Origin of the sequence: Streptomyces sp. NPDC005438, assembly GCF_040606315.1 — a bacterium.
In the GTDB taxonomy this organism is placed as follows: domain Bacteria; phylum Actinomycetota; class Actinomycetes; order Streptomycetales; family Streptomycetaceae; genus Streptomyces.
On sequence record NZ_JBEXEP010000002.1, the window covers coordinates 441283 to 497652 of the forward strand.

Genomic DNA, 56370 nt, shown 5'->3' on the forward strand with positions numbered 1-56370 from the left:
GGCCCGGATCCGACAAGGATCCGGGCCCTCTCGTCATGTGTGGGTGCGGGTGCTTCGAGCGGTCTCCGCTCGTACGGCCGGGGGCGCGTTCCCCGGACCGGACAGGAGCCCGCATCAGGGGTGCCTGAGCCCGCCGGGCCGGGTGCGTGGGCGTCTGGCCCCGGTTCGGCCGGCGTGGTCACCGACGGGCCTCGGCTCCCAACTCCCGTTCTCCGCCGGGGCGTTGGGGTGCCGGCTGCCGGGGTGCCGACGGGTTCCGCTTGCCGTTTCGGCGCCGGTTCGGGGGGAAATGATGATCCGGTCAGCGTGCCCCACGGCTCAGGAGGCGTTCGCGGTCCCTTGCTCGGACAGACAGTTCGGACACACGCCCCGGTAGGTCACCGTGGCCTCGGCCAGGGCGAAGCCGTAACGCTCGCTGTTGGGCAGCGACGCCAGGGGGTCCCCGGTGGGGTGGACGTCGCGGATGGTGCCGCACCGGGAGCAGATCAGGTGTTGGTGGCTGTGGTGGGCGTTGGGGTCGTACCGCTTGGCGCGGCCGTCCGTGCTGACCTCCAACACCTCGCCGAGGGCGACCAGTTCGCTGAGCGTGTTGTACACGGTGGCCCGGGCGATCTCGGGAAGACGGTCGACGGCGCGGGCGTGTACCTCGTCGGCGGTGTAGTGGACATGGTCGCCGTCGAGCACCTCGGCGACGACCCGCCGCTGTGCGGTGAGCCGCCAGCCACGTTCTCTCAGTCGTTGCAGCAGGTCACTCATGAAGCCAGCGTAGCAGCGTGCTGTTCTGTGACCAGATCAGGTACGGAGCTTGTCGACTTCTTGACTTAGACAAAGTCCAATGTAGGATCGGGCCCCGACGGTCGGACGTTGATCGTCGAGCGCGGACGATATCCAGGAGGCGCACGTGACGCTGCAGGACGAGACAAGCGGCCCGCTGACCACGGAAGCCGGTGCTCCGGTCGCCGACAACCAGAACAGCGAGAGCGCCGGAGCGGGCGGTCCGCTGCTCATCCAGGACCAGTTGTTGCTGGAGAAGTTGGCCCACTTCAACCGTGAGCGGATCCCCGAGCGCATCGTGCATGCGCGTGGAGCGGGCGCCTACGGCACCTTCACGGTCACCGCGGATGTGACCAGGTACACCCGCGCCAAGTTCCTTTCCGAGGTGGGGAAGCAGACCGAGACCTTCCTCCGCTTCTCCACGGTCGCCGGCAACCTGGGCGCACCGGACGCGGTCCGGGACCCGCGCGGCTTCGCGCTGAAGTTCTACACCGAAGAGGGCAACTACGACCTGGTCGGGAACAACACCCCGGTGTTCTTCATCAAGGACGCCATCAAGTTCCCCGACTTCATCCACACCCAGAAGCGCGACCCGTACACCGGCTCCCAGGAGGCGGACAACGTGTGGGACTTCTGGGGGCTGTCGCCGGAGTCCACCCACCAGGTGACCTGGCTGTTCGGTGACCGTGGCATCCCCGCCTCGTACCGCCACATGAACGGCTACGGCTCGCACACCTACCAGTGGAACAACGCCCAGGGCGAGGTGTTCTGGGTCAAGTACCACTTCAAGACCGACCAGGGCATCCGCAACCTCACCACCGAGGAGGCGGCCAAGCTCGCCGGCGAGGACCCCGACAGCCACCAGCGTGACCTGCGGGAGGCCATCGAGCGCGGTGAGTTCCCGACCTGGACCGTGCAGGTGCAGATCATGCCGGCCGAGGACGCGGCGACCTACCGCTTCAACCCCTTCGACCTGACCAAGGTCTGGCCGCACGAGGACTACCCGCCCATCGAGATCGGCAAGTTGGAGCTGAACCGCAACCCCGAGAACATCTTCGCCGAGGTGGAGCAGTCGATCTTCTCCCCGGCGCACCTGGTGCCGGGCATCGGCCCCTCGCCGGACAAGATGCTCCAGGGTCGGCTGTTCGCCTACGGCGACGCGCACCGCTACCGGGTGGGCATCAACGCCGACCACCTGCCGGTCAACCGCCCGCACGCCACCGAGGCCCGCACCAACGGGCGGGACGGCTACGCGTACGACGGCCGGCACGGCAGGGCCAAGAACTACGAGCCCAACAGCTTCGGCGGCCCCTTCGAGACCGGTCAGCCCCTGTGGCAGCCGGTGGCCCTCTCCGGCCACACCGGTGAGGGGGCGGCGCCCTCGCACGCCGAGGACGACGACTTCGTGCAGGCCGGCAACCTGTACCGGCTGATGTCCGAGGAGGAGAAGGAGAGGCTGGTCGCCAACCTGGCGGACAACATCTCCGGGGTCTCCCGCGACGACATCGCGCGACGGGCGATCGACAACTTCCGCAAGGCCGACGAGGACTTCGGCAAGCGGCTGGAGGCCGCGGTCCAGAACCTGCGCGGCTGAGGTCGGCGCGCCGGGGAGGTCACCACCGCGGGCGAGCGGGGTGGTGACCTCCCCTTTCCGTGCGTGCCCTTTCCGTGCGTGCCCTTTCCGTGCGTGCCCGTACGCTCCGGCCGGACCTTCGGTGTCCTTCGGGCTCCGGAGGAGGGGGACCGGCGAGGGTCTCAGGCGGTGGGAGCCGGTTCCTCCTGACGGGACCAGCAGCGGACGATGTCCCGTACCGAGACCACGCCCACCGGCTCCCTGCCGTCCAGCACGATCAGGTGCCGGAATCCTCCGTGGGTCATCGCCTCGGCCGCCTCCTGGAGGGTCCAGTCGGGGTGGGCGAAGACCACCTCGGTGGTGGTGTGTGCCTCGGCGGTCTCCAGGTCGGGATCCTCCTCCCGCGCGAGGGAGTTGAGCACGTCCCGCTCGGTCAGGATGCCGATGCCGGAGGTGTCCGGGTCCAGTACCACCGCCGCTCCCACGCTGCGCGCGGACATCAGCCGGGCGGCCTGGCGGAGGGTGTGGGTGGGGCCGATGGTGAGGATCAGGGAACTCATGGCGTCGCGGACAAGGGTGGGCATGTGGTGCCACCTCCTGGAGGGAACCCCTACGAGAAGGGTTTCACAAGGTCACAAGCCGTTGGATTCTCATGTTCACACGGCCGGACCCCGGCAACAAGAGGGGACGCGTCCCGGAACGCCACGGCGGCCGGCCGTCTCCTCGGAGACAGGGCCAACCGCCGTACCGCTCAGGGGAGTCGGGAGGGGATCAGGGCTCCGGGGTGACCTCGGAGGGCAGCCGCAGATAGCTGAGCAGGTGGTCCTGGAGCAGCCCGTTGGAGGCCGCCGCGTTACCGCTGTGCGGGCCCCGCTGGCCGTCCAGGCCGGTGAAGGTGCCGCCCGCCTCCTCCACGATGATCGCGTTGGCGGCCATGTCCCACAGCGCCAACTCCGGCTCCGCGCACATGTCCAGCGCCCCCTCGGCGACCATCATGTACGGCCAGAAGTCGCCGTAGCCCCGGGTGCGCCAGCACTCCCGGGTCAGGTCCAGGAAGCTGCCCAGCAGCCCGCGCTCCTCCCAGCCGCTGAGCGAGGAGTACCCGAACGAGGCGTCCTGGAGCCGCCCCACCTGGGACACCGTCAGCCGGTGCGCCTGGGACAGGCTGCGCCCGGTGTAGGCACCGCCGCCGCGCAGGGCCCACCAGCGCCGGTGCAACGCGGGGGCGGACACCAGCCCGACCACCGGGAACTCCCCGCCCTCGCCCAGTTCGGTCAGCGCGATCAGGGTGGCCCAGACCGGCACCCCGCGTACGTAGTTCTTGGTGCCGTCGATGGGGTCGATGATCCATCTCCGGGGGCCGTGCCCCTCCGTACCGAACTCCTCGCCCAGCACCGCGTCGCGGGGGCGGGTGCGCTGGAGGGAGGTGCGGATGACCTCCTCGGCGGCCTTGTCGGCCTCCGTCACCGGGGTCATGTCCGGCTTGGTGTCGACCTTGAGGTCCAGTGCCCGGAACCGCTCCATGGTGGCGGCGTCCGCGGCGTCGGCCAGTACATGAGCGAGGCGAAGGTCATCGTGGTAGTCCGGCATGACCGAACAGTATCGAGCGGCTCCGGCCCGGGGCCACAACGCTCCGGGGGAGGGGGTGAGGACACGTCGTGTGGGCCAGTGCCACCGCCCGCTCCCGGACCGCCGGGGTGGAGGCGTCCCCCGGGCGTCCGGTGTCTTGACACCCCGGCGCGGCAGGTCAAGGGTGGGCCGGACTCCCTGCTCCGGCTGAGCACCACCCTGGCGAGGGCGAGGTCGTCATGTCCCCTGCACGTGAGGCGCTGTTGAGGGCGGCCCGGGAAGCGGTACGTGACCGTCCGTGGGCCAGCGTGCGCATGGTGGAGGTGGCGGTACGGGCCGGGGTGTCCCGGCAGACCCTCTACAACGAGTTCGGGGACAAACGGGGACTGGGCACCGCCGTGGTCGAGGGCGACCTGGACGCCTTCCTCCGGGGCACCGAACAGGTCCTGGCCTCGGGCACCGACCTGGCCCGCACCTGGGAGGAGGCGGCCCGCTGGATGGTGGCCGCCGCCGAGGACAACCCCCTGATACGCGGCGCCCTGACCGGCGCCTGGTCCGAGCCGGTACCCCTGTCCCGTACGCCCGCCGCCCTGCTGGAGGAGCTGCGACGGAGGGCGGTCGGGGTGCTGGGCGACCGCACCGGGGTCGGCCGGCCGGAACTGGACGCGCTGTGCGACGCGGCCCTGCGGCTCACCCTCTCCTACGTCCTGATACCGGCGCCCCGTACCGGTGCGCCGCTGCTCGGGGCCCTCGACGGGCCACTGCGGGAGGCCGGCCGGCACTGAACGGGGCCGGTCAGTCGCCCTCGCGGCGTTCCCGGGAGGCCAGCAGCCGCCGCAGCGACTCCAGCCGGGCCGGTTCGGCGTGCCCCTCGGCCACCCAGGCGTCCAGGGCGCAGTCCGGTTCGTCGTGGCCGCAGGCCCGGGGGCACTCGGCGCTGCCCGGCTCCAGGTCGGGGAAAGCGTGGATCACCCGGGAGGGGTCGACGTGGTGCAGCCCGAACGAGCGCACCCCGGGGGTGTCGATCACCCAGCCCCCCTCGTCGGCCGGGCCGAGATCGGAGTCGGGCTCGGAGCTGTCGGGGTCGGAGGTGCCGGCGCTCCCCAGCGGCAGTGCCAGGGCGGAGGTGGTGGTGTGCCGGCCCCTGCCGGTGACCGCGTTGACATGGCCGGTGGCCCGCTGGCGGGCCGGTACCAGGGCGTTGACCAGGGTGGTCTTGCCCACCCCGCTGTGGCCGACGAACACCGTGATCCGCCCCCGCAGCACCTCGCGTACCCGCTCCACCGCGTCCCGGTCGACGCCCTCCCCGAGGTCGTCCTCGGGAGTGGCCGGGCGTCCGCTGACCACGTAGGGGAGGCCCAGCGGGGCGTAGGTGTCCAACAGCCGCTCGGGGGAGGCCAGGTCGGACTTGGTGAGCACCAACAGGGGCTCCAGCCCGGCGTCGTAGGCCGCGACCAGGCAGCGGTCGATCATCCGGGGGCGGGGCTCGGGGTCGGCCAGGGCCGTGACGATGGCCAGCTGCTCGGCGTTGGCCACCACCACCCGCTCGAAGGGGTCGTCGTCGTCCGCGGTGCGCCGCAGCACCGAGTCCCGTTCGCGTACCCGCACCACCCGGGCGAGGGTGTCCCGGGCCCCGGACAGGTCGCCCACCAGGGCCACCCGGTCACCCACCACCACGCTCTTGCGGCCCAGTTCCCGGGCCTTCATCGCGGTCACGGTACGACCCTGGACCAGGCAGGTCACCCGCCCCCGGTCGACGGTCAGGACCATGCCCTCCTCGGCGTCCTCGTGCTTGGGGCGCTGGTGGGTACGGGGGCGGGAGCCCCGACGGCCGGGGCGTACCCGGATGTCGTCCTCGTCGGTGTGCTTGCCGTAGCGACGCATCGCCGGGCCTCAGTCCCTCGCGTCCGGTCCGTCGAGCATCCGCTGCCACAGGTCGGGGAAGTCCGGCAGGGTCTTGCCGGTGGTGGCGATGTCCTCCACCCGTACGCCCTCCACCACCAGGCCCAGCACGGCGCCGGCGGTGGCCAGCCGGTGGTCCTGGTAGCTGTGGAAGTCGCCACCGTGCAGCGGGCGGGGGCGGATGCGCAGACCGTCCTCGGTCTCGGTGACGTCACCGCCCAGGCCGTTGATCTCCTTCACCAGCGCCGCCAGCCGGTCGGTCTCGTGCAGCCGCAGGTGGGCCACCCCGCGCAGCGTCGACTCGGAGTCGGCCAGCGCCGCCACCGCCGCGATACCGGGGGTCAGCTCGCCCACCTCGCCCAGGTCGATGTCGATGCCGCGCACCCGCCCCGAACCGGTGAACGTCAGCCCCCGCTCGTCCCACTGGCAGGAGCCGCCCATGGCCGTGAAGATCTCCCGCAGGGCGTCGCCGGCCTGTGTGGTGGACGTCGGCCAGTCGGGAACGGTGACCCGGCCGCCGGTGACCAGGGCGGCGGCCAGGAACGGCTGGGCGTTGGACAGGTCCGGCTCCACGGTCAGGTCCCGCCCCAGCAGGGCCCCGGGGCTGACCCGCCACACCCGTGGCTCACCGCCGTCCTCCGGGGCGTCCACCCGGGCGCCGGCCGCCCGGAGCATCTCCACGGTCATGCGGATGTGGGGCAGCGAGGGCAGGGTGTGGCCGACGTGCCGCACCTCCACCCCCTCGTTGAACCGTGCCCCGGCCAGCAGCAGGGCGCTGACGAACTGCGAGGAGGAGGAGGCGTCCACCTCCACCGGGCCGCCGGTCAGCGAACCGGTGCCGTGCACCGTCAGGGGGAGGGCTCCCCGCCCGTCGTCCTCGATGCGGGCGCCCAGGGCGCGTAGCGCGTCGATCACCCCGTGCAGGGGCCGCTCGTGGGAGCGGGGGTCCCCGTCGAAGTGCACCGCCCCCTCGGCCAGGGTCGCGACCGGGGGCAGGAAGCGCATCACCGTACCGGCGTTGCCCACGTCCACCCGGGCCTCCCCGCGCAGGGGGGCGGGGACCACGCGCCAGGCCTCGCCGGCGGCCCCGCCGGAGGCGGAGGAGACGGTCTCCTCGATCTCGACGCCCAGGGTGCGCAGGGCGGCGGCCATCAGCAGGGTGTCCCGGGACCGCAGGGGGCGTCGCAGCCAGCCGGGTTCGGAGGCGAGGGCGGCCAGCACCAGGGCGCGGTTGGTGACCGACTTCGACCCGGGCACGGTGACGGTGGAGTCGACGGGACGCCGCGCGAGGGGCGCGGACCAGTACGGGGCCTGCTGGGTGAACTCGGTCATGGCGGCCACTCTAGTTCGGTCGCCGCCCTGGCCTGCTGGTGGCGGTACGGGCCGGGGCGCACCCCGGGGCCGGGTGCGGTCGGGGGCCGGTCACCAGTCCATCAGCCAGCGGGCGCCGCCGGTCAGTGAGCAGAGGGCGACCGCGTGGAACAGCAACAGCCAGGCCAGGGGCGGCACATGGGTCAGGCGGGCCAGCTGGTCGGCGTCGGAGTCGGGGGCGCGCCCGCCCCGGCGCTTGACCTGGAGTTCGAAGACCGGGCGTACACCGCCCAGCAGCAGGAACCACACCACCGCGTAGGCGAAGCCGGCCTGTACCTCGGCGTCGAAGCGCCAGGACACCAGCAGGAAGGCGCCGCCGGCCAGCACCACGGTCAGCAGACCGTAGGCGTTGCGGATCATCACCAGCATCGCCAGCAGCAGCGCGGTGGCCCCCCACAGCAGCGCGGTGATGTGTCCGGCCGACAGCAGCCAGGCGCCGGCCAGGCCCAGCAGGGAGGGGGCGGTGTAGCCGGCGGCGGCGGTCAGGACCATGCCGATGCCGTGCGGCTTGCCCCGGGAGACGGTGAGCCCGGAGGTGTCCGAGTGCAGCCGGATGCCGTCGAGTTGGCGTCCGGTGAGCAGGGCCACCAGTCCGTGCCCGCCCTCGTGGGCGATGGTGATGGCGTTGCGGGACAGCCGCCAGGCGGTGTGGGGCAGGACGACGGCGAGGGCTACCAGGCCGGTGGCGATCACCAGCCAGGACTCGGGGTCGGGCTGGGTGCCCACCACCCGGTCCCAGATGTCTGCGGTGTTGGCGCTCATCTTCTGGTGTGCCCTCCCCGGTGGGCGCCGCTCTGGGCGGGCGCCCGGTTCCCCGTGACGTGCGGTCTGGACGCGTGTGTGACGTGGCAGTCTGGCATGTATGTGTGGACGGTATGCGGCGAGTCGGGGGCCCGAGGATCTGGCCGGGATCTTCGAGGTGGAGAAGTGGGACGTGGCCGAGACGTTGGAGGCGGACTGGAACGTCGCGCCGACCAAGGACGTGTACGCGGTGTTGGACCGCCCGCTCAGGGGTTCGGACGATACTCGGCCGGTACGTCAACTCCGCGTAATGAGATGGGGCTTGGTGCCCGGCTGGGCCAAGTCCCCTGAGATGGGCGTGAAGATGATCAACGCCCGGGCGGAGACCGTCCACGAGAAGTCGTCCTACCGCCGCCCCTTCGCGTCCCGCCGTTGCCTGCTCCCGGCCGACGGCTACTACGAGTGGGTCACCCCGCCCCAGCAGGTCCCCGGGGCCGAGGACCCCAAGCCCAAGCGGGGCCGTCGTCAGCCGTACTTCGTCACGCCGGCGGACGGCGGGGTCATGGCGATGGCGGGCCTGTACGAGTTCTGGCGGGACCGCACCCTGCCCGGGGAGCACCCCCGTGCCTGGTGGGTGACCTGCACCGTGATCACCACCGAGGCGGAGACCACCCCGCTGGCCGGCGACACGGGGGAGGGCGGGCCGGCCTCCCTGGCCGAGATCCACCCCCGGATGCCGCTGGTGCTCACCCCCGACCGCTGGGACGCCTGGCTGGACCCCGGCCGCGACGACCCGGAGGAGATACGGGAGTTGCTGGTGCCGCCACCACCGGGGAGCGTGCGCGCCTACCCGGTGCCCTCGACGGTCAGCGACGTCCGCAACAACGGCCCGGAACTGGTCACCGAGCTGTCCGGGCCCGAGGAGGCCACACTGTTCTGACCGACGTTCCGACCCACCCGACACCGAACCCGACGTCGCACGCCGCTCTCCCCCCACCGCCCCGAGAAGTCCACGGCCCTGGAAGGCGGATCCCATGTCCCACACCACCGACGGCACCCAGGTTCAGGTCGTCCCCACCTCGTTGGGTGACGCGCGCGTCCACTGGCACCGGGCCCCCTCGGCACGGGCCGTACTGGCTCTCGGACACGGCGCCGGTGGCGGGGTGGAGGCCCGCGATCTGGTCGCCCTGGCGGGGGAGTTGCCGCCGCGGGGGGTGACCGTGGCCCGGGTGGAGCAGCCCTGGAGGGTGGCCGGCCGCAAGGTCGCCCCGGCCCCGCGCAGCCTGGACGTCGGCTGGCGTGAACTGTGGCCGGCACTGGCCGGGGAGGGGGCGCCGGTGGTGTCCGGCGGGCGCAGCGCCGGAGCCCGGGTGGCCTGTCGTACGGCCGGGGAGCTGGGCGCCGTCGCGGTGCTGGCCCTGGCCTTCCCGCTCCACCCGCCGGGCCGGCCCGAGCGGTCCCGGATCGCGGAGCTGACCGGGGTGACGGTCCCCACCCTCGTGGTACAGGGGGACCGCGACCCGTTCGGCCGGCCCGAGGAGTTCCCCGGGGGCACCGCGCTGGTGCGGGTGCCGGACGGTGACCACGGGTTCGCGGTGCCCAAGCGGGCGCCGATCGACCAGGAGAAGACCGTGGAGCGGCTCACCGCCGAGGTGGCCGACTGGCTGGACGGGCTGCCGGACCTGCCGGGGGAGCCGGCCGCCTCGTAGAGAGGTGCGTGGGCGTCACGCCCCACCGCACGGGGGTGCGCCGGCTCACACCGGGCCCGGCCGGGGAATGTCCGGCCGCCCCTCCGTGTTGTGCGGGACGTCGGCGGTGAGGCCCTCGCCGGGCCGTCGGCATGACGCGTACGAGGAGAGGAAGCTTCCGATATGGGTTCGATCGCTTGCCCCCGGCGTCCCAGGGCCGCGGAGGTCGACTGGGCGACGCTGGCCCTGGCCGGCAGGGCGTCCGAGCCGGGTCCGGGGGCCGGTCACCGAGGGGCGGAGGGCGGTGCCCATCGTCTATTCTCCGAGGCAGGCGGGGCGACGGGCCCCGGGATGTCGTTCGAGGAGGTGGGTCCGGTCGCTGAGACCGCTGACGAGTCGCGGGGGCAGGAGTCCGAGGCGGAGCGCAGCGCCCGCTTCGAGCGGGACGCCCTGACCTTCCTCGACCAGATGTACTCCGCCGCGCTGCGGATGACCCGCAACCCGGCGGACGCCGAGGACCTGGTGCAGGAGACCTACGCCAAGGCGTACGCCTCCTTCCACCAGTTCCGTGCCGGCACCAACCTCAAGGCCTGGCTGTACCGCATCCTCACCAACACCTTCATCAACTCCTACCGCAAGAAGCAGCGCGAGCCCCAGCGCAGTGCGGCCGAGGAGGTGGAGGACTGGCAGCTGGCCCGGGCGGCCTCGCACATGTCGACCGGACTGCGGTCGGCGGAGACCCAGGCGCTGGACCACCTTCCCGACTCCGACGTGAAGGAGGCCCTCCAGGCGATCCCCGAGGAGTTCCGTATCGCCGTCTACCTCGCGGACGTCGAGGGCTTTGCGTACAAGGAGATCGCGGACATCATGGGGACCCCCATCGGCACGGTGATGTCGCGGCTGCACCGTGGCCGTCGCCAGCTGCGGGACATGCTGGAGGACTACGCGCGGGACCGTGGGCTGGTGCCCGCCGGTGCCGGCGCGGGAGGGGACGGGACCCCGACGGGTACCGCCTCCTCGCACGACCGAAAGGGCTCGGGTTCATGAGCTGCGACGACGACCCGAACGGGATGGACTGCTCGGAGGTGCTGGACCACCTCTACGAGTACCTCGACCGGGAGTTGGCCGAGGGGGACTGCGTCAAGTACGAGGAGCACTTCGACGAGTGCTCTCCCTGCTTCGAGAAGTACGGCCTGGAGCAGGAGGTCAAGAAGCTGGTCAAACGCTGTTGCGGCCAGGACGAGGTGCCCGGCGACCTGCGCGCCAAGGTCATGGGCCGTATCGAGTCGATCCGCGCGGACGAACGCGGCGAGGAGCGCGGCACCCCCGCCGACGGGGAGTGAGCCCCTCGCGGGTACGTCCGCTGGCCCAAGCCCGGACGTCGGCCCGGCGCACCGTCCCGGGCCTCTGAACGGTCGGGCCAACGCCCGCCACGGTCGGCCCAGTTGAGGCCGTCCGTCCCACCCGCACCACCCGGTTCCCTCCCATGGGTGATTGTCCCCCTCGGGGTATCGAAAAGCCCTGTCAACGGCCCGCGCTCCCGCGTTACCGTGACCCCGACCCGGCCAGTGACCGGGGACGGGGGTTCCATCCCGGGCGTCCACGGGTAGTGAGCGGGGCAGGGGGCGGGCATGGTTGGATGCGAGAGGGACGGCCCCCCACGCTGGAACCCGGGGGTCACACCCCCACGGCAGGCACATCAGCACAGCGTCAGTACGGACAACACCGGCAGAGCATCCGCGCCCTCGGGGCGGTCAGTCATCGCGGACAGGCGGGAATCAGGCGGGCACACGTGAGGATCTTCGGCAAGGTACGGCATCGTCCTTCCGCCTCCTGGCGGCAGGCCACCGATCGCGCCTTCACGCTGATCGGCGACGGGCGTTACGAGGACGCCGGTGCCCTGCTGACCCGTGCGGCCGACATGGAACCCTGGCTCTCCGAGTCCTGGTTCAACCTGGCGCTGCTGCACAAGTTCCGGCACGACTGGGAACAGGCGCGGGCCGCCGGCCTGCGCGCGGTGGCCCTGCTGGAACGGGAGGCGGGAGCCCCCGACTGGTGGAACGTCGGCATCGCGGCGACCGCCCTCCAGGACTGGCCGCTGGCCCGACGGGCCTGGCAGGCCTACGGGTTGAAGGTCCCCCGCGAACCCAGGGACCAGCGTGACCCGGACGCCCCCGAGGGACTCGGCGAGCCGTCCGGCATGAACCTGGGCAGCGCCGCCGTGCGGCTCTCGCCCGAGGGCGAGGCCGAGGTGGTCTGGGGCCGACGTATCGACCCGGCGCGGATGGAGATCCAGTCCATTCCGCTGCCCTCCTCGGGCCGTCGCTGGGGCGAGGTCGTCCTCCACGACGGAGTGCCGCACGGAGAGCGGGTGACCGCCGCCGGGCCGACGTACCCGGTGTTCGACGAGATCGAGTTGTGGGCGCCCTCCCCGGTCCCGACCTGGGTGGTGCTGCTGGAGGCGGCCAGCGAGGAGGACCGGGACGCCCTGGAGCGCCTGGCCGCCGACGCCGGCTTCGCGGCCGAGGACTGGTCGTCCTCGGTGCGGCTGCTGTGCCGCTCCTGCTCCGAGTCGCGGATGCCCAGCGACGAGGGGGACGGCCCGGCCCACCCCGACCCGCACGACCACAGCGTCCCCGGCCACCCCGGCCCCCTGGGGCACATGACCAACGGCGGTGCCGGCACCGGGTGGGTGCCCGAGCGCGAGTGCGGACTGGCGGCTCCGGCGACCCTGGTGCGCGGGCTGCTGGACGGCTGGGTGGCCGACAGCCCGGACACCCGGGAGTGGCGGGACCTGGAAGAGGTCTGCTGAGCCGGGGCCCCGCCCCGGGGCCCGTACGTCCGTGCGGCCCCTGATCCGCGTTCCCCTCGTGTTCCCCGCCTCTCCTCGGTGGGCGGTGAGCCGTCTCCCCCTCCCCCGGCAGGGGGAGTTCGTTCGGCGCCGTACCCTGTACGAGCACGGGATGGAGCACCGAGGAAGGCGTAGCGCGGACCATGACGCAGCAGGGGACGGACCAGCGAGAGGGCGACGAGTTCGTCGTCGACACCGAGGACTGCGAGGCGCGTGAGACGGCCTACCGCGAGCGGGGCACCGTCCGGCCGATCACCGTGGTCGGCAACCCGGTCCTGCACCGCGAGTGCAAGGACGTCACCGAGTTCGACGACGACCTGGCCCGGCTGGTCGACGACATGTTCGCCTCACAGCGCGCCGCCCAGGGCGTGGGCCTGGCCGCCAACCAGATCGGCGTGGACCTGAAGGTGTTCGTCTACGACTGCCCGGACGACGACGGAGTACGCCACGTCGGTGTGGTCTGCAACCCGGTGCTGGACGAACTTCCGGCCGCCAGCCGGGTGTTGGACGACTCCAACGAGGGCTGCCTGTCGGTGCCCACCGCCTACGCCGAACTGCCCCGCCCGGACTACGCGGTGGTGCGCGGGCAGGACGCCCAGGGCAACCCGATCGCGGTGCGCGGCACCGGCTACTTCGCCCGCTGCCTCCAGCACGAGACCGACCACCTGTACGGCTACCTCTACATCGACCGCCTCTCCAAGCGGGACCGCAAGGACGCCCTGCGGCAGATGGCCGAGGGCACACCTCGCTACGAGACCGTGCCCAACGACTGAGGCTTCAATCCCCGCGGTGGGCGGCGGTTTCGCCCACGCGGGGCGAAGGGCGGGCTTTCACCGGCCCGCCCTTTGGCATCTCTGACAGACGGTTGACGTGCACCTGCCTGGCCGGCACTCTCGGGTTCGCTTCCGATACCTGGGAGGGACCCCCCATGCTCAGACGCTCGATCAAGGTCAGCGTCGGACTCGCGGCGGCAGCCGCGACCGTCATCGCCGGAACCGCCATGGCTCAGGCGAGTACCGGTGAGACCGCCGCCAACCTCAAGCCGGTGAGCACCAAGCTCGCCGACGGTTGCTACACCTGGAACTCGGAGCTGGGCAACGGCTCCTCCGGTGAGGACGTCAAGCAACTGCAGATCCGGCTCGGCGGTTACCCCGCCTCCGGTGAAGTGCTCGCCGTGGACGGCGAGTTCGGCCCGGCCACCGAGGCGGCCGTGAAGCGCTTCCAGGCGGCCTACGGACTGTCCGAGTCCGGCAAGGCCGACCAGGCGACCTTCGACAAGATCTACGAGCTGCAGGACGACGACTGCACTCCGGCCAACTTCACCTACGACGAGTTCAACAACTGCAACAGCGACTGGAGCGGCGGCGCCGTCAGCGCCGACGAGGCCAAGGCCAACGCGCTGCGCAGTATGTGGAAGCTCCAGGCGATGCGTCACGCGATGGGCGACAACCCCATCCAGGTCAACGGTGCCTTCCGCTCCAAGGCCTGCAACGACGCGGTCGGCGGTGCTCCGGCCAGCCGTCACCTCTACGGCGACGGAGTTGACCTGGGCGCCGGCTCCAGCACCTTCTGTGACCTGGCCCTCCAGGCCCGGAACCACGGATTCAACGAGATCCTCGGCCCCGGCTACCCGGGTCACGACGACCACACGCACGTCGCGCACCGGTCCGACAAGTTCTGGTCCGCGCCCACCTGCGGCATCTGAGGTACCACCTCGGTGACCGCGTGGTCACCGGTTGACCGGGGCGGCCGTCGCCCCGGTCAGTCCCCCCACCCCAGAAAGGGTTGACCATGACCACCACCCGTAGATCCTGGTCCGGCCGTCGTCGTGCGGTGGTGGCCGCCACCGCCGGTGCGGCCTTGGCCCTCGCGGTGCCGGCAGTCGGCTACGCCACCCAGAGCGACGCCGGTGACGTCGGCGCGAAGGCCAAGCTGTCCCACTCGCAGGCCACCAGCAAGTTCGAGGCGGCGGGCATCACCTGGTCCTCCAGCGGTGGCTGTTCGGACCGCAACAAGCCCAACTGCACCTCGTTCGACCAGATCAACTCCGAGACCGTGGACGGGGTGATCACCCTCAAGTCGGCCAGCGGCTGCGGCATCCGCCTCACCGGTGGCACCGAGACCGGTCACGCGGACGGCACCTACAGCCACTGGAACGGCTACAAGGTGGACTTCGGGCTCTCGGACTGCCTGAACAACTACATCCAGGGCACGTTCACCTCCATCGGCGGCTCGAAGTGGCAGTCCGGCAGCGGCAACGTGTACTACAAGGAGGGCAACCACTGGGACGTGACCTACCACAACTGTGGTGGGTGCGTGGCCGGCCAGAAGGCGACCGGCTGACAGTGCCAGTCCGGTCAGCCGCCGGCTGACCTCCGCGTTCTCCTCTCGCGGCAACGGCCGCCGTACCCCCGCCTGACGAGGGGGTACGGCGGCCGTCGCGTGCCGGGCCGGGGCCCGGGCGGTCGGAACCCGCCGGTCAGAACTCGTCGTCGAAGGAGACCGAGCCCTCCACCGCGACCTGGTAGGCCGAGGCGCGGCGCTCGAAGAAGTTGGTCAGCTCCTGGACGTTCTGCAACTCCATGAAGGAGAAGGGGTTGGTGGACCCGTAGCGGATGGGGAAGCCCAGCCGGGCCAGCCGCTGGTCGGCGACGGCCTGGAGGTACTCCCGCATCGACTCGGTGTTCATCCCCGGCAGGCCCTCGCCGCACAGGTCCCGGGCGAACTGCAACTCGGCCTCGACCGCGTCCTCCAGCATCGAGGTGACCTCGCGCTCCAGGTCGTCGTCGAACAGCTCCGGCTCCTCCTGCCGCACGGTGTCCACCACCTCGAAGGCGAAGGACATGTGCATGGACTCGTCCCGGAACACCCAGTTGGTGCCGGTGGCCAGCCCGTGCAGCAGGCCACGGGAGCGGAACCAGTAGACGTAGGCGAAGGCGCCGTAGAAGAACAGGCCCTCGATGCAGGCGGCGAAGCAGATCAGGTTGAGCAGGAAGTGCCGCCGGTCCGCCCGGGTGCGCAACTGCTCGATCCGCTGGCCGTCCTCGCCCTCCAGCGCGGCCATCCACTGGAAGCAGAACTCGGCCTTCTGCCGGATGGAGGGGATGTTCTCCACGGCCGCGAAGGCGGCCACCCGCTCGTCGTGGTCGGGGAGGTAGGTGTCCAGCAGGGTCAGGTAGAACTGGACGTGTACGGCTTCCTCGAACAGCTGCCGGGACAGGTACAGCCGCGCCTCGGGCGAGTTGATGTGCTTGTAGAGCGACAGCACCACGTTGTTGGCCACGATGGAGTCACCGGTGGCGAAGAAGGCCACCAGCCGGCCGATCATGTGCTGTTCCTCGGGGCTGAGCTTGGCCAGGTCGGCCACGTCGGAGTGGAGGTCCACCTCCTCCACGGTCCAGGTGTTCTTGATCGCGTCCCGGTAGCGCTCGTAGAAGTCCGGGTAGCGCATCGGACGGAGCGTCAGCTCGAAGCCGGGGTCCAGCAGGTTCTTCTGGCGCGCCTCGGGGTCGGCGGCGGCGACGCTGTGTTCGTTCACGGTGGTCATTACTGGCAGGCCTCGCAGGACTCGGGGTTCTCCAGGGAGCAGGCGATCGCCTCGTCGACGGCGATGTCGGCGATCTCGGCGGTTTCACCGGCCGGGGCGCTCGCGCCGCCCGCGACGGTCACCGCACGGTCGGCACGGGGCACCGGCACCTGGCTCTTGACGGAGGTGCTGGCGGCCCGGGCGATCCGGGTGGCGGGGCGGGAGCGCAGGTAGTAGGTGGTCTTGATGCCCTGCTTCCAGGCGTAGGCGTACATCGAGCTGAGCTTGCCGATGGTCGGCGCCGCCATGAACAGGTTGAGCGACTGGCTCTGGTCCAGGTACGGGGTACGGGCCGCCGCCATGTCGATCAGCGCCCGCTGGGGAAGCTCCCAGGCGGTGCGGTACAGCCGGCGCGACTCCTCGGGCAGGCCCGGCAGTTCGGCCACCGAGCCGTTGGCCTCGCGCAGGAACTCGCGGGTGTCGTCGTTCCACAAGCCCTGCCGCTTGAGTTCGGTCACCAGGTAGGCGTTCACCTGGAGGAACTCCCCGCTGAGGGTCTCCCGCTTGAACAGGTTGGACACCTGCGGCTCGATGCACTCGTACACCCCGGCGATGGAGGCGATGGTGGCCGTCGGGGCGATGGCCAGCAGCAGCGCGTTGCGCATCCCGGTACGGGCGATCCGCTGGCGCAGCGCCTCCCAGCGCTCCGGCCAGGTGTGCCGCACGCCCTCGTAGTGGTCGGGGTGCAACACGCCCTGGGCGGTGCGGGTCGACTCCCAGTTGGGGTGCGGCCCGTGGCGTTCCGCCAGGTCGGCCGAGGACTCGTAGGCGGCCAGCATGATGCGCTCGGCGATACGGGTGGACAGCTCGCGGGCCTCGGGGGAGTCGAAGGGCAGCCCCAGCCGGAAGAACACGTCCTGGAGGCCCATCACTCCCAGACCCACCGGCCGCCAGCGGGAGTTGGAGTGCTCCGCCTCGTCGGTGGGGTAGAAGTTGATGTCCACCACCCGGTCCAGGAACGCCACGGCGGTGCCGACCGTACGGTCCAGCCCCTCCCAGTCCATCGCCGGCCGGCCCTCGGCGTCGGTGCCCAGGTGGGCGGCCAGGTTGACCGAGCCCAGGTTGCACACGGCCGTCTCGCCGTCGTCGGTGACCTCCAGGATCTCGGTGCACAGGTTGGAGGAGTGCACCACCCGTCCCGGCCTGGCGGTCTGGTTGGCGGTGCGGTTGCTGGTGTCCTTGAAGGTCATCCAGCCGTTGCCGGTCTGGGCCAGGGTGCGCATCATCCGGGCGTAGAGCTGACGGGCCGGCACCGACTTGGTGGCCCGCCCCTCGGCCTCGGCCTTGCGGTACGCGGCCTCGAACTCCTCGCCCCACAGGTCGACCAGTTCGGGCACGTCCACCGGGGAGAACAGCGACCACTCCTGGTCGGCCTCCACCCGGCGCATGAACTCGTCGGGGATCCAGTTGGCGATGTTGAGGTTGTGCGTGCGGCGGGCGTCCTCGCCGGTGTTGTCCCGCAGCTCCAGGAACTCCTCGACGTCCGCGTGCCAGGGCTCCAGGTAGACGCAGGCCGCCCCCTTGCGGCGTCCGCCCTGGTTCACGGCCGCCACCGAGGCGTCCAGGGTGCGCAGGAACGGGACGATGCCGTTGGAGTGTCCGTTGGTGCCCCGGATCAGCGAACCCCGGGACCGTACGCGGGTGTAGGACAGCCCGATGCCGCCGGAGTGCTTGGACAGCCGCGCCACCTGGTGGTACCGCCCGTAGATGGAGTCCAGCTCGTCCATCGGGGAGTCCAGCAGGTAGCAGGAGGACATCTGCGGGTGCCGGGTGCCGGAGTTGAACAGGGTGGGGGAGGAGGGCAGGTACGCCAGCGAACTGGTCAGCCGGTACAGCTCGGTGACCGCCGCCAGGGCGCGCTCGCTCTCGTCCTCCGCCAGCCCGCAGGCCACCCGCAACAGGAAGTGCTGGGGCGTCTCGATCACCTGACGGGTGATCGGGTGCCGCAGCAGGTACCGGGTGTGGACCGTACGCAGACCGAAGAACTCGAACCGGTCGTCGGCCACCCCGATCAACCGCTCGCGCCCGACCGGGTCGGACTGCCCCTGGACCTCGTCCACCAGCGCGTCCAGCCGGTCGGCGTACCGGGTGACGAACGCGGCCGTGGCGTCGGCGATCAACCCCTCACGGTGGCCCAGGGCGACCGAGGTGGAGAAGGACACCGCGCCCTCGCCGGCCGCCTCTTCCCGGACGGCCATCGTCAACAGCCGGGCGGCCAACCGGGAGTACTGGGGCTCCTCGCCGATCAGGCCGGCCGCGGCGTCCACGGCCAGGTCCCGCAACTCCCGCTCCCCGGCGCCGGGTTGACGGCCCCGCAGTACGGCGGCGGCCACCCGACCGGGCTCGGTGTACGGCAGGTCGGAGCTGAGGCGGGTCAGGATGCGCAGCAGGGCGGTGCCGGGCTGGTCGTCCTCGGGGACGGCGACTGAGACGGGCTCCGGTGGGGCGGTGGTCACGCGCTGCTCTCCTCCTAGGCTGGCGGCCCGATGGGTGGGGGAGCGCACGCCGACCGGGTCCGTGCCGAGGCAGGGCGGTCGCGCGGCGTCCAACAGCCCAACCCACGAGGCCCGGACGTCAGTTGACGCGGCTCAGGTGCTCGGACTCGCGGGGCGTAACAGCCCATCGCACACCGTTGCGGGACAGTTCTGGATTCGCACCAGATTCCCCTGAGTGCCGCGAGGTCGAGCATACATCTAGTGGCGCCCAAGCAAAGCACCCCCAGATGTTGTGGCCTCGTGGGGTTGGCTCGGAGGCCCGACAGGCCCGTGTTCTCGCTGCTGAAGCCCCCGAACACGGCCTGGAACACCGCGAGGAGAGGGCGCGGCGAGGTGCCGAAACGGTTGTTCCCGACCCCTGCGGAGTCTCCCCGAACACCGTCCCCGACCGGTCGAGGACGCGCCCGAAAAGCCGGTCCCGCGCGGGGGATTCGAGGCCCGGCGAACCCTCACGGAAAGCCGACTCCAGGCCCCCGCACGGGACTTGGGGCGCCTCTCGGACCGGAGTGGACCGTACGGGAGACCGCGCGTCCGACTCCCAGCCGACCGCACCGTACGCCTTCCCCGCCGGCCGCCGCACCCGGGGCCATGCCGGCCGCCTTCCCGGCGCCACCCGGTACGTGGCCCGCTCTGACGGGGCCGGGCGGGGTTTCCCCGGTGGCCCGGGCACCGGGAATGTCGCCCAACTCACATTCCCCCGGCCCCCGTTGTGGGTGAAGCCGGCCACCCTTTCGTGGGGCGCCGGCCCCGGGCGGGGTTGCCGGCAGCCGCTCCCGACCCCGAGCACGCGGTGGCCCCGGGGCACCCCTCGGGGCGCCCCGGGGCCACCGGGCGGCTGTTCACCGGGTCAGCAGCAGTGGAACCCCTTCCTCGGGTCGACCTCCCGCTCGTCCACCCGTCGGCGCTCGAACTCCCGTCGGCTGAGCACGGCTTCGCCGGGTCGACGCGTCCGGGTGTGGGCCACGTACCGTTCGTACGCCGCCTCCCCGGACGCCTCGCGCCAGAACCACCGCACCCGGGTCGCCCAGTGCCGCAGCGCCCCGCTCACGGAGCCTCTCGGGGCCGTGGCGGGTCGGCCGGTCACGTCCCGGCTCCGCTGCCGTCGGCGGATCCGCTGGATCCGCTGGACCCGCCCTCACCGGCCGAGGCGGTTCCGGCGCCCACCAGACCGCCCTCGGTGGTCAGGCCGGCCGCCTCCAACTCGGCCTTCTCCTCCCGGGTGGCGACCAGGCCGGCCGGTGCCAGGAACCGCGACTCCTGGTAGGGCACCTCCTTGAGCCGTACGTCCTGCGGGCGGCTGACGGCCTTGTAGCAGGTGCGGGCCGCGTCCGCGAGGACCACCAGGATCAGCACCGCGAACAGTGCCGAAAGGACGCCGTCCACCGTGGAGTTGGTGACCACGGTCTGCATCTCGTCCAGGTTCTTGGCCGGGGGCAGGACCTTGTTCTGGTCCAGGGCGTCCTGGTAGACCTCGCGCTGCTTGAAGAAGCCGATCTTGGGGTCCTCGGAGAACACCTTCTGCCAGGAGGCCGTCAGGGTCACGGCCACGTCCCAGGCCAGCGGTACGGCGGTCACCCAGGCCCATTTCAGCCGGCCGGACTTGACCAGCAGGGTGGTGCACACCGCCAGGGCCACCGCCGCCAGCAACTGGTTGGCGATGCCGAACAGCGGGAACAGCTGGTTGATGCCACCCAGCGGATCGTGGACGCCCACCCACAGGAAGTAGCCCCAGGCGCCGACCACCAGCGCGGTGGAGATCCAGGCGCCGGGCTTCCAACTCACGTCCCGGAAGGGCTTGTAGAGGTTGCCCAGGGTGTCCTGGAGCATGAAGCGCCCGACCCGGGTGCCGGCGTCCAGGGTGGTGAGGATGAACAGCGCCTCGAACATGATCGCGAAGTGGTACCAGAACGCCTTGAGGCTGGCCCCACCGATCACCGAGGAGAAGATCTCCGACATTCCCAGGGCGAAGGTCGGGGCGCCACCCGTACGGGACAGCAGGCTCTCCTCCTCGACGGCCTTGGCGGCCTCCGCCAACTGGTCGGGGGAGATGCTGAACCCGAGGCTGGTCACCGCCTCCGAGGCCGACTGCACACTGTCACCGATCACCCCGGCGGGTGAGTTGACGGCGAAGAACAGTCCGGGCTCGATGACACAGGCGGCGATCATCGCCATCACGGCGACGAAGGACTCCACCAGCATGGCCCCGTAACCGATGACCCGTACCTGGGTCTCCTTCTGGATCATCTTGGGCGTGGTGCCCGAGGCGATCAGGGAGTGGAAACCGGACAGGGCGCCGCAGGCGATGGTGATGAACACGAACGGGAACAGCGACCCGGCGAACGCGGGGCCGTCGCTGTTGCTGGCGAAGTCGGTGACCGCGTCCATCTTCAGGCTGGGCAGTGCCAGCAGCACGCCCAGGCCCATCAGCACGATGGTGCCGATCTTCATGAAGGTGGACAGGTAGTCCCGTGGGGCCAGCAGCATCCACACCGGCAGTACGGCGGCGAGGAACCCGTAGATCACCATCCAGACGACCAGGGTGCCCTTGCTGAGGGTGAAGGTGTCGGCGAGGGAGGACTCGGCGATCCAGCTGCCGCCGATGATGGCGAGCAGCAGCAGCGCCACCCCGAGGAAGGACACCTCGGAGACCCGGCCGGGTCGCCACACCCGCAGGTACACGCCCATGAACAGGGCGATGGGGATGGTCATCGCGATGGAGAAAGTGCCCCAGGGCGACTCGGCCAGGGCGTTGACCACGACCAGTGCCAGCACCGCCAGCAGAATGATCATGATGGCGAACACCGCGATCATGGCCGCCGCGCCACCGATCGGGCCGATCTCGTCGCGGGCCATCTGCCCCAGCGAACGGCCGTTGCGGCGCATGGAGAAGAACAGCGTCACCATGTCCTGCACCGCGCCGGCGAAGATCACCCCGGCCACGATCCAGATGGTGCCCGGCAGGTACCCCATCTGGGCCGCCAGTACCGGACCGACCAGCGGTCCGGCTCCGGCCACCGCGGCGAAGTGGTGCCCGAACAGCACCCTGCGGTCGGTGGGGTGGTAGTCGACACCGTTGTCGAGCCGTTCGGCGGGAGTGGCTCGGGTCTTGTCGACCTGGAGCACCCGGTGGGCGATGAAGCGGGAGTAGAAGCGGTAGCCGATGGCGTACGAGCCGAGAGCGGCGGCCACCATCCACGCGGCGGAGATCTCCTCGCCTCTGGCGAGGGCGAGCACCGCCCAGGACACGGCGCCGACCAGCGACACCGCGGTCCACACTACGACTGTCTTGGGGTTGGGTCTGGCCATCCGGCGTCCTCCAGATGAGCGGGGTGGGGCATGGGGACACTAGAACAGCGATTCCCCCACGTCATCCCCTTGTTCCGGGCTTGTTCGCGCGGTCTGCCGGGATCGGTCCGGGATCGGGCTGCCGCCGTCGCCGGGGCGGCTCGTGTCCGGGGTCCGACGGGTCGGGGAAGCGGGGCGCGGTGCCCGGTCCGAGGGCGGAGCCGGGGTGGTCCCCGGGGCGTGGCGTGGGGTTCCCGGGAGTGGGGTGGGCGCGTTCCGGTGCCGTGCGCGGGGGAGCGGGCCATGGCGGAGGAACGCGATGCCCGGGCGTCCGTGCCGACCGTGACGGCGGGAAGCGTGGGGAGGGCTCGTCACGGCGCGGCGGCGTGGGATGGCGTACGGCGCCTCTCCGTGGTCCTGGCGACGCGCCCGGGGGGCGTTCGGACCCCGGGTCAGTGAGCGCGTTCCGGTGGTGCGGATCGCCAGGGCGGGGGAGGAGCCCGGTGCCGACGACCGCGCCCCCGACCGTCACAGCGGCGAGGTGGCGAGGTGCGGCGCCAGGGCACGCTTGCCTCCCCGGGGCCGAACGGCGCGCACCTAGTCGCGGGGGCGCTCCAGGCGGGCGACGAACTTGTAGCGGTCGCCCCGGTAGACCGAGCGCACCCACTCGACCGGCTCGCCCTCGCTGTCCAGGGAGTGCCGGGAGAGCATCAGCATCGGCAGCCCCACGTCGGTGCCCAGCAACCCGGCCTCGCGGGGGGTGGCGAGCGAGGTCTCGATGGTCTCCTCGGCCCGCGCCAGGTGGACGTCGTAGACCTCGGCCAGGGCGGTGTACAGGGAGCTGTACTTGACCAGGCTGCGCCGCAGGGCGGGGAACCGCTTCTGGGACAGGTGGGTGGTCTCTATGGCCATCGGCTCGTTGCTGGCCAGCCTCAGCCGTTCGATGCGCAGCACCCGGTCCCCGGCGGTGATGTCCAGCAGGGCGGCCAGCTGGTCGTCGGCGGTGACGTATCCGATGTCCAGCAGCTGGGAGGTGGGCTCCAGGCCCTGGGCCCTCATGTCCTCGGTGTAGGAGGTGAGTTGGAGGGCCTGGGACACCTTGGGCTTGGCCACGAAGGTGCCCTTGCCCTGGATGCGCTCCAACCGGCCCTCGACCACCAGTTCCTGGAGCGCCTGACGGACCGTGGTGCGGGAGGTGTCGAACTCGGTGGCCAGGGTGCGTTCGGGAGGTACCGGGGTGCCGGGGGGCAGGGTCTCGGTCATCTCCAGCAGATGCCGCTTCAGGCGGTAGTACTTGGGCACCCGGGCGGTCCGGGTGACGCTACCGTTGCCCCCGGGTGCTCCCGCCCCCTGCGGCGTGGGTGCCGTGGTCGCGCCCTCGTTGGTCTCCATGGCACGCCCTCCGCCTTCGTGTCCTGCTGCCGTCACCGGCTTTCCTCCGTACGTCTGCCCCCGTGGCGCTGGGAGCTTCGCGGCTCATCGTGGCATGAGCGCCACTCGCCTGGGCTGGCCGGTAGGGATGTCGTTCCCATAACGGAACCCAGGCTCGGCCCGGCGCCCCGTTGACAGCGGGATAGGTCCAGGCCAAAGTGCGGGCTAGTGGTCTACACCACTAGGGTGCCGTGATGTACGAGGAAGCGCACCCCCCAGGGAGAAGATTGACCGCGATCCGGCGAGGACCAGGCGAGCCAGACCCGGCGAAGGGAATCCGTCCATGACCAGCCTCGTACCCCACGACCCGCACCACGGCGACCCCCTGGCGCACGACGCGTTGACCGTGCTGCAACCCGGGTTCACCGGCACCACCGCCCCCGACTGGTTGCTGAGGCGCCTCGCCGAAGGGCTCACCTGCGTCGGCCTGTTCGCCCGCAACATCGCCCACCCCGAGCAACTGGCGCGACTCACCGAACAGCTGCGCAAGGAACGCCCGGAAGTGGTCGTCGCCATGGACGAGGAGGGCGGCGACGTCACCCGACTCGAAGCCCGCACCGGCTCCTCGTACCCCGGCAACCTCGCCCTGGGCACCGTCGACGACCCCGACCTCACCCGCGCCGTCGCCCACGAACTCGGCACCCGCCTCGCCCACTGCGGGGTCAACCTCAACTGGGCCCCCTCCGCCGACGTCAACTCCAACCCCGACAACCCCGTCATCGGCGTCCGCTCCTTCGGCGCCACCCCCGACCACGTCGCCCGGCACACCGCCGCCTACGTGGAGGGGCTCCAGGCGGCCGGAGTGGCGGCCTGCGCCAAGCACTTCCCCGGTCACGGCGACACCGCCCTCGACTCCCACCACGACCTGCCCCTGATCGAGGTCGACGCCGACACCCTCCAGGCCCGCGAGCTGATCCCCTTCCGGGCCGCGGTGGCCGCCGGGGCCCAGGCCGTGATGAGCGCCCACATCCTGGTGCCGGCGCTGGACCCCGACCGGCCCGGCACCCTCAGCCCGGCCGTGCTGGGCGACCTGCTGCGGGCCCCGGAGTCCCAGGGGGGCCTGGGGTACCAGGGGTTGATCGTCACCGACGGCATGGAGATGCGGGCCATCACCGCCCGCTGGGGCCTGGAGGAGGGCAGCGTCCGCGCCCTCGCGGCCGGGGCGGACGCCCTGTGCGTCGGCGGGGGACTGGCCGACGAGGAGACCGTCCTACGGCTGAGGGACGCGCTGCTGGAGGCGGTCCGCGAGGGCCGGTTGCCCGAACAGCGGCTGGCCGACGCCGCCCGTCGGGTGCGCGTCCTCGCCCAGTGGGCGCGTGATGCCCGGCAGGGGCTCGCCGAACCTCCCGCACGCCCCGACGCCCCCGGCGAACTGGGCCTGCACGCCGCCCGCCGCGCCCTTCGGGTCACCACCGCCACCGAACACCGGCCGGCCCGCGAGCCGTTGTACGTCGCCTCGCTCACCCCGAGGGCCAACATCGCCGTGGGCGACCAGACCCCCTGGGGGGTGGGCCCCGAACTGAGCCGGCTCCTGCCGGGCACCGCCACCGACAGCTACGGCGCCCCCGACGACGAGGGCGAGCCCCTGCCGAGGATGCTGGCCGCCGCCGGTGACCGCAGAATCGTGGCCGTGGTACGCGACGCCCACCGGCACCCCTGGATGGCCGGCACCCTGGACGCCCTGGTGGCCAGCCGGCCGGACACCGTGGTGGTGGAGATGGGGGTACCGCAGTCCGCCCCGGTGGGCGCCCTGCACATCGCCACCCACGGTGCCGCCCGGGTCTGCGGACAGGCCGCCGCCGAACGCATCGTCGGGGCCCGCGCGTCCACCCCCGAGCCCTCGGGCACCGAGACCTGACCGGACCGAACCACCACCCAGCACCTGGAGGGACCCCAGCATGGCCACCCCGCAGCCCCCCGTACCCGGCCACCTCATGGCCGGTGAACTGGCCGAGCAGCCGGCCGTGCTCCGCCGACTGCTGGACGAGGGTGCGGCGGACATCCGCCGCACCGCCGAGCGGATCGCCGAACGGGGGCCCCGCTTCGTCCTGCTCACCGCGCGGGGCACCTCGGACAACGCCGCGCTGTACGCCAAGTACCTGCTGGAGGTGCTGCTGGGCAAGCCCTGTGGGCTGACCTCCATGTCGACCACCACCGCCTACCAGGCCGACTTCGACCTCCGCGACTGCCTGGTGATCACGGTGAGCCAGTCCGGCGGTTCCCCGGACCTGGTCGCCTCCACCCAGGCCGCCGCCGAGGCCGGGGCGATCACCCTCGCGGTGACCAACAACCCCGACTCGCCGCTGGCCCGGGTCAGCGAGTTCCACGTCGACGTACTGGCCGGCCCGGAGAAGGCGCTGCCGGCGACCAAGACGTACACCGCCGAACTGCTCGCCCTCTACCTCCTGGTGGACGGACTGCGGGGCGGCGGCGGTACGGAGGCGGCCGAGGTGCTGCCCAAGCTGGCCGAACAGGTGCTGGCCCGGCAGGAGGAGGTCCGCGCGCTGGCCGCCCGGTACCGCTTCGCCGAACGGATGGTGCTCACCTCCCGGGGCTTCGGCTACCCCACCGCCAAGGAGGCCGCGCTCAAGCTGATGGAGACCAGCTACATCCCCGCCCTGTCCTACTCCGGCGCCGACCTGCTGCACGGCCCCCTGGCCATGGTGGACAACGTCTCCCCGGTGATCGCCGTGGTCCCCGACGGCCGGGGTGGTGAGGCGCTCCAGCCCGTACTGGACCGGCTGCGCGACCGGGGCGCCGACTTGGTGGTGGTGGGCCCGCAGGCCGAGGTGGACCGGGCCTCGGCCGGGTTCGCGCTGCCGACCGAGGGGGTGCCGGAGGAGCTCCAGCCGATCCTGGAGATCATGCCGCTCCAGATGCTGGCCTACGAGGTGACCATGGCCCGTGGACAGGACCCGGACGCCCCCCGGGCGCTGGCCAAGGTGACCGAGACCCGCTGACGTGCCACCGGGGGCCGGCCGACCGCCGCGCCCCCGGACGCACTTCGGGCCGCGGCGCCGCTTCGGGACCCTCAACCCGTACGGCACCGCAGCCCGGAGCGACTGGGGCCCCGGCGCGGTCAGGGCAGAACACGCCCTCGGGCCCCGTCCCGCCCTCCTGTGCGGGGAGGGCGGAAGTCCTGTGTGCGGTTGTCCCGGCGGTCCGCCGGACCGGGCCGGCGAACAACCCGGACCGCCCATTGTGGACTAGACCATTCCCGCTGTCCATGCCCTGAGCACAACAGGAGCCCAGGCTCTGCCGAAGGCCCCCACCGGTACGCTCGCCGGGTGCCCTCCATGAACGACCTCGTACACCAGCACACCGACCTCGGCGCACCCGAGCTGGACTGGCTGCACCTGCTGGTCTCCGAATGGCAGCTGCTCTCCGACCTGTCCTTCGCGGACCTGGTGCTGTGGGTGCCGACCAAGGACGGCTCGCGCTACGTCTCCATCGCCCAGATGCGCCCCAACACCGGGCCCACCTCCCACCAGAACGACATGGTCGGCCACCTGGTCCCCCGGGGACGCCGGCCCCTGCTGGACGCCGCCCTGGACGAGGGCCGCATCGTGCGCGAGGGCGACCCCGAGTGGCGCGAGGAGGTCCCGGTACGGGTGGAGTCCATCCCGGTACGCAAGGACGGACGGGTACTCGGCGTCATCGCCCGCAACACCAACCTGCTGACCGTACGCACCCCCAGCCGGCTGGAGCTGACCTACCTCCAGAGCGCCTCCGACCTGGCCCAGATGATCGCCGCCGGCTCCTTCCCGTTCCCCGGCCAGCAGTCCGACGTGGAGACCTCCCCCCGGGTCGGTGACGGACTGATCCGGCTGGACGCCGGCGGCCTGGTCCAGTACGCCAGCCCCAACGCGCTGTCCGCCTACCACCGGTTGGGCCTCAGCGCCGACCTGGTGGGCCTGCACCTGGGCGAGGCCACCAGCGAACTGGCCCCGGCCCAGGGGCCGGTGGACGAGGCCCTGGTCAAGCTGGCCAGTGGCTGGGCCCCCCGGGGCGCGGAGGTGGAGGCCAACGACTGCGTGGTCCAGCTGCGGGCCATCCCCCTCAAGCCCAAGGGCACCCGGATCGGTTCCCTGGTGCTGCTGCGGGACGTGACCGAACTACGGCGCCGGGAGCGGGAGTTGCTCACCAAGGACGCCACCATCCGGGAGATCCACCACCGGGTGAAGAACAACCTCCAGACGGTCGCCGCCCTGCTGCGCCTACAGGCCCGGCGGATGGACTCCGAGCAGGGGCGCGGGGCGCTCAACGAGGCGGTGCGCAGGGTCGGTTCCATCGCCATCGTGCACGAGACCCTGTCGCAGAACCTCGACGAGAGGGTGGAGTTCGACGCCATCGCCGACCGGGTGCTGTCCATGGTCGCCGAGATCGCCCCCGGAAAGGTCACCGGCCGGCGTACCGGGCGCTTCGGCATCCTGGAGGCGGACGTGGCCACCCCGCTGTCCATGGTGCTCACCGAGATCCTCCAGAACGCCCTGGAGCACGGGTTCGGGCCGGGGGAGCAGGGCACCGTGACGGTCGCGGCCACCCGCACCAACCTGCCGGCCCGGTCCTCGAACGGTCAGGAGCCCCGGCGCCAGGGCCGGTTGAGGGTGACGGTGGTGGACGACGGTCGGGGGTTGCCCGAGGGCTTCGACCCGCACAGCGCGGGCAACCTGGGCCTCCAGATCGTCCGCACCCTGGTGGAGGGGGAGTTGGGGGGCGAGTTCACCATGCGGCCGGCCGACGGTGGGGGCACCCGGGTGGTACTGGACATTCCGGTGGCGGCGGAGAAACGGTGACGATCCCTTCGCCGGAGTTCCCCGATGTGACCTTTCTGAGCCCTTGTTGAGGATTCCCCCAAGGGGTGTGGGGGAGTAACACCCAGGCGTGCAAAGAGAGTTGAGCGCCCCCCGGGGATTCCTTCACTCGGGCGTACGCGGGGGAATTCGCCCGGCGTGCACGTGCCCCCTCCACGCCATCGGCACCAACTCCGCACAACGCCACGGCGCTTGGGGCCGGCGCCGGCGGCGGGGTTCGGTGGTGGGGCGTGGAGCTGGAGCCGGGATGAGGACAAGCGAGAGCCCCGGTCGAGAGCGGTAGCTCTCGGCCGGGGCTCGAAGCTTTACGAATGCGGGCGCATCGAAGGTACTGCGCGCTGCGGCTCGGGGTGCAGCTGGTGGCAGGGGGTGCGTCAGGCGGTCGCGTTGTTCCGCGCCCGGTTGCGGGCGGCGCGGCGCTTCATCGCGCGGCGCTCGTCCTCGCTGAGGCCACCCCAAACACCGGAGTCCTGGCCGGACTCCAGAGCCCACTGCAGACACTGCTCCATGACGGGGCAGCGGCGGCAGACGGCCTTGGCTTCCTCGATCTGCAGCAGCGCAGGACCGGTGTTGCCGATGGGGAAGAACAGCTCGGGGTCTTCCTCGCGGCAAACGGCGTTGTGACGCCAGTCCATGGCTGCTACCTCTCTCGTTCGAGCTTGCTTGTGAATGTGAACGCTTTCACGAATCCCTCCACGGGGGAAGAGGTCGACGCCCAATCGCTGGGAGTGCGACCCGGGAAAGTGGAAGTGGATTCGGGCTCTCAAGGGGGCCCGCTCGCGGGGCCGTCCCGATCGCCATGAAGAGACTCGCAAACCTCGGCTACGGATACAACCCCTACAGGAAAGTTTTTTTTGATTCCTTGGTGTCGCCTAGCTCACAGCCGTACTTCCAGTGGGTGGACCCTGGCCTAAACGTTCGACTAGAAGGTCTTTTAGGCCTTCGACTTATGCAATCACACGCAGTGCACGGCGAACGCCTGTGAATTTCACGCTGGTGCGCACTCCCAGGTGGTCGCCGTCCATCTGGAATGGCAACGGCACCTGCGAATGCAAGGTGAACGCCGTGACGTCATGGAGGGACGCAGCGTGCTTGCCGTGGGGCCCCCGCTCCGGGCTGGAGGTCAGCAACTGGGTGCCGTAACGGCTCACCGCGAGCGGGGTCAGCCGGGACAGCCCCAGCACGTCCAGGGCGGTGTCGAAGGAGGCTCTGGGGGCCGCGTACACCGGCCTGTTGCCCAGGTACGTCCAGGGCGCGGTGTTGCACACCACCGCCAGCGCCAGCTCGCGCAGCGGCTCCTCGCCCTCGCGCTCCAGGGTGATGGTGCCGTGCCGCCGGTGCGGCTCTCCGAGGAACTGCTTGAGGACCTGCCGTACGTAGAGCGCGTGGGTCGATCTCTTCCCACGCTCCCGTTGCTTCTCCACCCGCCCGACCACTCCGGCGTCGAATCCCAGCCCCGCGGTGAAGGTGAACCAGCGCTCGGGCACCTCCGCGTCGTCCGAACCCGGCACCCCGGAGGTCAGCCCCAGGCCCACCGTGCGCTCCCGCCCTTCACGGAGGGCGTCCAGCAGGGCGCCGGTCGCCTCCACCACGTGGTTGGGGAAGCCCAGGGCGCGGGCGAAGACGTTGGTCGAGCCCCCCGGTACGACGGCCAGCCGGGGCAGCCGCTCGGGGTCGGGGCCCTGCTCCAGGAGCCCGTTCACCACCTCGTTGACGGTTCCGTCCCCGCCCAGGGCGATCACCAGATCCGTCTCGCCGCCTCTCGCCGCCTCTCGCGCGAGGTCGCGGGCGTGCCCCCGGTACTCGGTGGTGGCCACCTCCAGCTTGAGGTCGCTGGCCAGAGCGTGGGTGAGCACGTCGCGGGTGCGGGCACTGGTGGTGGTGGCTGCCGGATTGACGACAAGGAGCGCGCGCATGGATGGCAGCGTACCCATCGCTCACCAGTACGGCCCAGTCAAGGCCCGGACGGTGGGCCCGTGGGCCACCGCTACCCTGGCGGGGTGAGCAGCAAGCGACCCGCCTCCCCGCCCGCGTCCCCCGCGTCCGCCGGCCAGGAGCCGCCCCCCGGCCCCCGGCCGCGCCGTATCGCCGTGGCCGCCGCGCTCACCGGGCTGGAGGGGGTGGTGGTCGCCGGGTTCGGGCTGTACTCGCTGGTGCTGCTGTTCACCCAGGACGCCGACCTCACCCAGGGGCTGACCCTGGCGGTGACCGTACTGGCGCTCGCGGTACTGCCGTTGGTGGCCGCGCGGGGGTTGTGGCTGCGTCGCCGTTGGAGCCGGGGGCCCTCGATGATCGTGCAGCTGATGGCGCTGCCGGTGGGGTGGCAGATGGCGCAGAACGGCGGCCCGTGGACCCTGGGCGGGGTGGTGATCGCCCTCGTCGGGCTGGCGGTCCTGGGCTGCCTGGTCAACCCCACCGCCACCGAGGCGCTGGGCATCGGCCCCCGGGAGGGCTGAGCGCGCGGCTGGCGGGCGTACGACGAAGGGGCCGCCCACGGGACGGCCCCTTCAACGTTTTCCGGTCACTTCCGCCGCGTCACTCCTCGACCAGCAGCTTGTCCCGCAGCTGGGCCAGGGTCCGGGCCAGCAGCCGGGAGACGTGCATCTGCGAGATGCCGACCTCCTGGGCGATCTGGGACTGCGTCATGTTGCCGAAGAACCTCAGCAGCAGGATCTTCTTCTCCCGGGGCGGGAGTTGCTCCAGCAGCGGCTTGAGGGACTCGCGGTACTCCACGCCCTCCAGGGCGTCGTCCTCGGCGCCCAGGGTGTCGGCCACGGCCGGCGACTCGTCGTCGGTGTCGGGTACGTCCAGCGACAGGGTGCTGTAGGCGTTGGCCGACTCCAGCCCCTGGAGCACCTCCTCCTCGGAGATCGACAGCCGCTCGGCCAGTTCGTGCACCGTCGGTGCCCTGCCGTGCTGTTGGGACAGCTCGGCGGTGGCGGACGTGAGGGACAGCCGCAGCTCCTGGAGCCGGCGGGGCACACGCACCGCCCAGCCCTTGTCACGGAAGTGCCGCTTGATCTCGCCGACCACGGTGGGGGTGGCGTACGTGGAGAACTCCACCCCACGGTCCGGGTCGAAGCGGTCCACCGACTTGATCAGGCCGATGGTGGCGACCTGGGTCAGGTCGTCCAGCGGCTCGCCCCGGTTGCGGAACCGGCGGGCCAGGTGCTCCACCAGCGGCAGGTGCAGCCGCACCAGGTGGTTGCGCAGCTCGGCCCGCTCCGGGGAGTTCTCCGGCAGCGCGCGCAGCTCGACGAACAGGGCGCGGGCCGTGCTGCGGTCCTGGGTGTCCCGCCGTGCCGCCGGTCCCTGTGTGGGCCGCTCCTGCTGCTGGTCCATCCGATCCGCCCGCTCCGCTTGGTCACCTGGCTCGGCCGGGTGCGGCCGGGCCTGCTGCTCCGGGATGGGCGCACCCGGCGGACCCTCGCGGTCCGCCCACGCCTCCCTCGCCTCATGCTCGGTCACGACGCTCCAGGTCCCGCGCCACGCTTCTTGTGCAGGCTGATGCTGACCGTCCGGTCCTCGGCGACCGTCGAGTCGACCTCGCCGGCCAGAGCGGACAGCACCGTCCAGGCGAAGGTGTCGCGCTCCGGTGCCCGCCCGTCGGTGGTCGGCGCGGAGACGGTCACCCGCAACGAGTCCCCGACGAGCTTGAACACGCAGCTGAGCACCGAGCCCGGCACGGCCTGTTGCAGCAGGATGGCGCAGGCCTCGTCCACCGCGATACGCAGATCCTCGATCTCGTCGAGAGTGAAGTCCAACCGGGCCGCGAGACCAGCCGTGGCCGTACGCAGCACCGACAGATACGCTCCCTCCGCTGGCAGCCGGACCTCGACGAAATCCTGCTCCCCACCCGCGTTGTGGGTCACTGCACCTCCTGTGTGGCACAAGCTGGTTGAGCTGCTGACCGGGACCTCGATCCCGCCGGAACCCCTTGTGGGAGCCCTACGGGACCAACGGGCCGGAGCGGCAGTTGGTTCGCCTGTGACGCTATCGCGATCGACGCCGTGCTGTCGCCCGCGCCTGGGGGCAGGGGTGACCCAGGACGTCGGCGTCACCCATGGTAAGACGCCAGGCACCGTCTGTCGCTAGGGCCTCCCGCTCCCCTCGGGACGCAGCCGCGTGACCTGCTCGGGGTGGTTCGCCAACGTTTCCCGGTGCTCCGTGCCGGGGCCGGTGACCACCGCCACCACGCGCCCGCCCGGCGGGAACGCGTCCCGTTCGGCGAGGGTGGTGAGCCCCCGTAGCAGCTTGGCCACGTAGAGCCGCTCCAGCGGGGGCAGTCCGTGGCGGGCGGCGAAGTCCTCGGCGAACTCCACCAACTCCGGTGGGGTACGGGCGTATCCGCCGCAGTGGAAGCCGTCCACCAGCCGCCAGTGGGGGAGTACCCGTCCGAACGCCTCGCGTTGCAGCCGCTCCACCTCGGGGCCGAGGAAGCCTCCGCGCAGTACCGGGAACCCGAGTGCCTCGGCCGGGCTCTGCTCGGGGCCGGCGAGGTCGGCGAGGCCGGCCGCCAGTCCGGCCAGGGTGCCGCCGGTGCCGCAGGCGACCCCGACCACGGTGGGCGGGGGGTCGCACTGGTGGAGCAGCTCCCGGCCCAGCTCGTGGCAGCCGTGCACGGCCGGGCCGTTGCTGCCGCCCTCGGGGAGGGAGTGGAACGGGCCGAAGAGGTCCCGGAGTCGGTGGACGTAGTCCTGGTGGTGACGCTGGCGGTACTCGGAGCGGCTGACGAAGTGCAGTGTCATGCCGTCGCGGGCGCAGCCCTCCAGCGAGGGGTTGAGCGGGCGGTGCGCCAGCTCGTCGCCCCGCACCACGCCGACGGTGCGCAGGCCCAGCAGCCGGCCGGCCGTGGCGGTGGCCCGCAGGTGGTGGGAGTAGGCGCCGCCGAAGGTGAGCAGGGTGTGGTGTCCCTCGCGCAGGGCGATCCGCAGGTTGGGGGCGAGCTTGCGCCACTTGTTGCCGGGCAGCTCGGGGTGGACCAGGTCGTCCCGCTTCAGCAGCAGCCGCAGGCCCCGGGAGGAGAAGCGGGGGTCGTCCACCTCCTGGAGGGGGGACGGGGGCCGGGGGCCCAGGAGCCGGTCGGGGTCGGGGACCTTCATTGGCCCAGTATCCGTACGGTGGGGGTGGGCCGGCCTCGGGGGACGGGCCCACCCCCACCGCGCGGGGTGACCGCTACTTCTTGAGCTGCTCGCCGATCCGCTCGCGCAGGGTGTCCATGCTGAACCCACGGGGGTCGACCTTCTGGTTGGTCCACTCCTTGTGGCCGATCACCGACCGCTCGCTCCAGCCGTGGTGCCGGCACAGTGCCGCCGCCGCCCGGACGATGGCCTCCATCTGCTCCTCGGGCCAGGGGTCCTCGCCGTCGCCGAGGTTCTCGCACTCGAAGCCGTAGAAGTGGATGTTGCCGTCGGTGTTCTGCTCGTTGGGGTCGGGCAGGGACTTCTTCTCGGCCACCACGGCGCGGTAGACGTCGTCGTCACCGAGTCCGGCGTGGTTGGCGCGGCCGTGGCCGACCAGGTGCACCGTGCCGTCCTTGGTGATCACGCCGTGGCACAGCGGGCCGGGCAGGGAGGCGTGGCCGTCGTAGCAGATGTCGACCGTGGCCTTGGAGCCGGTGGTGACGGTGTGGTGGATCATGACACCGTTGACGCCGCCCCAGGGGCCCTTGTTGTTGCGGTTGTGGGTACGCCACTCGCGTACCTCCTTGACCGTGACGCCCTCGTCCTTCAGTGCGTCGAGCAGCGCGTTGGCGGTGATGGGTGTGGCCATGAACAGTTGCCCCCGGTCCGTCAGGGTTGGATGGAGTTGTGGTGGTTGCCCTGGAGGCCGTCCGCGCCGTGTGGCCGCTCCTCGGGAGAGCTTCCCGGCTCGGTGCCGAGGCCCGGTACGGCGGCGAACAGTTCCCGCACACAGGGTTCCCGCACAAACGGTCGCAGCAACGTACCGATCCTGGCGTGTGCCCGTCGGGCGGCGCCGGAGCGGATCTGCCCCCCTTCGCGCAGGAACTCGTGCCAGCTGGCACAGGCGGCCTCCAACTCCCGTTGTTGTAGCAGGAGTTCGGCCAGGGCGGCATGGGTCAACGCGCGGGCGCGGTGTTCCCCCGTGGGGCGGGAGTCCAGCGAGGCGCGTAGATCGGTGACCGCGCCCTCGTGGTCGCCGAGGGTGGCCCGTACCCGACCGGACTGGAAGCGCAGGGCGGCCTCCCGGTAGTCGCCGACCGGTTCGCCCTCCCCGCCGTCCGGGAGCTGGGCGCGAAGGAGCTGTTCCTCGGCCCGTTCCAGGGAGCGGCGCGCCGCGACGGCCTGCCGGGTGGACGCCTGGGCCACCGCCAACCCCGCGTACAGGAAGGCCCGTTCACAGCCGGTCGCCGACTCGGGGGCGGCCCGACAGGCGGACTCGGCCAGCGCCAGGGCCTGGCGGTGGTGCCCCAGTTGGTGGGCCTGGCTGCTGAGGGCCCGGTGGGAGAGGGCCACCAGGTCGGCGTCCTCGCCGGCGGCGGCCAGTTCGGAGGCGGTCAGGAAGGCGCTCTGGGCCAGGCCCTGGCGCTCCTCGTCCGCGTACACCCGGGCCAGCAGGTAGCTCAGCCGCGCGGCCCCGGCCAACAGCGGCTCGCGGTACGGGCCCTGGCCGTTGCGCAGGGAACGGCCCAGCCCCTCCAGGCTGGCGGCCAGGGGCACCCGTACCGTGCCGCCGCCGTACCGCTCCACCTGCTGGGTGAAGAACCGGGCCTGCGCCCGCACCGAGGCCACCTCGGCCGGGCCGGCGCCGGGGGCCCGCCCGCCCCGGGAGGAGGGGACAGGGGCCCGGGGCGAGCGGCGGTGGGGGGAGCGGGGGGCCGACGGTGGGGCGTCGGCCCGGCCGCTCCCTTCGGAGGGCGGACCGCTCGTCCCCCGTGGCGACCGGCCCGGGGGGTGGGCGGGCCGGGGAGCCGTCAGGGGGCGGAGGCGGTCCAGCCGGTACGGGGCTGGCTGAGGGCTGCCGGTGGGGGCCGGGCCCACCAGGGGAGCGGTGAGTGGGCGGAGGTGGTCGACGGGCGTCAACCGCCGTGTGGCGCCCGGGGGTTCACTGCCGCCCATACCCAGTTCCGGCACGGTCACCCGTCGTCCCAGCCGCCGGCTGAACGCCTCGGCGAGCAGCTGCTGTACGGCCGGCCGGGGGCGGGAGCCGCGCAGCCAGTGGGCTATCGAGGTGCGGTCGTAGCGCAGCCTCATCCCGGACTCGGCGCCCAGCCGGGTCAGCGCACGGGCCAGCGCCTCCTGGGTCCAGTCACTCTCCGCCAACAATGCGCGGAGGGCGGTGTTCTGGTGGACGGTCTGGTGGACGTTCCGGGGTGCGGGGGCTTCGGCGCTTCGGGGGGTGGAGGTGCTCATCGGCCTTCGCTCAGTGTCTGACATGACGGAAAGTGATGACTGGGGAGTGGTGGGCGTCGGAATTAGGACACTGCATCGGGTCGTCCAACTCGGCCTCTCTTCGGGGCGGTTGAGGCGCAGTTCAGCGCGGGTTACTCCAGTGGCCCGGGTGGCCCCTCACAACCGGACCACTCCAGGAAACCGCTGGAAAGGCGAGGGCGGGACATGTGGTGAGTGCGGCCGGAAGTGGCCCCATTCGCACCCCGTGTGAACCCGGAGCGGTTACTCTCTGAAACACACACGCCTTACGACCGAAGGGCCGGCATGGAGCCCAACAGTCAACTCAACGCGCTGATAGGCGAGTCAGGCATGTCACGAGCGGGTCTGGCGAGCCGGGTGAACCGACGAGGGGACCAAGTTGGCGTCACTTTGCGTTACGACCACACGGCCGTCGCCCGCTGGGTCAAGGGCCAACGTCCGCGCGGCCGGGTGCCCGAGCTGATATGTGAGGTGTTGGGCGAACGCCTCTCCCGCACGCTCACCCTGGACGACATCGGCATGGGCGCCTCCGCGCCGGCCGTACCGCCTCCCACCGAGGGCGAGTTGCGCCGCTTCGTGGAACGGGCCCCCGTGCTGTGGCGCTGGGACGAGCCCCACCCCGACCAGTCCGGGCCGCCCCTGCTGGACGGCGCCGCCGCCGTGGCGCCCGTCTGGGAGTGGGAGAACCCTCCCGAGGACGTGGACGTCGCCCACCGGGGCACCTGCCGGGTCAGCCCCGGGGACGTGACCGTGCTCCGCGCGGCCCGCGCCCACTACGAGCAGCTGTACCGCAACGCCGGAGGGGTCGCCACGCGCCCCCGGGTGGTCGGGTTCCTCACCCACTCCGTGGCCCCGCTGCTGGCCGGGGAGTACGACGACGCCACCGGCCGCGCCCTGCACCGGGCCAGCGGTTCCCTGGCCGCCCTGACCGGGGTCTGCGCCTACGACGGCGACGCCCAGGGCCTCGCCCAGCGCTACTTCCACCAGGCCCTCCGGCTCGCCAAGGCCTCCGGTGACCGCCCCTTCGGCGGCTATGTGGTCGCCCTGCTGGTCAACCAGGCGCTGTTCCTGGGCGACCACCGGCGGGCCCTCGCCTGTGCCGAGGCCGCGTTGCGGGCCGCCGACGGACGGGTCAGCCCCGCGTTGGCCACCGACCTGTACGTGATGCAGGCCACCGCCTACGCGCACCTGGGCGACCGACGGCACGCCCACGACCGGATGCGGGTCGCCGAGTGGCACGCCGGCCGCCTCAGCGACCGGGACGAGCCGGAGGAGATGGGCTACGTCCAACCCGGCCTGTTGGAGGTGCGGTTGGCGGAGGCCCTGCTGGTGCTGGGGGAACTCGGCCCCGCCGCCCGCTACGCCGAGCGGGCCGCCCGGGAGCCCTCGCATGTGCGGGGGACGGTCAACCGGCTGGCGACGCTCACCGACGTCGAGGTCCGGCGCGACGAGCCGGAGCGCGCCGCGGCCACCGCCGACCGGATGGTCGAGCGGGCGAGGGGGATGGAGTCGCAACGGCTGCGTGGCCGGATGCGCGCGGTCCGGGACCGCCTCGCCCAGCACCCGGCCAGTTGCGCGCACGCGGCGGCCGAACGCATCGACGACGCCCTGCGCGTTCCCCTCTGAGCGCCCGGGCGGTGGCGTCCCGGGCGAGGGCCGGGTGGTGCTCCTGGTCGGCCCCGGGCGGTGAGGGTGTCAGGGGGTGGGATGCGCTCCCGACGGTGCGCCCTCGGCTTCGGGGCGGTAGTGGCCTGGAAGGGGAGCGTCCTGGGCGGTGGTGTGTGCCGTACGCGCTTGCGCTTCCGGGCCGGCCTTGGCGCGGTGGGGTCCGGGTGCCGGCCGGCCGGTGTGTGGAGGCCGCAGGTGGCGGCCGGGGGCCCGGGGTTGGTGTCGTCGGTACGGAGCGGTGCGCGCCGGTCGCTGACCAGCGCGCACCCGAGGTCTCACCTCAGAACATCTTGCCGCCGCCCTTGAGGGACGAGTCGCCGTGCTCGGCCACGTGGTCCTCCACCGCCTTGAGCGCCTGCTGCACGTCCTGGGCGGAGCCGGTGCCCTTCTGCTGGGCGTAGTAGGCGACGCCGAGCTTGCGGACCAGCTCCTGGCCGGCGCGCTGCTGCTGCACGTCCGAGAGCTTCTCCTTACCCTGGCTCAGGCCGCGCTGGGCCTGCTCCTTCGCCCGGTCGAGAAAGCCTGCCATGGTGTGTCTCCTTCAGTGGTGTCCGTACTGCGGTACCGCAGCCGGTCAACGACCGCGCACCGTAATCGGTTCCCGTCGCACGGTCGCCAGCAGTGCCGGGACCAACAGTGCTGACAGCGCTCCTACCCCGGCCGTGGCCAGCGACAACATCCCGGTACCGTCGTCGAGATAGGTGCCCCAGCCACCGTTCGCGGAGCCGGCTCGCTGGGTGCCGACCGCGAACCGCACCAGCAGGTAGCCCTCGGCCAGGGTCAGCAGCAGCGCGGCCGAGGGGGCGAAGGCCCGGCCCGCCCAGAGGGCGAGCCCCACCAGCACCATGCCGAGGGCCAGGGCGGCCTCGGGGAACTCCCAGGCCGAGCCCTCCAGGACGGCCGGGGCGGAGGAGTCCACCAGGTTCCGCGCGTACCCGGTGAAGGAGGCGTCGCTCACCCACAGGTTGCGTGCCGTCCAGCCGAGCCGGAGCGCTCCGTACCCCAACAGCAGGGCGCCGGCGAACCGTTGGGCCCCGCGTGGCCCACCCCGGGGCGGTTCGTGCCCGGTACGGGTCAGCAGCACCAGCACCACCAGGGCGCCCAGCAGCCCGGCCCAGCGCAGCAGCGGTATCCACACGCCCTCCTCCACGCCGCCGTACACCGAGGGCGAGCCCTGGGCACGCATCCCCAGCAGTTCCCGGACCGACAGGGCGGCCAGCACCCAGGCCAGCACCAGCGCGGCGCCCCGGGAGTGGGGGCGGTGGAACAGGGCGCCCAGCCCCGCCACCAGCAGGGCCGCGACGAACACCCAGACGTAGGGCGACTCCGGGGTGGCCCCCAGGTCGGCGGTGGGGTCCACCAGTCCGCGCGGCAGGGAGCCGAGGGCGCTCCCCAGGTCGCCGTCCTGCCAGGCGCGCAGTGCCTGGCGTCCGGCGAGCAGACCACCGTAGGCCAGCAGGACGAAGCCGCTGACCACGTAGGCGCCCCGGCCGGAACGCGGGGCGCGGTGTCTGCGGAGTTGGACGGTCTGGTGGTCCTGGTGAGAGTGCACGGGTTCTCCCTGGCGGATGGCTGCACCGGGTGCGCGGTGGCCTGCTGTGGTGCCTCAACTCCCGCCCTACGCCAAGGCGTTGGCTGAGTGTAGTCACGCGCTCACTGTGTGGGTAGTCCCCCTGATGGGGGACCCGCACACCGTACGGGGCGGATTCGGCCACCGGACCGGTCACCTCTAGCGTGAACCCCCATGAACAGCTACGCGTCGGACGCCGAGCACCCGCAGCGGCGTTGGGGAGCGGTGGGCCTGGTCCTCGGCTCCGCGTTCTCCCTCCAGTTCGGCGCCGCCCTGGCCGCCTCCCTGTTCTCCCGCGCCGGACCGCTGGGCGTGGTCGCGCTCCGGCTGGGCTTCTCCGCGCTGCTGCTGCTCGCGGTGTGCCGGCCCGCCGTGCGGGGGTACCGGCGCGCGGACTGGATCTCCGTGGTGGGGCTGGGCCTCGCCCTGGGGGCCATGAACAGCCTCATCTACCAGGCCATCGAACGTATCCCCCTGGGTGCCGCCGTCACCCTGGAACTGCTCGGCCCGCTGGTGCTGTCGGTGGTGACCGTACGGCGCTGGAGCGGACTGCTGTGGGCCGTCACCGCGCTGGCCGGAGTGGTGCTGCTGTCCCGGGGCGGACTGGGCGGCGGCCTCGACCCCGTCGGTGCCGCGTACGCCCTGGGCGCCGGCACCATGTGGGTCGCGTACATCCTCTACAACGCCCGGGTGGGCGCCCGTTTCCCCCGGGCCGACGGCCTCGCCCTGGCCATGGCGGTGGCCGCCTGCCTCAGCGTGCCGCTGGGCCTGGCCACCGCCGGCGGGCGGCTGTGGGACCCGGTGGTGCTGGCCCTGGGCGCCGCGGTGGCCGTGCTCTCCTCCGGGGTGCCCTACACCCTGGAGATGCTCGCGCTGCGCCGGCTGTCGCCCGGCACCTTCGCCGTACTGATGAGCCTGATGCCGGCGGTCGCGGCCCTCGCCGGACTGCTGGTCCTGGGGCAACGGCTGGGCCCGCCCGAACTGTTCGGCATCGGGCTGGTGATCCTCGCCAGTGCCGGCGCGGTACGCGCCAGCCGGCCGATACCCCCGGCCGCGTAGGCTGATCACGTGGGTGAACAGCGGTACGAGGCGGAAGCCGGGGAGCGGGCCGACGCCCCGGCCGTCCACTGGACGGAGAACGGGACCGAACGGTCCGCCCGTTGGCGTTCGCACAACGGTGCCCGCCCACCCTCCCGGGTGCGGGTGGTGGACGACCGGATCACCGCCGACGCCGCCTACAAGCTCGCCTGCGAGGGCACCGCCCTGCTCTGGCGCGGCGACTACCACGGCGCCGTACAACTGCTCGGCGCGCTCACTCGACGGCTGGACCGCAAACGGCGCCGGCCCCCCGCGCCGGACTCCGGGCCTGCCCAGCTGTTCCACCAGCACCGGGCCGCCCAGGCCCAACGGGCCCGCATCCTGGGCATGTTGCTGGTCCCCCTGGACGCCGACCACCAGGTGCCGCTGCGCCGCGCCCCCGGGGTCGCCGAGGCCTGCCACGAGGCGTACGGGCCGCCCGAGGGGGAGTCCCTGGTGTCGCTGCGCGAACTGCGGGGCCTGGTCGGCGCCCACGAGTGGCGGCGTCGGGGGGTGCCCGTACCTGCCCTGGACGGTGACCGTGTCCACCCCCACTACGGGGTCTTCTCCCCCCAGCGCGGCGAGTACGTCGACCTGGTGGCCGAGGCGCCGCTGACCGGGCTGCCGGATCGGCCGGACCGGTGCCGCGCGGTCGACGTGGGTACCGGCACCGGGGTGCTGGCGGCCGTACTGGCCCGCCGTGGGCTGGGCCGGGTGCTGGCCACCGACCAGGACCCGGTGGCCCTGGACTGCGCCCGGGACAACCTCGGTCGGCTGGGGTTGGCGGACACCGTCGAGGTGGTACGGGCCGACCTGGTGCCGGCGGGGGAGCGGGCCGCCCTGGTCGTCTGCAACCCGCCCTGGGTGCCGGCCAAGCCGACCTCGGCCGTCGAGCACGCGGTCTACGACCCGGGGAGCCGGATGCTGCGGGGCTACCTCACCCGGCTGACCGGCCACCTGGAACCGGGCGGTGAGGGCTGGCTGATCCTCTCCGACCTCGCCGAACACCTGGGGCTGCGGACCCGTGACCAACTCCTGGGCTGGATCGGTGACGCCGGCCTGGAGGTGGTGGACCGGCTCGACCGCCGGCCCACCCATGCCCGCGCCAGCGACCCGGACGACCCGTTGCACCGGGCCCGTTCGGCCGAGGTGACCTCCCTGTGGCGGCTGCGGGCCGCCGACCGGTAGGGCTCAACTGGTGCCGGCCGCCTGGCGTTTGCGGGCGCGGTAGGCGGCGACGTTGGCGCGGGTGGCGCAGCGGTCGGAGCAGTAGCGGCGGGAGCGGTTGGTCGAGGTGTCGAGGAAGGCGTTGCGGCAGGGGTCGGCCTGGCAGACGCCCAGCCGGTCCACTCCGAGTTCGGTCAGGTGGAAGGCCAGCCCCATGCTGGCCATGGCGGCGTAGGCGGCCGAGGGGCTGGTGGGGTTCTCGGCCAGGTGCATGTGCCAGCGCGGGCGGCCCTCGTCGTCCAGGAAGTCGTGCCCGGAGATCTGCGGGCTGACCGGGAACTCCAGCATCAGGGTGTTCAGCCGCCGTACCGCTCCGTGTTCGTCGCCTTCCTGCGCGGCGGTGAAGACCTTGCGCAGCCGGGTGCGGACGGTGCGGATCCGGGCCACGTCGGTGTCGGTGGCTCCCCTGGTCATGAAGCCCTCGCCGAGGAACTTCCGCACCGCCACCAGGTCCCGCAGGGTGTCCTCGCCGCGCTCGGGCTGCTCGGTGTTGACCAGTTGCACGGCCATGTCTGCGTAATGGCTGAGTTCCACTTGAGATCCTTACAGGGGTGTCCTAGGGTGCGTAATGACCCAAGAGCTTTGAGGGTATTACGTGGGTGGTGGGTCCGCCCCGCGAGTCCAGGAGGGGACATGGCGACACGGACGCCGATCGGCGCCAACTGGCATGAATGGCAGAAGAGTTGGGACCTCCAACAACAGTGGTACCTGCCGGACCGCGAGGAACGCTTCCGGGTGATGCTCGACCTCACCGAAGCCCTCGCGGGCGACGCTCCCCGGGTGCTCGACCTGGCCTGCGGCACCGGCAGCATCACCGCCCGGGTGCTGGACCGGTTCCCCGGGGCACGGTGCGTCGGAGTGGACCTCGACCCCGCGCTGCTCACCATCGCACGCGGCACCTTCGAGGGCGAGCCCCGCGCCGAGTTCCACACCGTCGACCTCCTCGACCCCCGGTGGCGGGAGCGGCTTCCCGGCGGCACCTTCGACGTGGTGCTGACGGCCACCGCGCTGCACTGGCTGCGGGCCGAACCCCACGCCCAGCTGTACCGGCAGCTGGCCGAACTGCTGCCCACCGGAGGCGTGTTCCTCAACGCCGACCACATGCCGGACCAGGACACCCCGCGTATCGGATCGGCCGTCGACCAGTACGAGACCGCGCGCCGGGAGGCCGCCAGGGAGGCCGGCTCTCTGGACTGGGCCGACTGGTGGCGGCAGCTCGCCGACGACCCGGCCCTGGCCGAACAGGCCGAGGCCAGGTTCCGGGTGCTGGGCGACCCGCGCGTACAGCCCAGTGACCACGCGCACGGCGAGATCCAGTCGCTGGAGTGGCACCTGGAGAAGCTGCGCGAGGCCGGTTTCGACGAGGTCCGCGCGGTGTGGCGGTCCATCACGGACGCCTGTGTGCTCGGCCTGAAGTAGCCGGCCCCGCCGCCGCGCCTCGGGCCGGTGGAACTCCGGGCCGGTCCACGACCGGTGGCCGTCCACCCCGCGTGGGAGGGACGGCCACCGGTCGTCGGTCGTCGGAGAGGCGTTCAGCGACGGGCCACGCCCTCGGCGCGGGCCGCTGCCGCCACCGCCGAGGTCACCGCCGGCGCCACCCGCTCGTCGAAGGGGGAGGGGATGATCCGCTCCGGGCTCAACTCCTCGGACACCACCGCCGCCAGGGCTTCGGCGGCGGCGAGCTTCATCCCCTCGGTGATGTCCTTCGCCCGCACCTGGAGCGCTCCGGCGAAGACGCCGGGGAAGGCCAGCACGTTGTTGATCTGGTTCGGGTAGTCGCTCCGTCCGGTGGCCACCACCGCCGCGTGCCGGTTGGCCACCTCGGGGTGGATCTCCGGGTTGGGGTTGGCCATCGCGAAGATGAAGCAGCCCTCGGCCATGCTGGCCACCGCCGTCTCGGAGACGGTGCCCCCGCTGACGCCGATGAACACGTCCGCCCCGCCCAGCGCCTGTTCCAGACTGCCGCTGAGGTTCGCCTTGTTGGTGAAACCGGCGAGCTGCCACTTGGTGTCGGTGAGGTCCGTACGGTCGGTGGAGACCACGCCCTTGCGGTCGCACACCGCCACATCGCCGATGCCGGCCTCCACCAGGATCTTGGCGATCGCCATGCCGGCGGCTCCGGCGCCGGAGATCACCGCCCGCAGTTCGCCCAGCGCCCGGCCGGTGAGGCGGGCGGAGTTGCGCAGCGCGGCCAGGGTGACGATGGCGGTGCCGTGCTGGTCGTCGTGGAAGACCGGGATGTCCAGCCGCTCGCGGAGGCGGCGCTCGATCTCGAAGCAGCGGGGCGCCGAGATGTCCTCCAGGTTCACGCCGCCGAAGGAGGGGGCGATCCGCGCCACGGTGTCCACGATCTCGTCGACGTCCTGGGTGTCCAGTGCCACCGGCACCGCGTCCACCCCGCCGAACTCCTTGAAGAGGATGGCCTTGCCCTCCATCACCGGCAGGCTGGCGCCGGGGCCGATGTCCCCCAGGCCCAGCACCGCGCTGCCGTCCGTGACGACGGCCACCACCTGGGACTTCCAGGTGTAGTCATGCACCAGTTCCGGTTCCTCGGCGATGGCGCTGCACACCTTCGCCACGCCGGGTGTGTACGCGAGGGACAGGTCGTCCGCGTCCTTGACCGGCACTGTCGACCGCACGGCCATCTTGCCGCCACGGTGGAGCGCGAAGGCCGGGTCGATCGCGTTGTCGTCCAACGTGTCCTCTGAGTTGACGATCTCCGCTGCCACTTGAGTGGACCCCTTTGTCGAATTCTCTGTTGAGGGTGGGCCGGCCCCTTGGTGGAGGGGGCGCGCGGGCACCACGTCCGCTCGCTGGCCCACGGTTGAGCCGCGGCCAGGGGCTACGGACGCCGGGCGCGCCGCACACGCGCCCTGGTCCCCGGGTGAGGGGTGTAATCGACCTTTTTACCGGACGCGCGCTGTCGGTGACGACCACCTTTGTCGCAGCTCACTTTCATCATCGGGCAAATCCGGTCATTCGGCCGGTCGGTACGGGCTCCGCCGGCGTACGGTTTCGGCCCTTCTCACCCCTCGGACCCCGCGGGCCCCGGCCGTCGCGGCAAGCCGCCCCGACCCACGCCCGCATCGCCCACCGGGCCGGACCCTGGTGGCGGGGGCCAACCCCGGCTAGCGTCGGATCATGTTCGCCGTCTACGCCTCAGCCATGGACTTCGACCACCCGCTCAACGGCCTGGAGTGGGGTGAGCGCCCCGAGCCGGACGTACCCCCGGGGTGGACCACCGTCGACGTCCGGGCCGCCAGCCTCAACCACCACGACCTGTGGTCGTTGCGCGGGGTCGGCCTGGACCCCGAGTACCTGCCGATGATCCTGGGCTGCGACGCCGCGGGGCTGGACGCCGACGGCAACGAGGTCGTGGCGTACCCGGTGGTGGGGGCGACCGGACACGGGGTCGGACCCCGGGAGACGCCGACCATCCTCACCGAGCGGTACCAGGGCACCCTGGCCGAACGGGTCGCCGTACCACAGTGGAACCTGGTGCCCAAGCCGCCCGAGCTGAGCTTCGCCGAGGCCGCCTGCCTCCCCACGGCCTGGCTGACCGCCTACCGGATGCTGTTCACCAAGGCCGAGGTGCGCCCCGGGGACAGCGTGCTGGTGCAGGGGGCCGGTGGCGGGGTGGCCACCGCCGCGATCGTGCTGGGCGCGGCGGCCGGGCTGCGGATGTTCGCCACCAGCCGGGACGAGGAGAAGCGCCGGCGCGCACGGGAACTGGGCGCCGAGGGGGTGTTCGAGGCCGGCGCCCGACTGCCGCACCGGGTGGACGCCGTGCTGGAGACGGTGGGCGCCGCCACCTGGTCGCACTCCCTGAAGTCGCTGGCGACCGGCGGGACCGTGGTGATCTCCGGCGCCACCTCGGGGCCGAACCCCCCGTCCGGTGAGCTGAACCGCCTGTTCTTCCGGGAACTGCGGGTGCTGGGCTCCACCATGGGCACCAAGGAGGAGCTGCAGGGGCTGTTGAACTTCTGCGTGGCCAAGGGCGTGCGCCCGGTCATCGACTCCACCTACCCGATGGACCGGCCACGGGAGGCCTTCGAGCGGCTCGCCGGGGGAGAGGTGTTCGGCAAGGTCGTACTGGAACGCTGAGCCGGACCGGAACCCCGACCAGCCGGCCCCGACGCCGCACGGGCGCCGGGGCCAGCCGCCTGAGGGTCAGTCCTCCCGCGCGGGACGGAGTACGGCCCCGATGTGGGCGGCGGCGTCGGCCAGTTGGCGACGCGCCTCCCGGAACTGCTCCCCGGTGACCCCCTCGTCCCGGGCGGCGTCCCGTACCTCGTCCCGGAAGCGGTCCAGCAACCGCTCCAGGTCGCGGGCCGGGTCGTCGCCGGGCTCCTCGTCGGCCCACTCGGGGCGGTGCCGGTCCTCGGCGCCGTCCCCCTCCGGGCCCTCCTCCCGGGGACGCTCGTGGGGTGGGCGGGACGCCCCGAACGGGGGCCAGGAACCGCCCTGCCCGGTGAACCGGCCCAGGCCGCCCATCTCCCGCGCCAGTTCGGCCATCCCGTCCCGTACCGCGCTCTGCCAGTCGCCCTGCTGTACGTGGGAGTGCACCTGCTCCTGGACCCTGCGGGCGATCCGCTGGATCTCCTCGGCGGCCTCCGCCTGGGCGTCCCGGGCCGCCCGCTCCCGGGCCCGCCGGGCCTCCCGCTGCGCCCTGAGGGTCTGTTCGCGGGCCTTGCGGGTCTGCTCCCGCCACTCGGACTTGGCGCGCTTGAGGTCCTCCTTGACCTGCCGCCAGGCCTCCCGGTCCTCCCAGGGGGGCGCGGCCGGGCCACGGCCTGACCGTCCCCTGCGGTCGTTCCCGGTGCCGGAGTCGCCCCGGCTCTGGGCGGCCAGGGCCTCCTCGCGCATCCGTTCCCGCAAGTCCTCGGCGGAACCACTGACGTCCTCGCGGATGTCGGCGGCCAGGGAGGACAGCGACTCGTGGATCTCCAGCTCCAGTTCGGCCAACTCGCCCTTGCGGTCCGCGAGTTCGGCACGGCCGCGTTCGGTGATCGAGTACACCTTGCGACCGCCCTGAGTGGTGTGGGTGACCAGCCCCTCGTCGGACAGCTTGGCGAGCCGGGGGTAGACCGTGCCGGCGGAGGGGGCGTAGAGGCCCTGGAACCGCTCCTCCAGGAGCCGGATCACCTCGTAGCCGTGGCGGGGGGACTCGTCGAGCAGTTTCAGCAGGTACAGCCGCAGCCGGCCGTGGGCGAAGACGGGAGGCATGGTCACACTTCCTTGTCCAGCGAGGGCCCGGTCGAGGGCGATTCTGAGTCGGTGTCGGAACCGATGTCGGAACCGGTGTCGGCGTCCGCGCCCTCGTCGGCGCTCTCTTCGGCGCTGTCGTCGGGACGGCCGAGCAGGGAGATGGAGCCGGAGACGGTGGTGGCTCGCAGGCGTCGACCGCCCGAGCCCAGCTCCCCGGTCAGTTGCCTGGTGCCGCAGCCTCCACTCACCCGTAGCTCGTCGAAGGTGTGCGCCAGCTTGCCGCTGGTGGTGTTGGCCTCCACCGCCGTGTCGCTCTCCCGGGGGAGGCGGATCACGATCTCCCCCGAGACGCTCTTGAGGGTGAGCCCGGCCCCGCCCTCCGTCACGTCGACCAGGGTGTCGCCGGTGACCGACTCGGTGTCGAGGGCCAGGGAGCCGATCTCCATCGCGGTGAGCCGGCCGGAGACGGTACGGACGGCCAGGCTTCCCCGGCCCCCGCGTACCTCGATGTCGCCGTTGACGGTGTCCACCCGTACCGCGCCCTCGGTGCCGGTCAGGGTCAGGCCACCGGTGACGCCGCGCACCCTGGTGGTGCCGGTGAGTCGGGAGACCACGGCGTCGGCGTGCACCACGCTGAGCCGGGTGGGGGTGGCCGCCGGTACGGCCAGGGTGACCTCGACGAGGTGGCCCCAGGCGTCCCACTCGCGGTCCATCCAGCCGAGCAGGTGGTGACGGAGCCGGGCGATGAGGTCGTGCTCGAACAGTTCGCGGTACCCGAGGCGAACCACTCCGTCCTCCTGGCGCAGCACCACCTCCGGCCCGTTGATCCGGGTCACCTCGATCCGGGCGGTGTCGTCGTCGGTGCCCACGACACTGACGGTTCCGCCGACCAGGCGGATGTCCAACTCCGTTACGGGGTCGGTGAGTTCGATGGTCTGTGGAGCGGACAGCTCCCACTCGGTCTGACTGCGTGTGGACACGGTGACCTCCCCGACGGCTGACGCTCAACGACATATCGCGTCTCTGTTGAAAGACGATATATCGCGTACGGTGTCTGTCAAGCGGACCCGGTCTCCGAGCCCGGAGGTGTACGGCTGCCGAGTGGCCGTACGCGGGACCCCGACCAGCGGACCCCGCCTCGGTGCTCCGGGACCCGGCGCCCGGTCCGGCCCGGTGCCGCACGCCGCACGCCGGACGACGCCAGCCGGAGAGGCGGGCGGCCCCTGGCCGGCCACGTCCAGACATGGGCGCGGCGTCGAGGCGCGAGGTTCCCGACGGCGGGGAGGGCACGGGTGGCCCGGGCGGCCACGACGCGCGGTCGCACAGGGCCCGGCCGTCTCGGGCGGCTGCCAACCGAGCTGCGGTCAGGGGGGACGCTCGCGGAGCCGTGGGCAGTGGGCGACTCCTGCCCCGAGGGCGCGCTGGCTCCAGCGGGCGCGGACACCCCGAGGACGCCCCCGACCGCCACCGGACGGGCTCCGTGGCAGGGGCGGATGGACGGGGCTCAACGGGCAGGTGGCGGGCGGGTGTTGGGCCCGTGTGGTGGCGCTGGTCTGTGGTCCGCGAGGGGTGTGGGGCCGGTCAGCTCCGCGTGGTCGGTGACCTTGGCGGGGTCTTCGGGTGGGCGGGCTTCAACGGGCAGGTGGGTGGCGGGTGTTGGGCCCGTGTGGTGGCGCTGGCTTGTGGTCCGCGAGGGGTGTGGGGCCGGTCAGCTCCGCGTGGTCGGTGACCTTGGTGGGGTGTTCGGGTGGGCGGCCGTCCTCCCGACGGTGAGACCCGGTGGGGCGGATGGGCAGGGCCTGGGCCTCAACGGGTGGACGCGTGGCGGGCGTCGGGCATGGTCCGCGAGGGGGCCGGTCAGCTCCGCTCAGCCAGCCGTACCGGCCCCAGGCCGGTACGGCTCCCACTCCGGTTGGCGGGTGACGAGGGGGTGAACGGGACCGGTGCGGACGTCGGTACGGCACGGTCACCGGGCCGGCGGACCGTACCCGTGCGGCGGCCGTACGGGGACGGGGAGGTGCCCCCGGTCAGTGCCCGGTCAGTCCTCGTCCTCGTCGTCGTCCAGCCGGGCCAGCCAGGTCGCCAGCCGCTCCACGGGGACCTCGAAGTCGGGGTTGAGGTCCACGAAGATCCGCAGTTGCTCGGCCAGCCAGTCGAAGCTGACCTCCTCTTCCCCGCGCCGCTCGGCCAGCTCCTCGATGCCGCGATCGGTGAAGTACAAGGCGTGCTCCCGTGGTGCCCGGACTGATCTGGTCCCGTTCAGCTTAGGCGGGCCAGGGGGCCGGGCGCGCACCCCGGTCACCCTCGTCCCCGGGTGCCGTGCGCGGCCGGTGACCTCGTACCCCGCCGGTCGGGCCGGGAGGTGACCGGCCCACCGTGAGACGGCGGTTGCCGGACGGTCGGGGCGTTCCTAGCCTGACGCCATGACCTCCCCGGACGCCCCGAGCGGCTCCCCGACCCGCACCGCGCCCCGTCACACGGCCGGCCACCCGGCCAGCCCGCCGACCGGCACCACGATGACCGTCGCCGTGGTGCAGGCGGCGGCCCCGTTGTTCGACACCGCGACCGGGGTGGCCCGGGTTGAGGAACTGACCCGGGAGGCGGTGGAGCGGGGTGCCCGGCTGGTGGTGTTCCCGGAGGCCTTCCTCGGCGGCTACCCCAAGGGGATCGACTTCGGTGTCACCGTGGGCAGTCGTACGCCGGCCGGCCGCGAACTGTTCCGCCGCTACCACGCCTCGGCCGTCGAGGTGCCCGGCCCGGAGGTGGAGGCGGTGGCCGCCGTCACCCGGGAGCTGGGGTGCCACAGCGTGGTCGGCGCCATCGAACGCCAGGGCGCCACCCTCTACTGCGTCGCCCTCTACTTCGGCCCCCAGGGATACCTGGGCCTGCACCGGAAGCTGATGCCCACCGCCGCCGAACGCTATCTGTGGGGTCAGGGCGACGGTTCCACCCTTCCCGTGTTCGACACCGGCAGCGCGCGCCTGGGCGCGGCCATCTGCTGGGAGAACTACATGCCGCTGTTCCGAACAGCCATGTACGCCAAGGGAGTTGACCTGTGGTGCGCCCCCACCGTGGACGACCGTGACGGTTGGCAGGCCACCATGCGCCACATCGCCCTGGAGGGCCGCTGTTTCGTCCTCAGTGCCTGCCCCCACCTCCGCCGCGACGCCCTGCCGCCCGAGGTGGTCCCGGTCCAGGGCGACGCGCCCGACACGGTGCTGATCGGTGGCGGCTCGGTCATCGTGTCCCCGCTCGGGGAGGTGCTGGCCGGCCCCCTGCGGGACGGTGAGGGCATCCTGACCGCCACCCTCGACCTGGACGAACTCGCCCGTTCCCGCTTCGACTTCGACCCCACCGGCCACTACTCCCGCCCCGACGTGTTCACCCTCCAGGTGGACGAGTCCGCCCGCCGTACGGTCAGGACCGCGCCCCCCGAACCGTCACCCGGGTGACCTCGGGTGCCCCGGGGGTATCGGAGCGGGGCCGGATCACTCCCGCTCAGGGGCGGTGTGGGCCAGGAACAGGTCCCGGCCGGGGGAGGGGAGGCGGGAGGGCCACAGGGCCAGGACCGGGACCAGCACGGTCGGCTCCAGGTCCAGCACCCGTACCCGCCCGCCCAGGGCCTCGCCGGCCGGATCGGTGACGAAGGCGACGTGCTGGCCCCCGACCACGGCGGTGAGGGGCGGGGTGCCCTGCACCGGGTTGCGCTCCACCCGGGGTTCGACCCCGGCCTGGCGGCACAGGCCCAGCAGCAGGTCGGTGTAGCCGGAGGTACCGGGGTGCCCCCACACCATCACCCGCTCCCCCCTCAGGTCGGCGAGGGTGACCTGGTCCCGGTCGGCGAGCCGGTGGCCGGATGGTACGGCCAGCCGCAGCCGGTGGCTGGCCACCTGGGCCCGGGCCAGCCCCGGGTCCACGGACATGGCCCGGCTGAGGCCGACGTCCAGCTCGCCCCGGCGCAGCCGTTCCCGCAGCTCGTCCGGGAAGAACTGCCGTACCTGGGTGTGGACCCCGTGGTCCTCGACCCGGGCCCCGGTCAGCAGTCCGACCACCTCCTCGGCGGTGACGGCCGGGGTGTGGCCGATGCGCAGCAGTTCCCGTTCGTCCCGGCCGACCCTCCGGGCCCGGTCCAGCGCGGCCCGCGCCTGGGTGGACAGGGCCCGGGCGTCCTCGACGAGGGCCCGGCCGGCCGGGGTGGGGACGACCCGCTGGTGCCCGCGCTCCAACAGCCGTACCCCGACCTGGCGTTCGAGGGTGCGGACGGAGGTGCTGAGGGCCTGCTGGCTCATGTGGAGGCGGCCGGCGGCCCGGGTGAACCCGCCCTCCTCGGCCACCGCGACCAGATGCTCCAGTTTCCGCAGGTCCAGGGTCACGTGGCGTCCTCGGCGGGGTGTCAGCGGGTGGTGTAGCCGCCGTTGGCGAACAGGGTCTGTCCGGTGATCCAGCCGCCCTCGGTGGCCAGGAACCGCACCAGGGGCGCGATGTCCTCCACCAGTGTGAGCCGGTTGCCCAGCGCCTGCGACTTGTGGAACTCCACCCGTTCCGGGGTTTCCTGCGGGTAGAAGAACGGGGTGTCCATGGGGCCGGGGGCCACGTTGTTGACCGAGATGCCACGGTCGGCGAACTCCTTGGCCGCCGCCCTGGTGAAGTGCTCCAGCGGGGCCTTGGCGCCGGCGTAGGTGGAGTAGCCGTCGGTGAAGGCGGCCAGCAGCGAGGTCACCAGGTTGATGATCCGGCCGCCGTCGTTGAGCCGGGCGCCGGCCTCCTGGAGGAAGAAGTACGCGGCCTTCGCGTTGATCGCGAACATCCGGTCGTACTCCTCCTCGGTGGTCTCCAGGATGGGCTTGCGCAGCACCATGCCCGTGGTGTTCACCGCCACGTCCACCCCGCCGAAGGCGTCCGAGGCCTGGTCGAACAGCCGGCGCACCCCCGCCACCTCGGTCAGGTCCTCGCGGACCAACGCCACCTGCCGGCCGGTGCCACGGACCGCGTCGGCGGTCTTCTCCGCGTCCGGCGCCGTGCCCTCGCCGTGGTAGTGCACCACCACGTTCGCCCCGGCCTCCGCCAGGGTCGTGCTGATCAGGGCGCCCAGGTTCTTGGCGCCTCCGGCCACCAGCGCGGTGGTGCCCTCCAGTGTGCTGTCACCCATGGTGAGGCTCCTCTTCCGTCGGGTTCTTCGTCGGGTACGCGAGCTTCGTCGGGTTACCTGAGCCCGCTCGCGTCGCTCACCTTCGACGCTAGGAGCCGCCGGGCGGGCGGGGGAAACACGAAGATCGGGTGTGCCCATCCAGGGAGTTGATCCCCGCAGGTCACAGGCGTACGAGGAGGCGACGTACGCCACTCGTACGGGTCTGGCCGGACAGTGCGCGAGAGCCGACCCGACCAGTGCGCCCCCGGCCCGGGCGGGTTGACCACCCGGGCTCCACGGCTGCCGGACATGGATGCTCGGGAAACCCGAAGGACGGTATGCGGGATCGCCCCGAGGGGGAGGAGACCCCCGGCTCGCCTTCGCGACGCCGGGCGCGCGGTGCCCGGACGTGCGGAGCGACGGAGGGGTCACGCCACCACGTGACCCGGGGGAGCCGACGGGGGACCTCGCGGAGGGGCGCGCTCAGCGTCCCGTGTCCGGGCCGACGGTCCGCCCACCCACCCGGCCGCTCGCACCACGGGCGGCCCGACGACCAAGGAGGGTACATGCGGAAAGAGGACCAGGAAGGCGTCCGAAGACAGGGCACGGGGAGGAAGGGCGTCTCCCGTCGTGGGCTGCTGATCGGGGCCGGCGCCGGAGTGGGCGCCGCCGTGGTCGGGCTGCCCGCGCTGCGGGACAGCCAGGCCCAGGCCACGGTCGAGGCACTGGCCGGAAACGGTGCCTGGTGCACCCCCGCGCAGGGCCGGTTCCCCGAGGGCGGCCACTACGGGGCGCCGCGCGGTGGCGCCTCCCACGCCGGCCAGGACGTGTCCAACCCGATCGGTACCGCCGTCTACGCCGCCGGGGCGGGCACAGTGATCCGGCGGGGCACCAACGTACTGAGCGGGCGCACCGGCAACGGCATCGTCATCGACCACGGTGGCGGCACCTACACCTACTACGGCCACCTGAACGCCTTCCACGTGGCCAAGGGCGCCAAGGTCAAGGCCGGCCAGCGGATCGCCGACATGGGCGCGACCGGCAACGTCACCGGCCCGCACCTGCACTTCGAGACCCACGTCGGGGGCCTGGGCACCACCCAGAACCCGGTGACCTTCCTCGCCGCCCGGGGAGTGGACCTCTCCGGCGGCTGGTCGTCCATCGACCCCGGCGCCTCGGGCGAGACCGTCAAGGCCATCCAGTACCTGCTCAACCAGCGGGGCAACTCCCTGGTGGTGGACGGTGACTACGCCTCCAAGTCGGTGGCCGCCACCAAGGCGTTCCAGAAGGACCAGGGCCTGGTGGACGACGGACAGGTCGGCCCCAAGACCTGGCCCAAGCTGGTCTACACGCTCAAGAAGGGCGCCAACGGTAACCATGTGAAGAGCGCCCAGGTGGCCCTCAACAAGCGCAGCGCCGGCCTCGAACTGGACGGCGACTTCGGTTCGGTCACCGACAAGGCGGTACGGAACTTCCAGTCCGCCAACCGACTGGCGGTGGACGGCGAACTGGGTCCGAAGACCTGGACCGCACTGGTCGGCTGACCAGCCCGGTCCGGTAGGTCAGCCCTCCCGTGGCTCACCTACCGGACCCCCGGGGCCGGCCTCCCGTCGCGGGGGAGGCCGGCCCCGGCCACGCCCGCCGGAAAACCCCTCGCCCTCGCGCCCCCCGTCGTGATCGGCTGGACCGTCGCCGTCGACGGAGCGGCACCGAACGAGGAGAGGCGAGGGCCATGAGCGTGCGGGGGACGGCGGACGAGGGCTACGGACCGGTGGCGGAGGCCTTTGCCTCGGTACTGCCCGAGGACCGACGGGGCGGCGCCGCGCTCGCGCTGTACCGGGACGGGCGGCTGGTGGTGGACCTGTGGGGCGGCACCGCCCGCACCGAACCCGCGACCCCCTGGGAACGGGACACCATGTCCCTGCTGTGGTCGGCCACCAAGGGCGTCACCACCGTGCTGGTGCTACGGCTGGCCGAACGCGGGCTGCTGGACCTCGACGCCCCGGTGGCCCGCTACTGGCCCGAGTTCGGCCAGGCCGGCAAGGAGCGGATCACCCTTCGGCACGTCCTCGGCCACCGGGCCGGACTGCCCCTGCTGGAGGGGGAGTTGGGTTTCGCGGAACTGATGCGCTGGCAGCCCCCGGTCACCGTGCTCCAGGGGCAGAAGCCCCGGTGGGAACCCGGCACCGCCTACGCCTACCACGGGTTCACCTTCGGCTGGATCCTCGGCGAGGTCATCCGACGGGTCACCGGATACTCCGTGGGCGCCCACCTGCGTCAGGACCTCGCCGAGCCGCTGGGTCTGGACCTCCACCTGGGCGTACCGGAACCGGAGCGGGGTCGGGTCGCTCGCCAGGAGGGGCCCGACCACCCGATGCCGACCCCGCCCCCCGAGCACGTGCTGTACCGCATCCTCACGGTGAACGGCGCCATCGAGTTCCCCGGCCTGGACAGCCCGCACGGCTGGAACGCCCCCGCCCTGCTGGGCGCCGAACTGCCGGCCACCGCCGGGGTGGGCACGGCCCGTTCGCTGGCCGGCCTCTACGCGGCCACCGTCACCGGAATCGACGGCCGGCCCCCGTTGCTGGGCGCGGCCACGCTCCAGGACGCGCTGCGCCCCCTGTCCCGGGGCGGCAGCTGGCCGGACGGGATGGACCTGGGGGCGGTCTGGGGCAGTGGCTTCCACCTGGACGGGCCCTTCTGGCACACCCTGGGCTCCGGCAGCTTCGGGCACGACGGCACCGGGGGCACCCACGCCTTCGGTGACGTGGAGCACCGGGTGGGGTACGCCTTCGTCACCAGCCGGCTGGGCGGCGCCCAGGACACCCGGGAGGAGCGGCTGATGGCCGCCGTACGCCGCTGTCTGGGCTGAACTCCCGCCGTACACAAGGAGTTCGGCGTCGTTCCGGTTGCGCCGGACGTCGTACGGAGAAGGCCGTCCAGGCCTTCGGTCTTGCCGAGAGGGCGTTGTCAGCACCCGGTGTCAGTGGGGAACATCGCCCCCTCGCCCGTACGCCCCAGGGAGGTCCCGGCGACGCGCCACGGCGCGGCCGGGGAATGGTCACCCGTCCCTCGGGCGGGCTCCAGGCAGGGTGCCGCCCGACCCTCTCGTACTCCGGTCGGGCGGCACCCCACGGCGTCGGTGGGCGGGCGGTCGGCCACGTCGACCGGGCTCGCACAGGCCTGTGGCCCCACCGTAACGGCGGGGCCACAGGCAGGCCGGTCGGTCACGGCGCACGGCCGCGACCCACCGGTCAGAGGTCGAAGACCTCGGCGATCAGCCGCTGCTGCTCCTGCTGGTGCCGCTTGGCCGAACCCACCGCCGGGGACGAGGAGGACGGCCGGGAGACCCGCCGCAGCCGGTCCGCGTTCGGCACCGGGTCGGACCCGATGATCAGGTCCAGGTGGTCCACCAGGTTCAGCGCGATGAACGGCCAGGCGCCCTGGTTCGCGGGCTCCTCCTGGGCCCACAGGAACTTCTCGGCCCCGTGGTACTTGGCCATCTCCGCCTGGATCTCCGAGCTGGGCAGCGGGTACAGCCGCTCCAGCCGGATGATGGCGGTGTCCTTCAGCCCGCGCTTGGTGCGCTCGGCGTCCAGGTCGTAGTAGACCTTGCCGGAGCAGAACACCACCTTGCGCACCTCCGCCGGGTCCACCGAGTCGTCCCCGATGACCGGGCGGAAGCCGCCGTGGGTGAACTCCTCCGCCTTGGAGGCCGCCGCCTTGAGCCGCAGCATCGACTTCGGGGTGAAGACCACCAGCGGCTTGTGGTGCGGGTTGTGCACCTGCCACCGCAACAGGTGGAAGTAGTTCGACGGCAGCGAGGGCGCCGCGACGGTCATGCTGTTCTGGGCGCACAGCTGGAGGAACCGCTCGATGCGGGCCGAGGAGTGGTCCGGGCCCTGGCCCTCGTAGCCGTGCGGCAGCAGCAGGGTGACCCCGGAGGTCTGGTTCCACTTCTGCTCGGCGGAGGAGATGAACTCGTCCACCACCGTCTGCGCGCCGTTGACGAAGTCGCCGAACTGCGCCTCCCACATCACCAGCGCCTCGGGGCGGGCCAGGGAGTAGCCGTACTCGAAGCCCATCGCCGCGTACTCCGACAGCAGGGAGTCGTAGACGTTGTACCGGGCCTGGTCCTCCGACAGGTACAGCAGCGGGGTGTAGTCGTCCCCGGTGGCCTGGTCCAGCAGCACCGCGTGCCGCTGGCCGAAGGTGCCGCGACGGGAGTCCTGGCCGGCCAGCCGGACCGGGGTGCCCTCCATCAGCAGCGAACCGATGGCCAGGGTCTCGCCCATGCCCCAGTCGATGGTGCCGTCCTCGATCATCGCCGCCCGCCGCTGCAACTGCGGCATCAGCCGGGGGTGGACGGTGATGTGGTCGGGGATGTTGACCTGGGACTCGGCGATCCGCTTGACGACCTCCTGGGTGACCCCGGTGTCCACGTGGACCGGGAACTCCGCCTGCGGGGGCGGCACTTCGGCCGGAGCCGGCGCGGAGGCGGCGTCGCGCACCTCGGTGAACACCTTCTCCAGCTGTCCCTGGAAGTCCTGGAGCGCCTGCTCGGCCTCCTCCAGGGTGATGTCGCCCCGGCCGATCAGCGACTCGGTGTAGAGCTTGCGCACCGAGCGCTTCTTGTCGACCAGGTCGTACATCAACGGCTGGGTGAAGTGCGGGTTGTCGGTCTCGTTGTGACCCCGACGGCGGTAGCAGATCAGGTCGATGACCACGTCCTTGTTGAACGCCTGCCGGTACTCGAAGGCCAGCCGCGCGGCGCGCACCACGGCCTCCGGGTCGTCGCCGTTCACGTGGAAGATCGGGGCCTCGATCATCCGCGCCACGTCGGTGGAGTACATCGAGGAGCGTGCCGACTCCGGGGCGGCGGTGAAGCCGACCTGGTTGTTGATGACGATGTGCACGCTGCCACCGGTGCGGTAACCGCGCAGCTGCGACATGTTGAGGGTCTCGGCGACCACGCCCTGGCCGGCGAAGGCGGCGTCCCCGTGCAGCACGATCGGCAGCAC

At 72.2% G+C, this 56370-nt stretch carries 50 protein-coding genes and 1 riboswitch (1 of these 51 only partly in view); of the genes, 22 read left to right on the top strand and 28 right to left on the bottom strand.

Annotated elements, in window-relative coordinates:
• Window positions 1–318: 318 nt before the first annotated feature.
• On the bottom strand, window positions 319–756 hold the full coding sequence (locus tag ABZT14_RS06725; RefSeq protein ID WP_356297972.1) for a Fur family transcriptional regulator: 438 nt from the start codon (window positions 754–756) through the stop codon (window positions 319–321).
• A 145-nt stretch (window positions 757–901) separates the two neighbouring features.
• Between ABZT14_RS06725 and ABZT14_RS06730 the strand changes: the two genes are divergently transcribed.
• Window positions 902–2368, top strand: coding sequence for a catalase (locus ABZT14_RS06730; protein ID WP_356297975.1), 1467 nt, complete (start codon window positions 902–904; stop codon window positions 2366–2368).
• A gap of 161 nt (window positions 2369–2529) precedes the next feature.
• Here ABZT14_RS06730 and ABZT14_RS06735 read toward each other — a convergent pair whose 3' ends face one another.
• Window positions 2530–2931 carry a CBS domain-containing protein gene (locus tag ABZT14_RS06735; protein WP_356297976.1) on the bottom strand — a complete coding sequence of 134 codons (402 nt, stop codon included), beginning with the start codon at window positions 2929–2931 and terminating at the stop codon, window positions 2530–2532.
• Window positions 2932–3118: 187 nt separating this feature from the next.
• On the bottom strand, window positions 3119–3937 hold the full coding sequence (gene hisN / locus ABZT14_RS06740) for a histidinol-phosphatase (protein ID WP_356297978.1): 819 nt from the start codon (window positions 3935–3937) through the stop codon (window positions 3119–3121).
• 218 nt (window positions 3938–4155) lie between these two features.
• Between hisN and ABZT14_RS06745 the strand changes: the two genes are divergently transcribed.
• Window positions 4156–4701, top strand: a complete 546-nt coding sequence (locus tag ABZT14_RS06745; RefSeq protein WP_356297980.1) for a TetR/AcrR family transcriptional regulator — start codon at window positions 4156–4158, stop codon at window positions 4699–4701.
• 10 nt (window positions 4702–4711) lie between these two features.
• Here the strand turns inward: ABZT14_RS06745 and ABZT14_RS06750 are convergent, their stop codons facing one another.
• The 3 genes from ABZT14_RS06750 to ABZT14_RS06760 form a co-directional block, all read right to left on the bottom strand.
• Entirely contained in the window at window positions 4712–5800 is a 1089-nt protein-coding gene (locus ABZT14_RS06750) for a ribosome small subunit-dependent GTPase A (RefSeq protein WP_356297981.1), read from the bottom strand.
• Between the two features lie 9 nt (window positions 5801–5809).
• Complete coding sequence (aroA, locus tag ABZT14_RS06755; protein WP_356297983.1) at window positions 5810–7150, bottom strand: 3-phosphoshikimate 1-carboxyvinyltransferase; 1341 nt, start codon at window positions 7148–7150, stop codon at window positions 5810–5812.
• Between the two features lie 90 nt (window positions 7151–7240).
• Entirely contained in the window at window positions 7241–7951 is a 711-nt protein-coding gene (locus ABZT14_RS06760; RefSeq protein WP_356297985.1) for a M50 family metallopeptidase, read from the bottom strand.
• Window positions 7952–8051: 100 nt separating this feature from the next.
• On the opposite strand from ABZT14_RS06760, the gene ABZT14_RS06765 reads away from it, so the two are divergent.
• The 8 genes from ABZT14_RS06765 to ABZT14_RS06800 all read left to right on the top strand — a co-directional run bounded on the left by ABZT14_RS06765 (window position 8052) and on the right by ABZT14_RS06800 (window position 14812).
• On the top strand, window positions 8052–8870 hold the full coding sequence (locus tag ABZT14_RS06765; protein WP_356297987.1) for an SOS response-associated peptidase: 819 nt from the start codon (window positions 8052–8054) through the stop codon (window positions 8868–8870).
• A gap of 94 nt (window positions 8871–8964) precedes the next feature.
• Window positions 8965–9639, top strand: coding sequence for an alpha/beta family hydrolase (locus ABZT14_RS06770; protein ID WP_356297989.1), 675 nt, complete (start codon window positions 8965–8967; stop codon window positions 9637–9639).
• Between the two features lie 330 nt (window positions 9640–9969).
• A complete protein-coding gene (locus ABZT14_RS06775; protein ID WP_356297990.1) occupies window positions 9970–10665 on the top strand; it encodes a sigma-70 family RNA polymerase sigma factor in 696 nt (231 codons plus the stop codon).
• The gene (gene rsrA, locus ABZT14_RS06780; RefSeq protein WP_356297992.1) at window positions 10662–10961 is read left to right on the top strand and encodes a mycothiol system anti-sigma-R factor; all 300 of its coding nucleotides are present in this window, start codon (window positions 10662–10664) and stop codon (window positions 10959–10961) included. Before ABZT14_RS06775 ends, rsrA begins: the two co-directional genes overlap by 4 nt.
• Window positions 10962–11410: 449 nt before the next feature.
• A complete protein-coding gene (locus tag ABZT14_RS06785; protein ID WP_356297994.1) occupies window positions 11411–12430 on the top strand; it encodes a hypothetical protein in 1020 nt (339 codons plus the stop codon).
• 182 nt (window positions 12431–12612) lie between these two features.
• Window positions 12613–13242, top strand: coding sequence for a peptide deformylase (def, locus tag ABZT14_RS06790; RefSeq protein ID WP_356297996.1), 630 nt, complete (start codon window positions 12613–12615; stop codon window positions 13240–13242).
• Window positions 13243–13469: 227 nt separating this feature from the next.
• A complete protein-coding gene (locus ABZT14_RS06795) occupies window positions 13470–14174 on the top strand; it encodes a D-Ala-D-Ala carboxypeptidase family metallohydrolase (RefSeq protein ID WP_356298554.1) in 705 nt (234 codons plus the stop codon).
• Between the two features lie 86 nt (window positions 14175–14260).
• Window positions 14261–14812 carry a hypothetical protein gene (locus tag ABZT14_RS06800; protein ID WP_356297998.1) on the top strand — a complete coding sequence of 184 codons (552 nt, stop codon included), beginning with the start codon at window positions 14261–14263 and terminating at the stop codon, window positions 14810–14812.
• A 136-nt stretch (window positions 14813–14948) separates the two neighbouring features.
• Here ABZT14_RS06800 and ABZT14_RS06805 read toward each other — a convergent pair whose 3' ends face one another.
• The 5 genes from ABZT14_RS06805 to ABZT14_RS06825 form a co-directional block, all read right to left on the bottom strand.
• Complete coding sequence (locus ABZT14_RS06805; protein WP_356298000.1) at window positions 14949–16016, bottom strand: ribonucleotide-diphosphate reductase subunit beta; 1068 nt, start codon at window positions 16014–16016, stop codon at window positions 14949–14951.
• Complete coding sequence (locus ABZT14_RS06810; protein ID WP_356298002.1) at window positions 16016–18511, bottom strand: ribonucleoside-diphosphate reductase subunit alpha; 2496 nt, start codon at window positions 18509–18511, stop codon at window positions 16016–16018. The genes ABZT14_RS06805 and ABZT14_RS06810 overlap by 1 nt, the downstream gene beginning before the upstream one ends.
• Window positions 18512–18646: 135 nt before the next feature.
• A riboswitch (cobalamin riboswitch) is annotated at window positions 18647–18721 on the bottom strand.
• A 676-nt stretch (window positions 18722–19397) separates the two neighbouring features.
• Entirely contained in the window at window positions 19398–19598 is a 201-nt protein-coding gene (locus ABZT14_RS06815; protein ID WP_356298004.1) for a YbdD/YjiX family protein, read from the bottom strand.
• Window positions 19599–19630: 32 nt separating this feature from the next.
• Window positions 19631–21856 (bottom strand): carbon starvation CstA family protein, encoded by a 2226-nt coding sequence (locus ABZT14_RS06820; protein ID WP_356298006.1) that lies wholly within the window; start codon window positions 21854–21856, stop codon window positions 19631–19633.
• A 576-nt stretch (window positions 21857–22432) separates the two neighbouring features.
• Window positions 22433–23227, bottom strand: coding sequence for a GntR family transcriptional regulator (locus ABZT14_RS06825; RefSeq protein ID WP_356298008.1), 795 nt, complete (start codon window positions 23225–23227; stop codon window positions 22433–22435).
• A gap of 322 nt (window positions 23228–23549) precedes the next feature.
• On the opposite strand from ABZT14_RS06825, the gene ABZT14_RS06830 reads away from it, so the two are divergent.
• The 3 genes from ABZT14_RS06830 (at window position 23550) to ABZT14_RS06840 (ending at window position 28062) form a co-directional block, all read left to right on the top strand.
• On the top strand, window positions 23550–25124 hold the full coding sequence (locus ABZT14_RS06830) for a glycoside hydrolase family 3 N-terminal domain-containing protein (RefSeq protein WP_356298010.1): 1575 nt from the start codon (window positions 23550–23552) through the stop codon (window positions 25122–25124).
• Window positions 25125–25164: 40 nt separating this feature from the next.
• The gene (locus ABZT14_RS06835) at window positions 25165–26226 is read left to right on the top strand and encodes an SIS domain-containing protein (RefSeq protein WP_356298012.1); all 1062 of its coding nucleotides are present in this window, start codon (window positions 25165–25167) and stop codon (window positions 26224–26226) included.
• A gap of 336 nt (window positions 26227–26562) precedes the next feature.
• Entirely contained in the window at window positions 26563–28062 is a 1500-nt protein-coding gene (locus ABZT14_RS06840) for a histidine kinase N-terminal domain-containing protein (protein WP_356298013.1), read from the top strand.
• A gap of 392 nt (window positions 28063–28454) precedes the next feature.
• Here ABZT14_RS06840 and ABZT14_RS06845 read toward each other — a convergent pair whose 3' ends face one another.
• Window positions 28455–28715: a WhiB family transcriptional regulator gene (locus ABZT14_RS06845; RefSeq protein ID WP_356298015.1), complete on the bottom strand. Its 261-nt coding sequence runs from the start codon at window positions 28713–28715 to the stop codon at window positions 28455–28457.
• Between the two features lie 312 nt (window positions 28716–29027).
• Window positions 29028–29996, bottom strand: a complete 969-nt coding sequence (locus tag ABZT14_RS06850; protein WP_356298017.1) for a diacylglycerol kinase family protein — start codon at window positions 29994–29996, stop codon at window positions 29028–29030.
• Window positions 29997–30080: 84 nt separating this feature from the next.
• Between ABZT14_RS06850 and ABZT14_RS06855 the strand changes: the two genes are divergently transcribed.
• On the top strand, window positions 30081–30536 hold the full coding sequence (locus tag ABZT14_RS06855) for a hypothetical protein (protein WP_356298019.1): 456 nt from the start codon (window positions 30081–30083) through the stop codon (window positions 30534–30536).
• A 79-nt stretch (window positions 30537–30615) separates the two neighbouring features.
• Here the strand turns inward: ABZT14_RS06855 and ABZT14_RS06860 are convergent, their stop codons facing one another.
• The 5 genes from ABZT14_RS06860 to ABZT14_RS06880 form a co-directional block, all read right to left on the bottom strand.
• Window positions 30616–31548 (bottom strand): RNA polymerase sigma factor SigF, encoded by a 933-nt coding sequence (locus ABZT14_RS06860; protein ID WP_356298020.1) that lies wholly within the window; start codon window positions 31546–31548, stop codon window positions 30616–30618.
• Window positions 31545–31952 carry an anti-sigma regulatory factor gene (locus tag ABZT14_RS06865; RefSeq protein WP_356298022.1) on the bottom strand — a complete coding sequence of 136 codons (408 nt, stop codon included), beginning with the start codon at window positions 31950–31952 and terminating at the stop codon, window positions 31545–31547. Before ABZT14_RS06865 ends, ABZT14_RS06860 begins: the two co-directional genes overlap by 4 nt.
• A 219-nt stretch (window positions 31953–32171) precedes the next feature.
• Complete coding sequence (locus ABZT14_RS06870; RefSeq protein WP_356298024.1) at window positions 32172–33182, bottom strand: pyridoxal-phosphate dependent enzyme; 1011 nt, start codon at window positions 33180–33182, stop codon at window positions 32172–32174.
• A 73-nt stretch (window positions 33183–33255) separates the two neighbouring features.
• A complete protein-coding gene (locus ABZT14_RS06875; protein WP_356298026.1) occupies window positions 33256–33852 on the bottom strand; it encodes a peptidoglycan recognition family protein in 597 nt (198 codons plus the stop codon).
• A 20-nt stretch (window positions 33853–33872) separates the two neighbouring features.
• Window positions 33873–35453 carry a hypothetical protein gene (locus ABZT14_RS06880; protein ID WP_356298028.1) on the bottom strand — a complete coding sequence of 527 codons (1581 nt, stop codon included), beginning with the start codon at window positions 35451–35453 and terminating at the stop codon, window positions 33873–33875.
• 303 nt (window positions 35454–35756) lie between these two features.
• On the opposite strand from ABZT14_RS06880, the gene ABZT14_RS06885 reads away from it, so the two are divergent.
• Entirely contained in the window at window positions 35757–37097 is a 1341-nt protein-coding gene (locus ABZT14_RS06885; RefSeq protein ID WP_356298030.1) for a transcriptional regulator, read from the top strand.
• A gap of 322 nt (window positions 37098–37419) precedes the next feature.
• On the opposite strand, the gene ABZT14_RS06890 is transcribed toward ABZT14_RS06885, so the two are convergent.
• Complete coding sequence (locus ABZT14_RS06890; protein ID WP_356298032.1) at window positions 37420–37668, bottom strand: hypothetical protein; 249 nt, start codon at window positions 37666–37668, stop codon at window positions 37420–37422.
• Between the two features lie 45 nt (window positions 37669–37713).
• Complete coding sequence (locus ABZT14_RS06895) at window positions 37714–38691, bottom strand: hypothetical protein (protein ID WP_356298034.1); 978 nt, start codon at window positions 38689–38691, stop codon at window positions 37714–37716.
• A 192-nt stretch (window positions 38692–38883) separates the two neighbouring features.
• Between ABZT14_RS06895 and ABZT14_RS06900 the strand changes: the two genes are divergently transcribed.
• Complete coding sequence (locus ABZT14_RS06900) at window positions 38884–39768, top strand: EamA family transporter (protein ID WP_356298036.1); 885 nt, start codon at window positions 38884–38886, stop codon at window positions 39766–39768.
• Between the two features lie 9 nt (window positions 39769–39777).
• Window positions 39778–40974, top strand: a complete 1197-nt coding sequence (locus ABZT14_RS06905) for a class I SAM-dependent methyltransferase (protein WP_356298038.1) — start codon at window positions 39778–39780, stop codon at window positions 40972–40974.
• A gap of 3 nt (window positions 40975–40977) precedes the next feature.
• Here the strand turns inward: ABZT14_RS06905 and ABZT14_RS06910 are convergent, their stop codons facing one another.
• Complete coding sequence (locus tag ABZT14_RS06910; protein WP_356298040.1) at window positions 40978–41547, bottom strand: CGNR zinc finger domain-containing protein; 570 nt, start codon at window positions 41545–41547, stop codon at window positions 40978–40980.
• A 99-nt stretch (window positions 41548–41646) separates the two neighbouring features.
• Here ABZT14_RS06910 and ABZT14_RS06915 point away from each other — a divergent pair, with 99 nt between their 5' ends.
• A complete protein-coding gene (locus tag ABZT14_RS06915; protein ID WP_356298042.1) occupies window positions 41647–42432 on the top strand; it encodes a class I SAM-dependent methyltransferase in 786 nt (261 codons plus the stop codon).
• 113 nt (window positions 42433–42545) lie between these two features.
• On the opposite strand, the gene ABZT14_RS06920 is transcribed toward ABZT14_RS06915, so the two are convergent.
• A complete protein-coding gene (locus ABZT14_RS06920) occupies window positions 42546–43742 on the bottom strand; it encodes an NADP-dependent malic enzyme (protein WP_356298044.1) in 1197 nt (398 codons plus the stop codon).
• Window positions 43743–44154: 412 nt separating this feature from the next.
• On the opposite strand from ABZT14_RS06920, the gene ABZT14_RS06925 reads away from it, so the two are divergent.
• Window positions 44155–45117: a zinc-binding dehydrogenase gene (locus ABZT14_RS06925; protein ID WP_356298046.1), complete on the top strand. Its 963-nt coding sequence runs from the start codon at window positions 44155–44157 to the stop codon at window positions 45115–45117.
• 66 nt (window positions 45118–45183) lie between these two features.
• Here the strand turns inward: ABZT14_RS06925 and ABZT14_RS06930 are convergent, their stop codons facing one another.
• From ABZT14_RS06930 to ABZT14_RS06940, 3 genes are all read right to left on the bottom strand, one after another.
• Window positions 45184–46239 carry a PadR family transcriptional regulator gene (locus tag ABZT14_RS06930; protein WP_356298555.1) on the bottom strand — a complete coding sequence of 352 codons (1056 nt, stop codon included), beginning with the start codon at window positions 46237–46239 and terminating at the stop codon, window positions 45184–45186.
• A 2-nt stretch (window positions 46240–46241) separates the two neighbouring features.
• The gene (locus ABZT14_RS06935; protein WP_356298048.1) at window positions 46242–47201 is read right to left on the bottom strand and encodes a DUF4097 family beta strand repeat-containing protein; all 960 of its coding nucleotides are present in this window, start codon (window positions 47199–47201) and stop codon (window positions 46242–46244) included.
• A 1058-nt stretch (window positions 47202–48259) separates the two neighbouring features.
• A complete protein-coding gene (locus ABZT14_RS06940) occupies window positions 48260–48442 on the bottom strand; it encodes a DUF6104 family protein (RefSeq protein WP_356298049.1) in 183 nt (60 codons plus the stop codon).
• Between the two features lie 202 nt (window positions 48443–48644).
• Between ABZT14_RS06940 and ABZT14_RS06945 the strand changes: the two genes are divergently transcribed.
• A complete protein-coding gene (locus ABZT14_RS06945; protein ID WP_356298051.1) occupies window positions 48645–49673 on the top strand; it encodes a carbon-nitrogen hydrolase family protein in 1029 nt (342 codons plus the stop codon).
• 36 nt (window positions 49674–49709) lie between these two features.
• Here the strand turns inward: ABZT14_RS06945 and ABZT14_RS06950 are convergent, their stop codons facing one another.
• Both ABZT14_RS06950 and ABZT14_RS06955 read right to left on the bottom strand, forming a co-directional pair.
• The gene (locus ABZT14_RS06950; protein WP_356298053.1) at window positions 49710–50594 is read right to left on the bottom strand and encodes a LysR substrate-binding domain-containing protein; all 885 of its coding nucleotides are present in this window, start codon (window positions 50592–50594) and stop codon (window positions 49710–49712) included.
• A 20-nt stretch (window positions 50595–50614) separates the two neighbouring features.
• On the bottom strand, window positions 50615–51370 hold the full coding sequence (locus ABZT14_RS06955; RefSeq protein WP_356298055.1) for an SDR family oxidoreductase: 756 nt from the start codon (window positions 51368–51370) through the stop codon (window positions 50615–50617).
• A 545-nt stretch (window positions 51371–51915) separates the two neighbouring features.
• Here ABZT14_RS06955 and ABZT14_RS06960 point away from each other — a divergent pair.
• Both ABZT14_RS06960 and ABZT14_RS06965 read left to right on the top strand, forming a co-directional pair.
• The gene (locus ABZT14_RS06960; protein WP_356298057.1) at window positions 51916–52893 is read left to right on the top strand and encodes a peptidoglycan-binding protein; all 978 of its coding nucleotides are present in this window, start codon (window positions 51916–51918) and stop codon (window positions 52891–52893) included.
• 188 nt (window positions 52894–53081) lie between these two features.
• Entirely contained in the window at window positions 53082–54221 is a 1140-nt protein-coding gene (locus tag ABZT14_RS06965) for a serine hydrolase domain-containing protein (protein WP_356298059.1), read from the top strand.
• Window positions 54222–54603: 382 nt separating this feature from the next.
• Here the strand turns inward: ABZT14_RS06965 and ABZT14_RS06970 are convergent, their stop codons facing one another.
• Window positions 54604–56370 carry the 3' portion of a multifunctional oxoglutarate decarboxylase/oxoglutarate dehydrogenase thiamine pyrophosphate-binding subunit/dihydrolipoyllysine-residue succinyltransferase subunit gene (locus tag ABZT14_RS06970; protein WP_356298061.1) on the bottom strand. It continues 2145 nt past the right edge of the window, so the window shows 1767 of its 3912 coding nt (coding positions 2146–3912); the start codon falls outside the window, past its right edge — the gene reads right to left on this strand; it ends in the stop codon at window positions 54604–54606.

What these genes read in the sequence shown, in the direction of transcription:
- ABZT14_RS06725 (WP_356297972.1), bottom strand. Translation starts at nt 756, where the DNA reads ATGAGTGACCTGCTGCAACGACTGAGAGAACGTGGCTGGCGGCTCACC.
- ABZT14_RS06735 (WP_356297976.1), bottom strand. Translation starts at nt 2,931, where the DNA reads ATGCCCACCCTTGTCCGCGACGCCATGAGTTCCCTGATCCTCACCATC.
- hisN (WP_356297978.1), bottom strand. Translation starts at nt 3,937, where the DNA reads ATGCCGGACTACCACGATGACCTTCGCCTCGCTCATGTACTGGCCGAC.
- ABZT14_RS06745 (WP_356297980.1), top strand. Translation starts at nt 4,156, where the DNA reads ATGTCCCCTGCACGTGAGGCGCTGTTGAGGGCGGCCCGGGAAGCGGTA.
- ABZT14_RS06750 (WP_356297981.1), bottom strand. Translation starts at nt 5,800, where the DNA reads ATGCGTCGCTACGGCAAGCACACCGACGAGGACGACATCCGGGTACGC.
- aroA (WP_356297983.1), bottom strand. Translation starts at nt 7,150, where the DNA reads ATGACCGAGTTCACCCAGCAGGCCCCGTACTGGTCCGCGCCCCTCGCG.
- ABZT14_RS06760 (WP_356297985.1), bottom strand. Translation starts at nt 7,951, where the DNA reads ATGAGCGCCAACACCGCAGACATCTGGGACCGGGTGGTGGGCACCCAG.
- ABZT14_RS06765 (WP_356297987.1), top strand. Translation starts at nt 8,052, where the DNA reads ATGTGTGGACGGTATGCGGCGAGTCGGGGGCCCGAGGATCTGGCCGGG.
- ABZT14_RS06770 (WP_356297989.1), top strand. Translation starts at nt 8,965, where the DNA reads ATGTCCCACACCACCGACGGCACCCAGGTTCAGGTCGTCCCCACCTCG.
- ABZT14_RS06775 (WP_356297990.1), top strand. Translation starts at nt 9,970, where the DNA reads ATGTCGTTCGAGGAGGTGGGTCCGGTCGCTGAGACCGCTGACGAGTCG.
- rsrA (WP_356297992.1), top strand. Translation starts at nt 10,662, where the DNA reads ATGAGCTGCGACGACGACCCGAACGGGATGGACTGCTCGGAGGTGCTG.
- def (WP_356297996.1), top strand. Translation starts at nt 12,613, where the DNA reads ATGACGCAGCAGGGGACGGACCAGCGAGAGGGCGACGAGTTCGTCGTC.
- ABZT14_RS06795 (WP_356298554.1), top strand. Translation starts at nt 13,470, where the DNA reads ATGGCTCAGGCGAGTACCGGTGAGACCGCCGCCAACCTCAAGCCGGTG.
- ABZT14_RS06800 (WP_356297998.1), top strand. Translation starts at nt 14,261, where the DNA reads ATGACCACCACCCGTAGATCCTGGTCCGGCCGTCGTCGTGCGGTGGTG.
- ABZT14_RS06805 (WP_356298000.1), bottom strand. Translation starts at nt 16,016, where the DNA reads ATGACCACCGTGAACGAACACAGCGTCGCCGCCGCCGACCCCGAGGCG.
- ABZT14_RS06820 (WP_356298006.1), bottom strand. Translation starts at nt 21,856, where the DNA reads ATGGCCAGACCCAACCCCAAGACAGTCGTAGTGTGGACCGCGGTGTCG.
- ABZT14_RS06825 (WP_356298008.1), bottom strand. Translation starts at nt 23,227, where the DNA reads ATGGAGACCAACGAGGGCGCGACCACGGCACCCACGCCGCAGGGGGCG.
- ABZT14_RS06830 (WP_356298010.1), top strand. Translation starts at nt 23,550, where the DNA reads ATGACCAGCCTCGTACCCCACGACCCGCACCACGGCGACCCCCTGGCG.
- ABZT14_RS06835 (WP_356298012.1), top strand. Translation starts at nt 25,165, where the DNA reads ATGGCCACCCCGCAGCCCCCCGTACCCGGCCACCTCATGGCCGGTGAA.
- ABZT14_RS06840 (WP_356298013.1), top strand. Translation starts at nt 26,563, where the DNA reads ATGAACGACCTCGTACACCAGCACACCGACCTCGGCGCACCCGAGCTG.
- ABZT14_RS06845 (WP_356298015.1), bottom strand. Translation starts at nt 28,715, where the DNA reads ATGGACTGGCGTCACAACGCCGTTTGCCGCGAGGAAGACCCCGAGCTG.
- ABZT14_RS06850 (WP_356298017.1), bottom strand. Translation starts at nt 29,996, where the DNA reads ATGCGCGCGCTCCTTGTCGTCAATCCGGCAGCCACCACCACCAGTGCC.
- ABZT14_RS06870 (WP_356298024.1), bottom strand. Translation starts at nt 33,182, where the DNA reads ATGAAGGTCCCCGACCCCGACCGGCTCCTGGGCCCCCGGCCCCCGTCC.
- ABZT14_RS06875 (WP_356298026.1), bottom strand. Translation starts at nt 33,852, where the DNA reads ATGGCCACACCCATCACCGCCAACGCGCTGCTCGACGCACTGAAGGAC.
- ABZT14_RS06880 (WP_356298028.1), bottom strand. Translation starts at nt 35,453, where the DNA reads ATGAGCACCTCCACCCCCCGAAGCGCCGAAGCCCCCGCACCCCGGAAC.
- ABZT14_RS06885 (WP_356298030.1), top strand. Translation starts at nt 35,757, where the DNA reads ATGGAGCCCAACAGTCAACTCAACGCGCTGATAGGCGAGTCAGGCATG.
- ABZT14_RS06890 (WP_356298032.1), bottom strand. Translation starts at nt 37,668, where the DNA reads ATGGCAGGCTTTCTCGACCGGGCGAAGGAGCAGGCCCAGCGCGGCCTG.
- ABZT14_RS06900 (WP_356298036.1), top strand. Translation starts at nt 38,884, where the DNA reads ATGAACAGCTACGCGTCGGACGCCGAGCACCCGCAGCGGCGTTGGGGA.
- ABZT14_RS06915 (WP_356298042.1), top strand. Translation starts at nt 41,647, where the DNA reads ATGGCGACACGGACGCCGATCGGCGCCAACTGGCATGAATGGCAGAAG.
- ABZT14_RS06925 (WP_356298046.1), top strand. Translation starts at nt 44,155, where the DNA reads ATGTTCGCCGTCTACGCCTCAGCCATGGACTTCGACCACCCGCTCAAC.
- ABZT14_RS06930 (WP_356298555.1), bottom strand. Translation starts at nt 46,239, where the DNA reads ATGCCTCCCGTCTTCGCCCACGGCCGGCTGCGGCTGTACCTGCTGAAA.
- ABZT14_RS06945 (WP_356298051.1), top strand. Translation starts at nt 48,645, where the DNA reads ATGACCTCCCCGGACGCCCCGAGCGGCTCCCCGACCCGCACCGCGCCC.
- ABZT14_RS06955 (WP_356298055.1), bottom strand. Translation starts at nt 51,370, where the DNA reads ATGGGTGACAGCACACTGGAGGGCACCACCGCGCTGGTGGCCGGAGGC.
- ABZT14_RS06960 (WP_356298057.1), top strand. Translation starts at nt 51,916, where the DNA reads ATGCGGAAAGAGGACCAGGAAGGCGTCCGAAGACAGGGCACGGGGAGG.
- ABZT14_RS06965 (WP_356298059.1), top strand. Translation starts at nt 53,082, where the DNA reads ATGAGCGTGCGGGGGACGGCGGACGAGGGCTACGGACCGGTGGCGGAG.